The organism is Cellulomonas fimi ATCC 484 (genome assembly GCF_000212695.1).
Classification (GTDB): Bacteria; Actinomycetota; Actinomycetes; order Actinomycetales; family Cellulomonadaceae; genus Cellulomonas; species Cellulomonas fimi.
This window is the reverse complement of the sequence record NC_015514.1, coordinates 1771746-1829416: the sequence shown is the minus strand read 5'-3', so window position 1 is coordinate 1829416 and position 57671 is coordinate 1771746. Positions and strand designations below refer to the sequence as shown.

Annotated in this window: 55 protein-coding genes and 1 riboswitch (1 of these 56 only partly in view); of the genes, 10 read left to right on the top strand and 45 right to left on the bottom strand. The window is 75.0% G+C overall.

Features of this window, described 5'->3' with window-relative positions; translation table 11 throughout:
* Positions 1-143: 143 nt before the first annotated feature.
* Genes CELF_RS08395 through argC form a run of 9 tightly spaced genes read right to left on the bottom strand, consistent with a single transcriptional unit; the run spans position 144 to position 9548 of the window.
* On the bottom strand, positions 144-773 hold the full coding sequence (locus CELF_RS08395) for a uridine kinase family protein (protein ID WP_013770827.1): 630 nt from the start codon (positions 771-773) through the stop codon (positions 144-146).
* A 4-nt stretch (positions 774-777) separates the two neighbouring features.
* Positions 778-2199 carry an argininosuccinate lyase gene (argH, locus tag CELF_RS08390; RefSeq protein WP_013770826.1) on the bottom strand — a complete coding sequence of 474 codons (1422 nt, stop codon included), beginning with the start codon at positions 2197-2199 and terminating at the stop codon, positions 778-780.
* Entirely contained in the window at positions 2192-3433 is a 1242-nt protein-coding gene (locus CELF_RS08385) for an argininosuccinate synthase (RefSeq protein ID WP_013770825.1), read from the bottom strand. The genes argH and CELF_RS08385 overlap by 8 nt, the downstream gene beginning before the upstream one ends.
* Positions 3434-3475: 42 nt before the next feature.
* Entirely contained in the window at positions 3476-4054 is a 579-nt protein-coding gene (locus CELF_RS08380) for an arginine repressor (protein WP_013770824.1), read from the bottom strand.
* Positions 4051-4983 carry an ornithine carbamoyltransferase gene (argF, locus tag CELF_RS08375; RefSeq protein WP_013770823.1) on the bottom strand — a complete coding sequence of 311 codons (933 nt, stop codon included), beginning with the start codon at positions 4981-4983 and terminating at the stop codon, positions 4051-4053. Before argF ends, CELF_RS08380 begins: the two co-directional genes overlap by 4 nt.
* Positions 4980-6290 carry an acetylornithine transaminase gene (locus CELF_RS08370; protein WP_013770822.1) on the bottom strand — a complete coding sequence of 437 codons (1311 nt, stop codon included), beginning with the start codon at positions 6288-6290 and terminating at the stop codon, positions 4980-4982. The genes argF and CELF_RS08370 overlap by 4 nt, the downstream gene beginning before the upstream one ends.
* Positions 6287-7273, bottom strand: coding sequence for an acetylglutamate kinase (gene argB / locus CELF_RS08365; RefSeq protein ID WP_013770821.1), 987 nt, complete (start codon positions 7271-7273; stop codon positions 6287-6289). The genes CELF_RS08370 and argB overlap by 4 nt, the downstream gene beginning before the upstream one ends.
* Positions 7270-8484 (bottom strand): bifunctional glutamate N-acetyltransferase/amino-acid acetyltransferase ArgJ, encoded by a 1215-nt coding sequence (argJ, locus tag CELF_RS08360; RefSeq protein ID WP_013770820.1) that lies wholly within the window; start codon positions 8482-8484, stop codon positions 7270-7272. The genes argB and argJ overlap by 4 nt, the downstream gene beginning before the upstream one ends.
* Positions 8484-9548 (bottom strand): N-acetyl-gamma-glutamyl-phosphate reductase, encoded by a 1065-nt coding sequence (argC, locus tag CELF_RS08355; RefSeq protein ID WP_197722529.1) that lies wholly within the window; start codon positions 9546-9548, stop codon positions 8484-8486. The genes argJ and argC overlap by 1 nt, the downstream gene beginning before the upstream one ends.
* Before the next feature lie 49 nt (positions 9549-9597).
* Here argC and CELF_RS08350 point away from each other — a divergent pair, with 49 nt between their 5' ends.
* The 3 genes from CELF_RS08350 (at position 9598) to CELF_RS08340 (ending at position 12780) form a co-directional block, all read left to right on the top strand.
* Positions 9598-10614, top strand: a complete 1017-nt coding sequence (locus tag CELF_RS08350) for a quinone oxidoreductase family protein (protein WP_013770818.1) — start codon at positions 9598-9600, stop codon at positions 10612-10614.
* A complete protein-coding gene (locus CELF_RS08345; RefSeq protein WP_013770817.1) occupies positions 10611-11402 on the top strand; it encodes a DsbA family oxidoreductase in 792 nt (263 codons plus the stop codon). Before CELF_RS08350 ends, CELF_RS08345 begins: the two co-directional genes overlap by 4 nt.
* 67 nt (positions 11403-11469) lie before the next feature.
* Positions 11470-12780: a TrpB-like pyridoxal phosphate-dependent enzyme gene (locus CELF_RS08340; RefSeq protein ID WP_013770816.1), complete on the top strand. Its 1311-nt coding sequence runs from the start codon at positions 11470-11472 to the stop codon at positions 12778-12780.
* A 46-nt stretch (positions 12781-12826) separates the two neighbouring features.
* Here CELF_RS08340 and CELF_RS08335 read toward each other — a convergent pair whose 3' ends face one another.
* The 13 genes from CELF_RS08335 to infC all read right to left on the bottom strand — a co-directional run bounded on the left by CELF_RS08335 (position 12827) and on the right by infC (position 30196).
* Entirely contained in the window at positions 12827-14350 is a 1524-nt protein-coding gene (locus CELF_RS08335) for a bifunctional hydroxymethylpyrimidine kinase/phosphomethylpyrimidine kinase (protein WP_013770815.1), read from the bottom strand.
* Positions 14347-15039, bottom strand: coding sequence for a thiamine phosphate synthase (gene thiE / locus CELF_RS08330; protein ID WP_013770814.1), 693 nt, complete (start codon positions 15037-15039; stop codon positions 14347-14349). Before thiE ends, CELF_RS08335 begins: the two co-directional genes overlap by 4 nt.
* The gene (thiM, locus tag CELF_RS08325) at positions 15036-15932 is read right to left on the bottom strand and encodes a hydroxyethylthiazole kinase (protein WP_083835706.1); all 897 of its coding nucleotides are present in this window, start codon (positions 15930-15932) and stop codon (positions 15036-15038) included. The genes thiE and thiM overlap by 4 nt, the downstream gene beginning before the upstream one ends.
* A riboswitch (TPP riboswitch) is annotated at positions 15926-16032 on the bottom strand. (Overlaps the previous gene by 7 nt.)
* Before the next feature lie 96 nt (positions 16033-16128).
* Positions 16129-16344 carry a hypothetical protein gene (locus CELF_RS08320; protein ID WP_013770812.1) on the bottom strand — a complete coding sequence of 72 codons (216 nt, stop codon included), beginning with the start codon at positions 16342-16344 and terminating at the stop codon, positions 16129-16131.
* A gap of 182 nt (positions 16345-16526) precedes the next feature.
* Positions 16527-21482: an ExeM/NucH family extracellular endonuclease gene (locus tag CELF_RS08315; protein ID WP_013770811.1), complete on the bottom strand. Its 4956-nt coding sequence runs from the start codon at positions 21480-21482 to the stop codon at positions 16527-16529.
* Positions 21483-21696: 214 nt separating this feature from the next.
* Positions 21697-24261: a phenylalanine--tRNA ligase subunit beta gene (gene pheT / locus CELF_RS08310; RefSeq protein ID WP_013770810.1), complete on the bottom strand. Its 2565-nt coding sequence runs from the start codon at positions 24259-24261 to the stop codon at positions 21697-21699.
* The gene (gene pheS, locus CELF_RS08305) at positions 24261-25316 is read right to left on the bottom strand and encodes a phenylalanine--tRNA ligase subunit alpha (protein WP_013770809.1); all 1056 of its coding nucleotides are present in this window, start codon (positions 25314-25316) and stop codon (positions 24261-24263) included. Before pheS ends, pheT begins: the two co-directional genes overlap by 1 nt.
* 265 nt (positions 25317-25581) lie before the next feature.
* On the bottom strand, positions 25582-26592 hold the full coding sequence (locus CELF_RS19470) for an RDD family protein (RefSeq protein WP_049791442.1): 1011 nt from the start codon (positions 26590-26592) through the stop codon (positions 25582-25584).
* Between the two features lie 33 nt (positions 26593-26625).
* Positions 26626-27276 (bottom strand): RNA 2',3'-cyclic phosphodiesterase, encoded by a 651-nt coding sequence (gene thpR / locus CELF_RS08295; protein ID WP_013770807.1) that lies wholly within the window; start codon positions 27274-27276, stop codon positions 26626-26628.
* A 208-nt stretch (positions 27277-27484) separates the two neighbouring features.
* A complete protein-coding gene (locus CELF_RS08290) occupies positions 27485-28309 on the bottom strand; it encodes a TrmH family RNA methyltransferase (protein ID WP_013770806.1) in 825 nt (274 codons plus the stop codon).
* 36 nt (positions 28310-28345) lie between these two features.
* Positions 28346-28729: a 50S ribosomal protein L20 gene (gene rplT / locus CELF_RS08285; protein ID WP_013770805.1), complete on the bottom strand. Its 384-nt coding sequence runs from the start codon at positions 28727-28729 to the stop codon at positions 28346-28348.
* A gap of 65 nt (positions 28730-28794) precedes the next feature.
* Positions 28795-28989 carry a 50S ribosomal protein L35 gene (rpmI, locus tag CELF_RS08280; protein ID WP_013770804.1) on the bottom strand — a complete coding sequence of 65 codons (195 nt, stop codon included), beginning with the start codon at positions 28987-28989 and terminating at the stop codon, positions 28795-28797.
* A 94-nt stretch (positions 28990-29083) separates the two neighbouring features.
* Positions 29084-30196, bottom strand: a complete 1113-nt coding sequence (gene infC / locus CELF_RS08275) for a translation initiation factor IF-3 (protein ID WP_232014325.1) — start codon at positions 30194-30196, stop codon at positions 29084-29086.
* Between the two features lie 292 nt (positions 30197-30488).
* Here infC and CELF_RS08270 point away from each other — a divergent pair, with 292 nt between their 5' ends.
* The 3 genes from CELF_RS08270 (at position 30489) to CELF_RS08260 (ending at position 32983) form a co-directional block, all read left to right on the top strand.
* Positions 30489-30926, top strand: a complete 438-nt coding sequence (locus tag CELF_RS08270) for a Fur family transcriptional regulator (protein WP_041553382.1) — start codon at positions 30489-30491, stop codon at positions 30924-30926.
* A 45-nt stretch (positions 30927-30971) separates the two neighbouring features.
* A complete protein-coding gene (locus CELF_RS08265) occupies positions 30972-32471 on the top strand; it encodes a catalase (RefSeq protein WP_013770801.1) in 1500 nt (499 codons plus the stop codon).
* A 119-nt stretch (positions 32472-32590) separates the two neighbouring features.
* Positions 32591-32983: a DUF1844 domain-containing protein gene (locus tag CELF_RS08260; RefSeq protein WP_013770800.1), complete on the top strand. Its 393-nt coding sequence runs from the start codon at positions 32591-32593 to the stop codon at positions 32981-32983.
* A gap of 120 nt (positions 32984-33103) precedes the next feature.
* Here the strand turns inward: CELF_RS08260 and CELF_RS08255 are convergent, their stop codons facing one another.
* Entirely contained in the window at positions 33104-34444 is a 1341-nt protein-coding gene (locus CELF_RS08255) for an MFS transporter (protein WP_013770799.1), read from the bottom strand.
* 282 nt (positions 34445-34726) lie between these two features.
* Here CELF_RS08255 and CELF_RS08250 point away from each other — a divergent pair, with 282 nt between their 5' ends.
* From CELF_RS08250 to CELF_RS08240, 3 genes are read left to right on the top strand one after another with little or no spacing between them, the layout of a single operon-like run.
* On the top strand, positions 34727-35266 hold the full coding sequence (locus CELF_RS08250) for an efflux RND transporter periplasmic adaptor subunit (RefSeq protein ID WP_013770798.1): 540 nt from the start codon (positions 34727-34729) through the stop codon (positions 35264-35266).
* Positions 35263-36009, top strand: coding sequence for a S1 family peptidase (locus tag CELF_RS08245; protein ID WP_013770797.1), 747 nt, complete (start codon positions 35263-35265; stop codon positions 36007-36009). Before CELF_RS08250 ends, CELF_RS08245 begins: the two co-directional genes overlap by 4 nt.
* Positions 36010-36043: 34 nt before the next feature.
* On the top strand, positions 36044-36469 hold the full coding sequence (locus CELF_RS08240) for a spore germination protein GerW family protein (RefSeq protein ID WP_013770796.1): 426 nt from the start codon (positions 36044-36046) through the stop codon (positions 36467-36469).
* Positions 36470-36490: 21 nt separating this feature from the next.
* Here CELF_RS08240 and CELF_RS08235 read toward each other — a convergent pair whose 3' ends face one another.
* From CELF_RS08235 to hisD, 7 genes are all read right to left on the bottom strand, one after another.
* The gene (locus CELF_RS08235) at positions 36491-37237 is read right to left on the bottom strand and encodes an SseB family protein (protein WP_013770795.1); all 747 of its coding nucleotides are present in this window, start codon (positions 37235-37237) and stop codon (positions 36491-36493) included.
* A complete protein-coding gene (gene priA, locus CELF_RS08230; RefSeq protein WP_013770794.1) occupies positions 37234-37974 on the bottom strand; it encodes a bifunctional 1-(5-phosphoribosyl)-5-((5-phosphoribosylamino)methylideneamino)imidazole-4-carboxamide isomerase/phosphoribosylanthranilate isomerase PriA in 741 nt (246 codons plus the stop codon). The genes CELF_RS08235 and priA overlap by 4 nt, the downstream gene beginning before the upstream one ends.
* Before the next feature lie 40 nt (positions 37975-38014).
* The gene (gene hisH / locus CELF_RS08225; RefSeq protein WP_041554018.1) at positions 38015-38665 is read right to left on the bottom strand and encodes an imidazole glycerol phosphate synthase subunit HisH; all 651 of its coding nucleotides are present in this window, start codon (positions 38663-38665) and stop codon (positions 38015-38017) included.
* 60 nt (positions 38666-38725) lie between these two features.
* Positions 38726-39217: a hypothetical protein gene (locus CELF_RS08220; protein ID WP_013770792.1), complete on the bottom strand. Its 492-nt coding sequence runs from the start codon at positions 39215-39217 to the stop codon at positions 38726-38728.
* On the bottom strand, positions 39214-39822 hold the full coding sequence (gene hisB, locus CELF_RS08215) for an imidazoleglycerol-phosphate dehydratase HisB (protein WP_013770791.1): 609 nt from the start codon (positions 39820-39822) through the stop codon (positions 39214-39216). Before hisB ends, CELF_RS08220 begins: the two co-directional genes overlap by 4 nt.
* Positions 39819-40961 (bottom strand): histidinol-phosphate transaminase, encoded by a 1143-nt coding sequence (locus CELF_RS08210; RefSeq protein ID WP_013770790.1) that lies wholly within the window; start codon positions 40959-40961, stop codon positions 39819-39821. Before CELF_RS08210 ends, hisB begins: the two co-directional genes overlap by 4 nt.
* Positions 40962-41127: 166 nt before the next feature.
* Positions 41128-42450 carry a histidinol dehydrogenase gene (gene hisD, locus CELF_RS08205; RefSeq protein ID WP_013770789.1) on the bottom strand — a complete coding sequence of 441 codons (1323 nt, stop codon included), beginning with the start codon at positions 42448-42450 and terminating at the stop codon, positions 41128-41130.
* Positions 42451-42549: 99 nt separating this feature from the next.
* On the opposite strand from hisD, the gene CELF_RS08200 reads away from it, so the two are divergent.
* Positions 42550-42768: an RNA-binding S4 domain-containing protein gene (locus CELF_RS08200; RefSeq protein ID WP_013770788.1), complete on the top strand. Its 219-nt coding sequence runs from the start codon at positions 42550-42552 to the stop codon at positions 42766-42768.
* 3 nt (positions 42769-42771) lie between these two features.
* Here CELF_RS08200 and CELF_RS08195 read toward each other — a convergent pair whose 3' ends face one another.
* The 15 genes from CELF_RS08195 to ftsW all read right to left on the bottom strand — a co-directional run.
* Positions 42772-43284, bottom strand: a complete 513-nt coding sequence (locus CELF_RS08195) for an SRPBCC family protein (protein ID WP_013770787.1) — start codon at positions 43282-43284, stop codon at positions 42772-42774.
* Positions 43281-43652, bottom strand: a complete 372-nt coding sequence (locus tag CELF_RS08190; RefSeq protein WP_013770786.1) for an ArsR/SmtB family transcription factor — start codon at positions 43650-43652, stop codon at positions 43281-43283. The genes CELF_RS08195 and CELF_RS08190 overlap by 4 nt, the downstream gene beginning before the upstream one ends.
* 72 nt (positions 43653-43724) lie before the next feature.
* A complete protein-coding gene (gene dnaE, locus CELF_RS08185; RefSeq protein WP_013770785.1) occupies positions 43725-47264 on the bottom strand; it encodes a DNA polymerase III subunit alpha in 3540 nt (1179 codons plus the stop codon).
* Between the two features lie 96 nt (positions 47265-47360).
* On the bottom strand, positions 47361-48299 hold the full coding sequence (locus CELF_RS08180) for an RluA family pseudouridine synthase (protein WP_013770784.1): 939 nt from the start codon (positions 48297-48299) through the stop codon (positions 47361-47363).
* A complete protein-coding gene (locus CELF_RS08175; RefSeq protein ID WP_013770783.1) occupies positions 48292-48906 on the bottom strand; it encodes a signal peptidase II in 615 nt (204 codons plus the stop codon). The genes CELF_RS08180 and CELF_RS08175 overlap by 8 nt, the downstream gene beginning before the upstream one ends.
* A gap of 20 nt (positions 48907-48926) precedes the next feature.
* The gene (locus CELF_RS08170; RefSeq protein ID WP_013770782.1) at positions 48927-49382 is read right to left on the bottom strand and encodes a TraR/DksA family transcriptional regulator; all 456 of its coding nucleotides are present in this window, start codon (positions 49380-49382) and stop codon (positions 48927-48929) included.
* Positions 49383-49529: 147 nt separating this feature from the next.
* Complete coding sequence (locus CELF_RS08165; protein WP_013770781.1) at positions 49530-50189, bottom strand: DivIVA domain-containing protein; 660 nt, start codon at positions 50187-50189, stop codon at positions 49530-49532.
* 154 nt (positions 50190-50343) lie between these two features.
* A complete protein-coding gene (locus CELF_RS08160; protein WP_013770780.1) occupies positions 50344-50634 on the bottom strand; it encodes a YggT family protein in 291 nt (96 codons plus the stop codon).
* Position 50635: 1 nt separating this feature from the next.
* Positions 50636-51118 carry a cell division protein SepF gene (locus tag CELF_RS08155; protein WP_013770779.1) on the bottom strand — a complete coding sequence of 161 codons (483 nt, stop codon included), beginning with the start codon at positions 51116-51118 and terminating at the stop codon, positions 50636-50638.
* 179 nt (positions 51119-51297) lie between these two features.
* Complete coding sequence (gene pgeF, locus CELF_RS08150; protein WP_013770778.1) at positions 51298-52044, bottom strand: peptidoglycan editing factor PgeF; 747 nt, start codon at positions 52042-52044, stop codon at positions 51298-51300.
* On the bottom strand, positions 52044-53300 hold the full coding sequence (gene ftsZ, locus CELF_RS08145) for a cell division protein FtsZ (protein ID WP_013770777.1): 1257 nt from the start codon (positions 53298-53300) through the stop codon (positions 52044-52046). The genes pgeF and ftsZ overlap by 1 nt, the downstream gene beginning before the upstream one ends.
* A gap of 216 nt (positions 53301-53516) precedes the next feature.
* Positions 53517-54320, bottom strand: a complete 804-nt coding sequence (locus CELF_RS08140; RefSeq protein WP_013770776.1) for a cell division protein FtsQ/DivIB — start codon at positions 54318-54320, stop codon at positions 53517-53519.
* 185 nt (positions 54321-54505) lie between these two features.
* Positions 54506-55930: a UDP-N-acetylmuramate--L-alanine ligase gene (murC, locus tag CELF_RS20640; RefSeq protein ID WP_013770775.1), complete on the bottom strand. Its 1425-nt coding sequence runs from the start codon at positions 55928-55930 to the stop codon at positions 54506-54508.
* On the bottom strand, positions 55927-57066 hold the full coding sequence (gene murG, locus CELF_RS20635; RefSeq protein ID WP_013770774.1) for an undecaprenyldiphospho-muramoylpentapeptide beta-N-acetylglucosaminyltransferase: 1140 nt from the start codon (positions 57064-57066) through the stop codon (positions 55927-55929). Before murG ends, murC begins: the two co-directional genes overlap by 4 nt.
* Positions 57059-57671, bottom strand: the 3' portion of a protein-coding gene (ftsW, locus tag CELF_RS08125) for a putative lipid II flippase FtsW (RefSeq protein WP_013770773.1). 653 nt of this gene lie beyond the right edge of the window; the window shows 613 of its 1266 coding nt (coding positions 654-1266); its start codon lies beyond the right edge, outside the window; its stop codon occupies positions 57059-57061. Before ftsW ends, murG begins: the two co-directional genes overlap by 8 nt.

Sequence of the window (57671 nt, the reverse complement as noted above, 5' to 3'; positions counted from 1 at the left end):
GCCGCACGCGGTGCGGGGTCGGGGCGACGGCCCGGTGCACGGACGCCGAGACCGCCCGGGGAACCGCCGGCCGGCGCTCGTCGGGGAGGGCCGCACGCCCCGTGAGGGGCACACACGAGGGCGAGGGCGTGGGCGGGTGTGCGTCAGACCTGCGGGACGCCGAACGCGTCGAGGCGCACGTCGGCCCGCTCGCGGGTCCGCTCGCGCGCGAAGTGGGCCGCCTCGTCGCGCATCCACGCGACCCAGTGGTCGTGGGCGGCCTCGCCGTCGCGCGCCAGGCCGCGCTCGAGGCGCAGGTCGGCCGGAGCCTCGACCCAGACGCGCAGCACCGCGACGCGGTCGGCGTCCCGGCGTGCCGACCCGCACCCCTCGAGCACGAGCAGGGCGGGCACGGGGACGTCGACCCAGTCGGCGAACCGTGACGTCGGCCAGTCGTACCGCTGGAACCGGCCCGGCCGTCCGCGGCGCAGGGGCTCGAGGACCTGCGCGGCGAGGCGCGGCCACAGCGACCCCTCGAGCCCGGACCAGCCCTCGTACAGGTCGTCCAGGTGCAGGACCCGGGTCTCGACGCCCCGGTCCGCCGCCGCCGCGGCGAGGGCGCCCGCCGCCGTCGTCTTGCCCGACCCGGCGGGGCCGTCGACGCAGACGACCCGGACGGGACCGAGCCGCGGCGCCGCGGCCAGCGCACGTGTGACGACCGTGCGCGCGGCACCGGCCGCGGCGGCGAGGCGTTCCTCGTCCGCCGCGGCCGAGACGCCGTCGGGCGTCGTCATCCGGTCAGGACGCCCAGGAGCGCAGCTCGAGCGAGCGTGCCGCGGCCCGCTCGAGCTGCTCCGCGACCCGAGCGGGCGCCGTGCCGCCGTGCGCGTCCCGGGACGCGAGCGATCCCGGCACGGTGAGGACCGCGCGAACCGCGGGCGTCAGGTGCGGCGAGATCTCGGCCAGCTCGGCGTCGGACAGGTCCCACAGCTCGATCGGCGGCTGGTGCTCCTCGCACGCCCGGACGCACGCGCCGGCGACCTCGTGCGCGACCCGGAACGGCACCCCCTCGCGCACGAGCCACTCGGCGATGTCGGTCGCGAGCGAGAAGCCCTGCGGGGCGAGCGACGCCATGCGGTCGGTGTCGAACGTGAGCGTCGCGACCATCCCGGCGAACGCGGGCAGCAGGACCGTGAGCTGGTCGACCTGGTCGAAGACCGGCTCCTTGTCCTCCTGCAGGTCGCGGTTGTACGCGAGGGGCAGGCCCTTGAGCGTCGTGAGCAGGCCCGTGAGGTCGCCGACGAGCCGGCCCGCCTTGCCGCGCGCGAGCTCGGCGACGTCCGGGTTCTTCTTCTGCGGCATGATGCTCGACCCCGTGGAGTACGCGTCGTGCAGGCGCACGAAGCCGAACTCCTTGGTCGCCCAGAGGATGACCTCCTCGGCGAGCCGCGACACGTCGACCGCGGTCATCGCGGCCACGAAGGCGAACTCCGCGACGACGTCGCGCGACGCGGTGCCGTCGATCGAGTTCTCCACCGGGCCGTCGAAGCCGAGGTCCGCCGCGACGGCGCCCGGGTCGAGCCCGAGCGAGGAGCCGGCGAGCGCGCCCGAGCCGTACGGCGACAGCGCGGCCCGGCGGTCCCAGTCGGTGAAGCGCTCGACGTCCCGCAGCAGCGGCCACGCGTGCGCGAGCAGGTGGTGCGCGAGCAGCACCGGCTGCGCGTGCTGCAGGTGGGTCCGCCCCGGCATGGGCGACTCCCCCGCTGCGCGGGCCTGCGCGACGAGCGCGTCGACGACGTCGAGCACGAGCCCGGCGAGCACGCGGGCCTGCTCGCGCAGGTACATGCGCACGAGCGTCGCGATCTGGTCGTTGCGGGACCGGCCCGCGCGGAGCTTGCCGCCGAGGTCGGCGCCGGCCCGCTCGATCAGGCCGCGCTCGAGGGCGGTGTGCACGTCCTCGTCGTCCGGCGCCGGCCCGAATGCGCCCGACGCCACGTCGGCGCGCAGCCGCTCGAGCGCGTCGACCATGCCCGTGAGCTCGTCACCGGTCAGGAGGCCCGCACGGTGCAGGACGCGGGCGTGCGCGACGGACCCCGAGATGTCGTGGTGCGCGAGCCGCCAGTCGAAGTGCGTCGAGCGTGACAGGTCGGCCAGCGCGGCGGCCGGTCCGGACGCGAACCGGCCGCCCCACAGGGCGAGCGGGGTCTGCTCGTCAGACACCCGAGATCCCGCCCTGCGAGCCGAGGTCCTCGGCGTTGCCGAACCGCACGTCGCGCGCCGCCGCGAGCTTGGACGACAGGCCGTAGATCTCGATGAAGCCGCGCGCGGCGGACTGGTCGAACGTGTCGCCCGTGTCGTAGGTCGCGAGGTTGAAGTCGTACAGCGACGCGTCGGAGCGGCGGCCCGAGACCGTCGCGCGGCCACCGTGCAGCACGAGCCGGATGTCGCCGGAGACGTACTTCTGGGTGTCGTCGATGAAGACGTCGAGCGACTTCTTGAGCGGCGAGAACCACTGGCCGTCGTAGACGAGCTCCGTCCAGCGCTGCTCGACCCCTCGCTTGAAGCGGGCCTGCTCACGCTCGACGGTGACGTTCTCGAGCTCCTGGTGCGCGGCGATCAGGGCGATCGCGCCCGGTGCCTCGTAGACCTCGCGGGACTTGATGCCGACGAGGCGGTCCTCGACGATGTCGATCCGGCCGACGCCCTGGGCGCCCGCGCGGCGGTTCATCTCCTGGATCGCCTGCAGCGGGGTGACCGGGACGCCGTCGAGCGCGACGGGCACGCCCGCCTCGAACGTGATGACGACCTCGTCGGCGACCGGGGGGAACGTCGGGTCGTCGGTGTAGGTGTAGACGTCCTTGGTCGGGCCGTTCCAGATGTCCTCCAGGAAGCCCGTCTCGACGGCACGGCCCCACACGTTCTGGTCGATCGAGAACGGGTTGTGCTTGGTCGTCGCGATGGGCAGCTGGTGCTTCTCCGCGAACTCGATCGCCTTGTCGCGGGTCAGCGCGAGGTCGCGGACGGGCGCGAGGCACGTGAGGTCCGGCGCGAGGGACGTGATGCCGACCTCGAAGCGCACCTGGTCGTTGCCCTTGCCGGTGCAGCCGTGCGCGACGGTCGTGGCGCCGAACTGGCGGGCCGCGCGGACCAGGTGCTTGACGATGACGGGCCGCGACAGCGCCGACACCAGCGGGTAGCGGTCGAGGTACAGGCCGTTCGCCTTGAGGGCGGGCATGCAGTACTCGGCGGCGAACTCGTCGCGCGCGTCCGCGACGTACGCCTCGACGGCGCCGCAGTCGAGGGCCCGGCGGCGGATGACCTCGAGGTCCTCGCCGCCCTGGCCGACGTCGACGGCCACGGCGATGACCTCGGCACCGGTGGCCTCGGCGATCCAGCCGATGCCGACGGACGTGTCCAGGCCGCCGGAGTACGCGAGGACGACACGCTCAGTCATGGGACTTCTCTCTTCTCAGGGGTGTGGGGGTCGGGGTGCGGGTCAGTCGGCGGTGCGCGACCGGGCCGCAGGGTCGGGACGGGCGTCAGTGGCCAGGGCCAGGAAGCGGGCGGCCAGCGCCTGTCCCGCGGCGGCGGGCCCGCCGCCGTCCTCGCCGTCGCGCGCGATCACGAGCACGGTGTCGTCGCCCGCGATGGTGCCGAGGACCGCCGGCAGGACGGAGTGGTCGATCGCGGAGGCGAGGAACTGCGCGGCGCCCGGCGGGGTGCGCAGCACGACGAGGTTGCCCGACGCCTCGGCGGTGACGAGCAGCTCGGCGCACAGGCGGGCGAGACGGGCGGCGAGCATCTCCTCGTCGACGCCCGACGTGGCGGTGCGCAGGCCCCCCTCGGCGGGCACCGCGTAGGCGAGCGCGCCGGACGGCGTGCGGACCTTGACCGCGCCGAGCTCGACGAGGTCGCGCGAGAGCGTCGCCTGGGTGACGGACACGCCCTCGGCCGCGAGCAGCTCGGCGAGCTGCTGCTGGGAGTGCACCGTGCCGCGCGTGAGCAGCGACGCGACGAGCGCCTGCCGCGCCGCCTTCGTCGCCGGGACGGTCGAGGGTCCGGACGCGACGGTCACGACCGCTCCAGGAGCCACGTGAGCAGCGCCTTCTGGGCGTGCAGGCGGAACTCCGCCTCGTCCCACACGACCGACTGCGGGCCGTCGAGCACGTCGGAGGTGATCTCCTTGCCCCGGTACGCGGGCAGGCAGTGCAGGACGAGCGCGTCGGGCGCGGCGAGCGCGAGTGCGGCGGCGTCGACGCGGAACGGCACGAACGGCGTCTCGCGCTCGGTCGCCTCGCCCTCCTGCCCCATCGAGACCCACGTGTCGGTCGCGACGACGTCCGCGCCGGTCACGGCCTCGGCGAGCGAGCCGACGACCGTGACGGAGCCGCCCGTGCGCTCCGCGACGGCCGCCGCGTCGGCCAGGACCCGCGGGTCGGGGCGGTAGCCGTCGGGCGAGCCGACCCGCACGTGCAGGCCGGCCGTCGCCCCGCCCAGCAGGTACGAGTGCGCCATGTTGTTCGCGCCGTCGCCCACGTAGGCCAGCGTCTGCCCGGCGAGGCGGCCGACGCCACCCCGGTGCAGCGCGACGGTCGCGAGGTCGGCGAGGATCTGGCACGGGTGGAACAGGTCGGTGAGCGCGTTGACGACGGGGACACCGCCGAACTGCGCCATCTCCTCGAGCCGCTCCTGCGCGTACGTGCGCCACACCACCGCGGCGACCTGGCGACCCAGCACGCGCGCCGTGTCGGCCACGGACTCGCGCACGCCGATCTGCGCGAGCGAGCCCTCGACGAGGAGCGGGTACCCGCCGAGCTCGGCGATGCCCGCGGTGAACGACACCTGCGTGCGCAGCGTCGGCTTGTCGAAGATGACCGCGACCGCACGCGGCCCGGCGAGCGGGCGGCGCACGTAGCGGTCGTCGCGGAACGCGAGCGCGAGCTCGAGGACCTCGCGCTGCTCGGCGGGGGTCAGGTCGTCGTCGCGCAGGAAGTGCCGGGTCACGCGTCCTCCCCGAGGTCGGCGGGCAGCGCGCCCAGGAAGTCGACGAACGTGCCGGCCTGCTCGTCGGTGAGGACGAACGGCGGGGCGAGGCGCAGGGTCGTCGGCGTGCACGGGTTGACGACGAAGCCGGCGTCGAGCGCGCGCGCGGCGACCTGCGGCGCGACGGCCGCGGTCAGCTCGATCGCGACGAGCAGGCCCTCGCCGCGGACCCCCGCGACGAGCGGGTGGCCGAGCCGGGCGACCCGCTCGCGCAGCGCGGCGCCGGTGGTCGTGACGTGCGCCAGGAGCCCGTCGCGCTCGATCACCGCGATGGTCGCCAGCGCGGCCGCCGCGGCGACCGGGTTGCCGCCGAACGTGGTGCCGTGCTGGCCACGGCCGAGGAGCGACGCGGTGCGCTCGCCGTAGGCCACGAGCGCGCCGACGGGGAAGCCGCCGCCCAGCCCCTTGGCGAGCGTCACGGCGTCGGGCACGATCCCGCCGCCGACGTACGGCAGGTGGTGCGCGAGCCACGTGCCCGTGCGGCCCATCCCGGTCTGCACCTCGTCGAGGACCAGCAGCGCACCGTGCTCGGCCGTGAGCCGTCGGGCCAGCGCGAGGTAGCCGGGCGGCAGCGGCCGCACGCCCGCCTCGCCCTGGATCGGCTCGACGAACAGCGCCGCGACACGCTCCCCCGCGCCGTCGGCGAACGCGGCCTCGAGCGCCGCGGTGTCACCGAACGGCAGGAACTCGACGCCGCCGGGCAGCGGCTCGAACGGCTCGCGGTAGGCGGCCTTGTGCGTGAGCGCGAGCGCACCCATCGAGCGGCCGTGGAACGCGCCCTCGAGCGCGAGCACCCGCGGGCGCTCGGGGCCGCCGTTGCGACGGGCCAGCTTGAACGCCGCCTCGTTGGCCTCCGTGCCGGAGTTCGTGAGGAACACGCGCGAGCCGGCGGGCGCCTGGGTGACCTGCAGCAGGCGCTCCGCGAACGCGATCTGTGTCGGGCTCGCGAAGAAGTTCGAGATGTGGCCGAGCGTGCCGAGCTGCGCGCTGATCGCGGCGGTCAGCGTGGGGTGCGCGTGGCCGAGGGAGTTCACGGCGATGCCACCGAGCAGGTCGAGGTAGCGCCGGCCGTCGGCGTCCCACACGTACGGGCCCTCGCCGCGCACCAGCACGCGCTGCGGCGCGCCGAACGTGTCCATGAGCGCGTGCGTGTAGCGCTCGGTCCACTGCGCGACGGAACCGTCCGTCGCGGCGACCGGCAGGGTCGCGTCGGGCGCGGTCGCGGCCCGGTGCCGGGCGGCGGAGGGCGGCGTCACGTCGGTGCTCATGCGGGGACCTCCGGGGTGGGCCGGACGGCCGGCACGGGGGCGGTGAACGGGGCGTCGGCGGGCTCCTCGTCGGGCAGCACCATGGTGCCGACGCCGTCGGACGTGAAGACCTCGACGAGGATCGAGTGCGGGGCCCGGCCGTCGATGACGTGGGCGCGACCCACGCCGCCCTCGACGGCGCGCCAGCACGCCTCCATCTTCGGGCGCATGCCGGAGTCGAGGCCCGGGAGCAGCTCGGCGAGCTGCGACGCGCGCAGGCGGCGCACGAGCGACGTGCGGTCCGGCCAGCTCGTGTACAGCCCCTCGACGTCCGTCAGGACGATGAGCTTGCGCGCGCCCAGCGCGACCGCGAGCGCCGCCGCCGCCGTGTCCGCGTTGACGTTGAGCACCTGGGTCGGGTCCTCGATGTCCGGGGCCACGGTGGACACGACCGGGATGCGGCCCGCGTCGAGCAGGTCCTGCACGGCGCCGGGGTTCACCTGGACGACGTCACCCACGAGGCCGACGTCGACGTGCTCGCCGTCGACGACCGCGGTGCGCCGGCGCGCCTGGAACAGGGCACCGTCCTCGCCGGACAGACCGACCGCGTGCGGGCCGTGCGCGTTGAGCAGGCCCACGAGCTCGCGCGAGACCTGGCCCGTCAGGACCATCCGGACGACGTCCATGGCCTCGGGCGTCGTCACGCGCAGCCCGCCGCGGAACTCCGACTCGATGCCGAGCCGGTCGAGCATCGCGTTGATCTGCGGGCCGCCGCCGTGCACCACGACCGGCCGCAGGCCGACCTGGTGCAGGAACACCATGTCCTCGGCGAACGCACGCTTGAGGCGGTCGTCGATCATCGCGTTGCCGCCGTACTTGACGACGACGAGCGCGCCGTTGAACTTCTGCAGCCAGGGCAGGGCCTCGATGAGGACCTCCGCCTTCTGGTCGGGCCGCAGGTCCGTGCGGGTGTCGAAGACGAAGTCGTCGGGGACGTGGCTCATGTGGAGTACGCGCTGTTCTCGTGGACGTAGTCGTGCGTGAGGTCGTTGGTCCAGATCGTCGCCGTCTCGGTGCCCGCGTGCAGGTCGACCAGCACGTGCACCTCGCGCGCGCTCGCGAGGTCGACGTCGGTGCGGGGGGCGTGCGCGCCGCCCGCCCGGCACACCTGGACGCCGTTGATGCTCACGTCGAGCAGCTCGGGGTCGAACGCGGCGACCGACTCGGGCACCGTGCCGACCTGCGCGAGCACGCGGCCCCAGTTGGGGTCGTTGCCGAAGATCGCGGCCTTGAACAGGTTCGACCGGGCGACGGCGCGGCCGACCGCCACGGCGGCGTCCTCGGTCTCGGCGTTGGTCACGGTGATCGCGATGTCGTGCGTCGCGCCCTCGGCGTCGGCGACGAGCTGCCGCGCGAGCTGCGCGCAGACGGCGGTGAGCGCCGCGCCGAAGCCGGCGGGGTCCGGGGTCGCACCGCTGGCTCCGGAGACGAGCAGGGCGACCGTGTCGGACGTGGACATGCAGCCGTCGGAGTCGACGCGGTCGAACGTCTGCGCGGTGGCCGCCCGCAGCGCGTCGTGCGCGGTCGCGGCGTCGACCACCGCGTCGGTGGTGAGGACGCAGAGCATCGTCGCGAGGCCCGGCGCGAGCATGCCCGCCCCCTTGGCCATGCCGCCGACCGTGAACGTGCCGAAGTCGCCGGGGATCGTGACGTGCGCAGTCTTGGCGACCGTGTCCGTCGTCATGATCGACACCGCCGCGTCGGGCCCGCCGTCCGGGCTCAGCGCGTCCGCCGCGACGTCGACGCCCGCGAGCAGGACGTCGATCGGCAGGCGCTCGCCGATGAGGCCGGTCGACGCGACGACGACGTCGCCCGCCGAGATCCCGAGCACGTCGGCGACCTTCTCGGCGGTCCGGTGCACGTCGGCGAACCCGTCCGGGCCGGTGCACACGTTCGCGCCGCCCGAGTTGAGGACGACGGCGGACACCGTGCTGTCGGCGACGACCTGCCGCGACCACACGACGGGCGCGCCGACGACGCGGTTGGTCGTGAACACGGCGGTGCCGACCTGCAGCGGGCCGTCGTTGACGACGAGCGCGAGGTCGGGGCGGCCCGAGGCCTTGAGCCCGGCGGTGACCCCGGCGGCGCGGAAGCCCGCGGCGGCGGTCACACCCGGCGAGGGCGTCCCGAGGGTGTCCGTGGCGGTCTGGCTCATCAGGGTGCGACTCCGTCCGTGGGCAGGCCGAGCGTCTCGGGGAGGCCGAGCGCGACGTTGAGCGACTGCAGGGCGCCGCCGGCGGTGCCCTTGACGAGGTTGTCGAGCGCGGTGACGGTGACGACCCGGCCGGCCCGCGCGTCGACGGCGACCTGGACGAGCGCCGTGTTCGCCCCGACCGTGGCCGCCGTGGAGGGCCACTCGCCCTCGGGGAGCAGGTGGACGAACGGCTCGTCGGCGTAGGCGGCCTCCCACGCGGCGCGCACGGCGGCGGGGTCGGTGCCCTCGACGAGCCGCGCGGTGGTCGTCGCGAGGATGCCCCGGGCCATCGGCACGAGGGCCGGGGTGAACGACAGGGTCACGTCGGCAGCGCCCGCGGCCCGTAGGTTCTGCACGATCTCGGGGATGTGCCGGTGCGTGCCGCCGACGGCGTACGGCTGCGCGGAGCCGAGGCCCTCGCTCGCGAGGAGATGGGTCTTGAGGGTCCGGCCCGCGCCGGAGTACCCGACCGCGAGGACGGCGACGACGTCGCGCGGCTCGACGACGCCGGCCGCGATCCCCGGCTGGAGCCCGAGCGTGACGGCCGTGACGTTGCAGCCCGGCACGGCGATGCGGCGGGCGGACGCGAGCGCCTCGCGCTGCGCGGCGGCGGTCATCTCGCCCGCGTGCAGCAGCTCGGGCAGGCCGTACGGCCAGGTGCCCGCGTGGGCGCTGCCGTAGTACGCCTCCCACGCGGCGGGGTCGACGAGCCGGTGGTCCGCGCCGAGGTCGACCACGACCGCGCCGTCGCCCCGCTCGGCGAGCTGCGCGGCGACCGCACCGCTGGCCCCGTGCGGCAGTGCGAGGACGACGACGTCGTGGCCCGCGAGCGCCTCGACGTCCGTCGGCGCGAGCACGCGGTCGGCCAGGGAACGCAGGTGCGGGTGCAGCCCGCCGAGCCGGGAGCCCGCGTTGGAGTGGGCCGTGAGGGCGCCGATCTCGGCCTCGGGGTGCCCGAGCAGCACCCGGAGCATCTCGCCCCCGGCGTACCCGCTGGCTCCCGCGACCGCCACGCTGAACGTCATGTGCATGAACATACACGGTGCTGCACGAAGATACGTGCGGGTTTCCGGGATGACGCGCGTCGCACCGCGCGTTGCGCCCAGCGTGCACGCCATCGTCGCCACCGCCGCGGGCGGTCCCGAGGTCCTCGAGCTCCGCGAGCTGCCCGACCCGACGCCCGGCCCCGCCGAGGTCGTCGTCCGGGTCGCCGCCGCGGGCGTCAACTTCATCGACACCTACCGGCGCAGCGGCCTGTACCGCGTGCCCTACCCGCACGTCGTGGGGTCGGAGGGCAGCGGCGAGGTCGTCACCGTGGGCGCGGACGTCACGCTCGTCGCCCCCGGCGACCGCGTCGCGTGGGCGTCGTCGGACGGTGCCTACGCCGAGCTCGCCGTCGTCGCCGAGCGCGACCTCCTGGTCGTCCCCGAGGGCGTCGACGACCGCGTCGCCGCGGCGCTCCCCCTGCAGGGCCTGACCGCGCACTACCTCGTCACGTCGACCTTCCCCGTCGCGCCGGGCCACGACGTCCTCGTGCACGCGGCCGCCGGCGGAGTCGGCCTGCTGCTCACGCAGCTCGCGGCCCAGCGCGGCGCCCGCGTGGTCGCGACCGTCGGCACGGCCGAGAAGGAGCGGCTCGCCCGGGAGGCGGGCGCCGCGGACGTCGTCCGCTACCGCGAGCTCGACGACCTCACCAGGGAGCTCCCCGCCCTCGTGCGCGACCTCACCGGAGGGCGCGGCGTGCACGCCGTCTTCGACTCCGTCGGCAAGGACACGTTCGACGCCTCGCTCGCGTCGCTCGCGCGCCGCGGGACGCTCGTGCTGTTCGGCGCCTCGTCAGGTCCCGTGCCACCGGTCGACCCGCAGCGGCTCAACTCCGGCGGGTCCCTGTTCCTCACGCGCCCCACGCTCGGCGACCACACCGCCACGCGCGACGAGCTGACCTGGCGTGCGGGCGAGCTCTTCGACGCCGTGCGCGGCGGCACGCTCGACGTGCGCGTCGGCGCCACCTACCCGCTGGCCGACGCGGCCGACGCCCACCGCGCGCTCGAGTCGCGCGCCACCACCGGAAAGGTCCTGATCCTCCCGTGAGCAGCACCACCCCCACCGACCTCACCCGCGACACCGAGGCCGGCGCCGGTCCGCGCACGCTGCACGTCGAGGTCTGGTCCGACATCGCCTGCCCCTGGTGCTACATCGGCAAGCGGCGGTTCGCCCGCGCGCTCGACGCGTTCGCGCACCGGGAGCACGTCCGCGTCACCTGGCGGTCCTACGAGCTGTCGCCGAGCGCCCCCACGGGTCCCGGCCGCCCCGAGATCGACGCGCTCGTCGAGCACAAGGGTCTGCGTGCCGACCAGGTGCGCGAGATGTTCGCGCACGTCACCGCCGTGGCGGCGGGCGAGGACCTGGCGTACGACTTCGAGCGCGCCCTGTCCTTCAACACGTTCGACGCGCACCGGCTCGTGCACGTCGCGGCCAAGGTCGGCGGCGCGGCGCTCGCCGACGCCCTGGTCGAGACGCTCTTCTCCGCCCACTTCGAGCACGGCCGCGACCTCGGCACCGCCGACACGCTCGTCGAGCTCGCCCGCACGGCCGGGTTCGGTGCCGCAGGGCTCGACGACGAGGCGGTGCGGGCGGTGCTCGACGGCGACCGCGCCGCCGACGCCGTGCGGGCCGACGAGGCGCAGGCGCGCATGCTCGGCGTCCAGGGCGTGCCCTTCGTCGTCGTCGACCGCCGCGTCGCCGTGTCCGGCGCCCAGCCCGCCGAGGTGTTCACGCAGCTGCTCGAGACGGCGTGGCGGGAGGCGAACCCGCTCACGGTGCTCACGGGCACGGACGGCGACGCGAGCACCTGCACCGACGACTCCTGCGCTATCTGACGCACCTGGGCGGTCGCGTGGTGGGCGGCGTTCCGCGGGCGCCGTCGTCGGGCCTAGGGTCACGCCCATGACCACCACGCCCGACGACGTGCGCCCCGCCCCCCGGACCGAGCCCCTGGGCGTCACCGTCCCCTCGACGGTCCCGACGCACTGGTACAACCTCGCGGCCGACCTGCCCGAGCCGTGCCCGCCCGCGCTGCACCCCGGCACGCGCGAGCCGCTCACCCCCGACGACCTCGCCCCGCTCTTCCCGATGGCGCTCATCGCGCAGGAGGTGAGCACCGAGCGCTGGGTCGAGATCCCGCAGACGGTGCGCGAGCTGTACGCGCTGTGGCGGCCGTCGCCGCTCGTGCGCGCGGTGCGGCTCGAGCGCGCGCTGGGCACGCCGGCGCGCATCTACTACAAGTACGAGGGCGTGAGCCCGGTCGGCTCGCACAAGCCGAACACGGCTGTCGCGCAGGCGTACTACAACGCGGTCGAAGGCATCACGAAGCTCACCACCGAGACCGGCGCCGGGCAGTGGGGCGCGTCGCTGTCGATGGCGTGCGCGCTGCTCGGGCTGCGGTGCGAGGTGTGGCAGGTGCGCGCGTCCTACGACTCCAAGCCGTACCGGCGCATGCAGATGGAGACGTACGGCGGCGTGTGCCACTCCTCGCCGTCGGAGCTCACCGCCGCGGGCCGGGCCATCCTCGCGTCCGACCCGGAGACGACCGGGTCGCTCGGCATGGCGATCAGCGAGGCCGTCGAGGCCGCCGCGACCGACCCCGCCGCGCACTACGCGCTCGGCTCCGTGCTCAACCACGTGCTCCTGCACCAGTCCGTCATCGGGCAGGAGGCGCTCGCGCAGCTCGACGAGATCGGCGAGGGCGCCGACGTCGTGTTCGGCTGCGCGGGCGGCGGGTCCAACCTCGGCGGGCTCGCGTTCCCGTTCCTCGGCCGCAACCTGCGCGAGGGGACGACGACGCGCGTCGTCGCGTGCGAGCCGGCCGCGTGCCCGTCGATGACGCAGGGCGAGTACCGGTACGACTTCGGCGACGTGGCGGGCCTGACCCCGCTGCTCAAGATGCACACGCTCGGAAAGGACTTCGTGCCGCCGCCCATCCACGCGGGCGGCCTGCGCTACCACGGCATGGCGCCGATGGTGTCGCACGCCTACGAGCTCGGGCTCATGAGCGCGATCGCCGTCGAGCAGGGGGACGCCTTCGCCGCGGGCATCGAGTTCGCCCGCGCCGAGGGGATCATCCCCGCGCCCGAGTCGACGCACGCCGTCGCCGGGGCCATCGCGCACGCACGCGCCGCGACCGAGCCGGAGACGATCGTCATCGGCCTGTCGGGCAACGGCATCCTCGACCTGCCCGCGTACCACCAGTACCTCTGACCGCCCGGTGCCGGGGCGCCCCTCACGAGCGCCCCGGCCCCGGCCGTCATCCCACGGCGAGCGCGTCGGCCTCCCGCACGTCGGCCCCCGCCGGTGCACCGCCCGGCCCTCCGGCGGCGACCGCGACCTGCCCGAAGAACGCGACCTCGTGCCGGCACGACGTCACGAACGCGGCCGTCATGCGGGCACGCGTCGCGGGGTCGACGTGCGACGCCGCGTCGTCCGCCAGCCGGCAGGCGTGCGCCGCGTGGTCGGTGAACGGCGCGGAGCCGTACGTGGCCACCCAGTCGCGGTACGGGTGGCCCGGGACGGCGTCCGCGAGCGCGAGCAGCCGCGTGCCGACCTCGGCGTACAGCCAGTAGCAGGGCAGGACCGCCGCCACGACCTCGGCGTAGGAGCCGTGCGCGGATACCGCCGCGAGGTGGTCGACGTAGGCGGTCGTGACCGCCGACGCGGGCGTCGACGGACGCACGGCTGCCCGGGCCAGGTAGGACTCGTGCAGGCCGCGCTCGACCGCGAGGCACGAGTGCGCGCCGCGCGCGAAGAACTCCTGCGCCTCACCGGTCGGCGCGAGCTGCGCCGCACGGGCCAGCACGCGCGAGTACGCCGTGAGGTAGAGCGCGTCCTGGTGGAGCTGCTCGGCGAACGGCGCGAACGGCAGCGTGCCGTCGGCGAGCGCGGCGACCAGCGGCGAGGCGAGCGAGTCCCGGCACGCGTCCGCGAGGGCGGGCGCGACGTCGTCCGTGAACGACGGCAGGCCGAGCGTCGGCAGGTGGTGCAGGTGGTCGACCGGGCCGTGCCCGGACCCGACCTGCAGCGCCGCACCCGCGGCGATCGCGCCGCCGAGCCAGCGCTTCGCGTCCCGGGCCGCGCGCGCCCAGTCGGGACGCCGCGGGCGCAGGGCCGCGAGCGCCGCCGACAGCGAGCAGCCCGTGCCGTGCGTGCTCGTGGTCGCGACCCGCGCACCGGGGAGCTCGACGACGGACGTCGCGTCCACGAGCGCGTCGGGGCTCGCGTCGCCGCCCAGGTGCCCGCCCTTGACCAGGACCGCCACGCCCGTCGTCCGGGCGAGCCGGCCCGCCTGCGCCAACGCCTCCTGCCACGTGGCCGCCCGGGGCTCGTCCGCGAGGACCGCCAGCTCGGGCAGGTTCGGCGTCACCACGTCGGCGAGCGGGAGCAGGTCGCGCACGGCCGCGACGGCGTCGGCGTCGAGCAGGCGGTCGCCGCTGGTCGCGACCATCACGGGGTCGAGCACGACGTGCGGCGGCCGGTGCTCGGCGAGCCACGCCCGCACGGTCCGGGCGACGTCGGCCGTCGCGAGCATGCCGATCTTCATCGCGTCGACCGTCACGTCGTCGGAGACCGCGTCGAGCTGCGCGCGCAGGAAGGCGACGTCGGGCACGACGCTGGACCGCACCCCGTGGGTGTTCTGCGCGACGAGCGCCGTGACGACCGCCATGCCGTACGCGCCGTGCGCCGCGAACGACTTGAGGTCCGCCTGCACGCCGGCGCCCCCGGTCGGGTCGGTGCCGGCGACCGTCAGGACGCGCGGGCGCGACGGCGCGCTCATCGGGACGCCCCCGTCGCGACGGCGCCCACGACCGGCGCGGGCGTCGGTCCCCAGGCGTCGACGAGGTCCTGGGCTGCCCTCGTCGGGTCGGCGGCAGCGCACACCGCGGACACGACCGCGAGCCCGTGCGCGCCCGTCTGCCGCACCGCCCCCGCGTCCGCGACGCCCAGCCCGCCGATCGCGACGACGGGCAGCGTCGTGGCCGCGACCGCGGCGCGCAGCCCGTCGAGGCCCAGCGGTGGCCCGGCGTCGGGCTTGGTGGGTGTCCCGCGCACCGGGCCGCTGCCGACGTAGTCGACGAGCCCCGCGTCCACCCGGGCGAGCTCGGCGGGAGTGGCCGCCGACACACCGACGACCGCGTCGGGGCCGAGGAGGCGCCGCACGTCGGCCACGTCGAGGTCGGACTGGCCCACGTGCACGCCGTCCACCTCGACGCCGCGCGCCCGGACCACGAGCGCGACGTCGACCCGGTCGTCCACGAGCAACGTCGCGCCGCTCCCCCGCACCGCCTGCGCGACCTCGACCGTCAGCGCGACCAGGTCGCGCACGGGCGCGCGCTTGGCGCGCACCTGCAGCACGCGCACGCCCGCGTCGACCGCGGCGCGCGCGACGTCGGCCGGGCGGCGCGCGGCTGCCGCGCACGTGTCCGCGTCGAGCACGAGGTAGGCCCCGCCGGGCAGCGCGCTCACGCCGCGACCTGCACCGTCTGCACGCGCGCGGCCGCCAGCACGCGCCGGGCCAGGTCGTCGGGGGACGTCGTGTGCAGGTGGTCCACGAGCGCGACCGCGAAGGACGCCGGGCCCGCCGCGCCGACCGCGGCACGCTCACCGGCGACGCCGACGAGCGTCGACGCGGCGACCGCCGCCACCAGCGGCTCGGTCACGGCGGCGAACGCCGCCACCAGGCCGCCCAGCGCGCAGCCCGCGCCCGTCACGAGCGTCAGCCAGGGGTGCCCGACCGCGAGCCGGACCTCGTGCCGGCCGTCCGTCACGAGGTCGACGGCGCCCGAGACCGCCACGACGGTGCCGTGCCGCCGCGCGACCTCGACCGCCGCGTCCCGCGCCGCGTCCACCGCGTCGGTCGCGTCGACGCCGCGCCCGGCGGACGCGCGGCCCGCCAGGGCACGGACCTCGCTCGCGTTGCCGCGCACGACCGCCGGCGACGCGGCGACCAGCCGCGCGGCCAGGCGCGTGCGGACCGACAGCACCCCGACGGCGACGGGGTCCAGGACCCAGGGCGTGCGGGCCCCTGCCGCCGCGGCGACGGTCGGCTCGACGCACGCCCGCTGGTCGGGCCCGGGCGTCCCGAGGTTGACGAGCAGCGCGCCGGCGACGCCGACGAGCTCCTCCGCCTCGCCCGGCACCGCAGCCATGGCCGGCGACGCCCCGACCGCGAGCAGGCTGCTCGCGACGAGGTTCGTCGTCACCTCGTTCGTCAGGCACTGGACGAGCGGCGTCGCGGCGCGCAGCTGCGTGAGCGCCTCGGCGGCGGCCTCCGCGAGCGCGAGCACGCCGTCCGTGTCGGGGTCGGGGGGCGGCAGTGCTCGCCCGTGGTCGTGCGGAAGTGCGGGAGCAGACGTCATCGCAGTGACATCCCTTCGCTAGTACGAACTAGATCAGGTTCAGCGGGTGTGATCTCAGCCCCTCGCCCGAAGGCGGTGCGGGGCACCCCGTGTCAGTGCGCACAGGCTACCGAGGACGGCGACGGCCGGTCGGCCCACCGTTCATCAGGTGGACCGACCGGCCGTCGCCGAGGTGCTGCGGCGCTCGCGCGCGGCGTCAGGCGGACGCGCGCCAGGAGGCCGTCGGCTGCGGGCTCGGACGGTGCTCGAAGCAGGCGACGCGCTCGTCCGGGTCGACCCAGCCGGGCACGGCGGGCTGCGGCTCGGGCGGCGTGGCGGCGCCGGGGGTGTGCCGCGGCGCACGCCACGGGACCGGCCCGTAGAGGACGGCTCGCGGGAGGGGACGGCGGTCGGTGCGCGACACATCGGTCATATCACCAAGAGTCGCCGGTCCTCCGAACCGGGCACATGGGACCAAGGGACCATGCCGGCGGGAGTGCGGGCCTCCGCTTCCGCGAGCGGGGTGCGGCGACGCCGGCACGACGACGGCCCGTCCGGGCGCCCTGGGGAGGGCGTCCGGACGGGCCGTGCGGCCTGCGTCGGACCGTCAGAGCGTCAGCGCGTCACGCGGACCGTCACCGGTGTGCTCGTGCTCGACGCGACGTTCGGGTCGGACGGCACGAACGTCGCCGTGTAGGTGTGCGTACCCACGGTGGCGTCGCGCGGCACGGTGCCGATCGCGACCCCCAGGACGACCGTGTGCGTGCTCACCACGGTCGCACCCTCCCGGATCTCGACCGTCCCGGCCGGGATCCGCAGGTTGTCCTGCACGACCCCCGCGACGAGGAACGTCGGGAGGATCGAGCCCTGCCGCTGCGTGCTGCGCGAGGCGAGCAGCCCCGTCCGGGTGCCGACCTGCTCGACCGTCACGGTCACCGGGTCGGACTGCGACCCCGCCACCTCGTCGGTGCCGGCCCAGCGGGCCACGACCTCGTAGGTGCCCGCCGGCGTGCTCGCCGGCAGCGTGAACGTCGCGGTGCCCTTCTTCTTCAGGGTCGCCGTGCCGAGCACGGTGTCGCCGCTGACGAACTCGACCGTGCCGGAGACGTCGGCCTCCGACGTGACCGTCGCCGTGAGCGTGACCTTCGCCTTGCCGTACACCTGCGTGGTCGGCTTGGCGGTCAGGGTCGTGGTCGACGGGACGAGCCCCTGCTCGACCGTGAGCGGCAGCGTCACCGTGGTGCCGCTGGGGCTCGCGACGAGCGTCAGGACGTGCTCACCCGGCGCGGTGCCCGCCGGCACGGTCACGGCCACGTCGGCGGCCCCGCCCGTCACCGTCGCGGTGCCGATCGACACGTCGTCGAGCCGCACGTCGAGGCTGGTGTTGAGGGGCGAGCCGAGGCTCGTCAGGTCCAGCCCCGTGACTGCGAACGCCAGGCCCGCGCCCGCCTCGACCGTCGTGGGGACGTCGGCCAGGCCGACGGCCTGCCGGGCGAAGTCCGGCGACAGGTTCGGGTGCGCCTGCAGGTAGGCGATCCACGCGTCCCGGTCGATGAGTCCCGAGTCGGCCGTGTCCGCGCCGTCCTCGAAGACCCGGAAGTTGTCGCCGCCCTGCGCGAGGAACGAGAACGTCCCGACGCGGTACTCGGCGTCGAGGTCGAGCGGCGCACCGTTCACCGTGACCGACGTGATGTGCGACCCGAGGGCCGCCGCGGGGTCGTAGGTGTACGTGACGTTCGACGACAGCCCGAGCTGCAGGTAGGGCCGGCTCGGGATGGTCCCGTCCCGGTTGGTCTGCCACTGCTGCTCCAGCATCGTCTTCACCTGGGCGCCCGTGAGGGTCGTGGTCCAGAGGTTGTTGACGAACGGCAGGACCGCGTTGGCCTCGGCGTAGGTGATGACGCCGTCGGGCGCGAAGAACAGCTCGTTGCGCAGGCCGCCGGGGTTGACGACGCCGATGTCGGCACCGCCGCGCTCGGGCGACGAGAGCGTGTCGAGCAGCGAGTTGGCCACCAGGCCGCCGAGCGTCGACTCCTTGGACCGGTCGTCGCGACCTGCGGTGGGCAGCGGGCCCGAGCCGACGTAGACGCCGTTCACGTAGGAGCCGCCGGAGAACGCGGTCGTGATGTCCGCGGTCACCGAGCCGACCGGCTGGTTGCCGACGACGGCCGCGTACGCGAGGGCGTCGGCGACGATCTGGTTCACCGCCGCGACGCGCGGGTAGGTGCTGATGAGCGTCGCGTCGGCCTCCGTGGTCCGCGGCACGTTGGACTGCGTGTGCGCCGTGACCTGGTCGCTCTCGGGGTCGTACGTGAGCACGACCTTGCCGAGGAACTCGCCGTACGACCCGGTCTGGACGATCGGCCGCGTGCGCTGGGCGTCGCCCGGGACGGGCCCCTCCCACGCGTACTGCTTGTGGGTGTGGCCGGTGAAGATCGCGTCGACCTCGGCCGACGTGTCCTCGACGATCGCCGCGAACGCGCCGCCCTCGGCGATCTCCTCCTCGAGCGTCGCGCCGTCGGGCGTGCCCGCGCCGGCGCCCTCGTGGTACTCGGCGACGAGCACGTCCGCCTCGCCGTTCGACGCGTCACCGTCGGTGAGCTGCGTCGCGACGCGGTTCACGGCCGCGACCGGGTCGCCGAAGTCGAGCTTCTCGATGCCCGCGGGCGTGACGAGCGTCGGGGTCTCCTCGGTGACGGCGCCGATGACGCCGACCGTGACCCCGCCCATCTCGAGCAGCGTGTACTCCGGCAGCGCCGGCGTCGTCGTCCCCTTGAGGTAGACGTTCGCCCCGAGGTAGTCGAAGTCGGCCTCGGGCACCACCCGGTCCGTGAGGTCCGCGAAGCCGCGGTCGAACTCGTGGTTGCCGACCGCGGAGGCGGCGAGCTCGAGCGCGTCCAGCACGTCGATCGTCGGCTGGTCGTCGGCGACGGCCGACGCGAACAGCGACGCGCCGATGTTGTCGCCGGCCGACAGGAACGCGACCGGACCCGGGGCCGCGGCACGCTCCTTCTCGACCGTCCCGGCGAACTTCACCGTGTTGGCGTCGATCCGGCCGTGGAAGTCGTTGATGTTGAGGAACGTGAGGTCGACGGGTCCCGGGGTCGCACCCGCGGTCAGGCCGACCACCACCGGGTCGTGGTCCGAGGACCGGTACACGTCGTCGGCGTAGAAGAGGGTGCCGTGGTAGTTGTACCGGCTGTACTCCAGCGCGATGGACTCCTCGGCGTTGATCTCCCACACGTCCGCGCCGGTGGCGCGGGCGAGCGCCGCCTCGTTGAGCAGCACGTGGTCGAGCGACCCCGACAGGCCGGAGAACGTGTACGACCACTGCCCGGGGGCGAGCTGCTGGACGGCGTCGACGTAGCCGGCGTCGTAGAGCACCTGCAGCGGGTCCTCGCGCGTGTAGGCGTTGAAGTCACCGACGAGCGCGACGGCCTCGGTGTCGCCCTGGATCGTCGGGACCCAGTCGCGCAGCGCCGTGGCCTGCCGGACGCGCGACTCGTTGGACGCGCCCTGGCCGTCACCGGCGTCCGCGTCGCCCGGCCACGGACCCGCCGAGCCCTTGGACTTGAGGTGGTTGACGACGACGAGGACGGGCTCGCCGCCCCCGACGGGCGTGAACGCCTGGGCGATCGGCTCACGCGCGTTGGCGAACGCCTGGCCGTCCGCGCTCTGGGAGCCGAGCGCCCGCGCGTCACCGGTGCGCTCGACCGCCGCCGTGCGGTAGATCAGCGCGTTCGTGATGGAGTCCTGCAGCGCCACGTCGGGCAGGTCGACGGACGACGGCACGAACGCCCACGTCCCGGCACCGGCCTGCGCGTTGAGCGCCGCGACGAGCGTGCCGAGCGCCTCGTCGGCGACGCCGTCGACGACCGCGGAGTTCTCGATCTCGAGCAGTCCGACGACGTCGGCGTCGAGCGCGTTGATCGCCGCGACGATCTTCGCCTGCTGCCGCGCGAGGTCCTCGGGGTCCCAGGCACCACGCGGGTCGCAGCCCTCGTCGACCGTGACGGGGTCGCCCGTGCGGTCGCGGTACGGCACGCACCCGGCGGTGTCGGCGCCGAGGGTCGTGAAGTAGTTGAGCACGTTGAAGGACGCGACCTGCACGTCCCCGCCGACGTCGGTCGGCGACGCCGTGCGGTCGTTCTCGAACGTCGCCGGCGCGGTCCCGCCCGCCACGTACTGGCTGGTCGGGTTGAGCTTCCACGCGTTGTTCCGGTAGTCGACGACCACGGGCGCCGTGAACGTCACGGCGGCGCCGACCCGGACCGGGTTCGTCAGCGAGACGTACGGCGGGGTCTGGGACTGGTTGGCGGCCGACAGGAAGTTCGTCGTCGCGCCGTCGTCGAGCACGACGCCGCGCGCCGCGTTGTCGGTCGCCGCCGCGGCGGCCTCCGGCGAGCCGGGGCGACCGACCTCGGTCGGCTGGATCAGCGGCGTGGTGCCGGCCGCGAGGCCCACCTCGCCGTACTGGTTGGTCGAGAAGGTGTTGGCGACGGTGAAGGCGCCGGTCGGCTGCAGCAGCATCGACTCGATCGCCTCGCGGGCGTCGGCCGTCGTCGGCCAGGCACCGGTGAGCGGGGTGACCGAGGCGGGCTCGGCGAGCTTCTCCAGGCCGCCCGCGGCCACCGTGATCTCGGTCAGCCCGTTGAACTCGGTGACGGCGCCCGTGACCTTGACGTGGTCGCCGATCGCGACGGAGCCGACCGTCGCCGAGGAGAAGACGAAGATCGCGTCCGACGCGGTCCGCGCGGGGTCGATCGCACCGCCGGTGCCGGCGGTCTGGATGACGTAGCCGTTGAAGCCGCCGGTCGGGTACGTCGCGGTGACGACGCCCGTCGTCGTGACGTTCGTGCCCTGCAGCGGCGACGCGGCGCCCGTGCCCTGGATCTCGGCGATCGTGCGCTCGCCGGCGCCCGGGTCGGTGCCACCGGCCGCGGACTTCTGCGGCGTCGGCGCGCCGGCGGTGAAGTCCGCGGCGTTGCTCGCCGTGTTCGCGTGGGTCGCGCTGCGCGACACCGACGCCGTGTTGGACGCAGCAGGTGCCGGGCCGGTTCCTGCGAAGTCGTTCGCGGTCGTGCCGTAGCCGACGAAGTCGACGACCGCGGCCTGGTCGGAGCAGTCGGCCCCGCACCCGGCGAGCGCCGTCGACGTGGAGGTCAGCGCGACCTTCCCGGCGGACGCCCCCATGAGGATCGCGCCGTCCACGTCGACCTCGACCGCAGCACCGTTGGCACCCGCACCCTGCCCGACGAGCAGGTACCCGCCGGCCTTCACGGTCGTGCCCGGCGCGAGGACGGTGGCCTGCCAGCTCGTCCCGGCCGCGGACGCGTACTGCACCGCCCAGCCGCCCACGGCGACGTCGGCGGCGCCCGGGTTGTACAGCTCGACGAAGTCCCGGTTGAACGGGGCGCCGGAGTTGCCCCCGCCGCCGTACACCTCGTTGATGACCACGGCCGCGGTGGGCGACGGGGCGGCCTGCGCCGCACCCGCTGCCGCCACCGTGCCGACCAGGGTCAGCGCGAGGGCTGCGAGGCCCCCGGTTGTCGATCTCACTCCACCGTGCACGGCGGGCTCTCCTTCGTCGGGGGGCGCACAGAGTTCTGGCCCGCCCGTGGGCGGACCGCCCTCACTCTCACCGTTCGTCCGTTTCACGGCAACTACCCACCGGTAACCGTTTGGTGAACTCGTCCCACGTCCTACGACTCGCGGCGCCCCCGGGCACGGACGAGGCCCGCGACCACCGGGGTCGCGGGCCTCGTCATGCGGACGCTCGGCGGCGTCAGCCGCGCAGCGTCGCCCCGAACCGGCGCTGCGCCTCGGCGACGACGGACTCACGGACGCCCGCCGTCTCCTGCGCGGTGAGCGTGCGGTCCGCGGCACGCAGCCGCAGCGAGAACGCGAGCGACCGCGTGCCGTCCGGCACCTGGTCGCCGACGTACACGTCGAACAGCCGCACGTCCTCGGCGACGTCGCCCGCCGGGCTCGCGGACGCACCCGTCCGGACCGCGTCGAGCACCTCCGAGGCCGGCACGTGCGCCGGGACGACGAGCGCGACGTCCTCCTTGGCGACGGGGAACCCGGAGACCGGCTGCGCCTGCAGCGGCTCGCGCGACGCGGCCGCGAGCAGCACGTCGAGATCGACCTCGAACGCGCCCGCGCGCGCGGGCAGCCCGTGCGCGGCGACGACGTTCGGGTGCAGCTCGCCCGCGTGCCCGACGAGCGTGCCGTCGGTCGTCGTCAGGCGCGCGCACCGGCCCGGGTGCCACGGCTGGTGGTCGGCGTCGGCCGTCACGACGAGCTCGACCCCCACCACGTCGGCGACGCGACGCGCAGCGGCGATCGCGTCGGTGTGGTCGCCGCGTCGGCCGCTCCCCCACCACCCGGCGGGCTCGACCGCCCCGGCGAGCACGCCGGCCACGCGGCGCGGCTGCGCCGGCACGGCGGCGTCGAGCGCCGCGAGCTGGTCGTCCGTGGGTCGCACGCCGCCCGGGAGCCGCGGCGCGGCCGCAGCATCCGCCGCGGGACGGGTCACGAGACCGATCTCGAACACCGCGACGTCGGTCAGGCCACGACCGACGTTGCGCCGGGCCGCGTCGAGCAGCGTCACCAGCAGGTTCGTCCGCAGGAACGCGTGCGACTCCGCGAGCGGGTTGACCAGGCGGGCGGCGCGCCGACGCTCGTCGTCCGCGGGCAGCCCGAGCGCGTCGAGCTGCTCCGTGGACACGAACGGGTAGGTGAGCACCTCGACGAAGCCGGCCTCCGCGAGCGAACGTGCGACCGCGCGACGCAGGCGCTGGCCCGTCGTGAGCCCGCGACCCGTCGGGGCGGGCGGCACCGTCGACGGGATCTGGTCGTAGCCGCGCAGGCGCGCGACCTCCTCGACCAGGTCGACCGGCACCGCGAGGTCGGGCCGCCAGGACGGCACCCGGACGGTCACCGTCTCGTCGTCCGCGTCCGTGATCTCGGCGCCGATCTGCTCGAGCGTGTCGCGCACCTCCTGCGGCGGGTACGGCACGCCGACGAGCCGCCCCGGCAGGTCCAGCGGGAGCGTCACGGACGGCGGCGGCGACGTGCGGTCCACGTCGGTGAGCGCGTCGTCGGGCGTGCCGCCGCCGTGCTCGACGAGCAGCTCGACGACGCGTGCCACCGCCACGCGCGGCAGCTGCGGGTCGACGCCCCGCTCGAAGCGCTTCGCGGCCTCGCTCGACAGCCGGTGCCGGCGCGACGTCCGCGCGACGCTCACGGGGTCGAAGTGCGCGGCCTCGACGAGCAGGTCCGTCGTCTCCGGCCCGACCTCCGACTCCCCGCCACCCATCACGCCCGCCAGGCCGAGCACGCGCGACGCACGCACCCCGCCGGGGCTGTCGGTGATCAGCAGGTCCTCGCCGTCCAGCGCGCGGTCGACGCCGTCGAGCGTCACGAGCCGCTCGCCCGGCTGCGCGCGACGCACGACCACCGGCGCGGCGACCTTCGCGAGGTCGTACGCGTGCAGCGGCTGCCCCAGGTCGAGCATGACGTAGTTCGTCACGTCGACCGCGAGGCCGATCGGGCGCATGCCGGCCTGCGTGAGCCGGCGCTGCATCCACTGCGGCGACGGGTCGTTCGCGCGCACGCCGCGCACGACCTGGGCGACGAACCGGTCCGCACCGGGCACGCCGTCGACGGGGGCGTCGTCGTCGAGCTCGACGGCCACGCCCCCCGACGCCGGCGCCTGCTGCTCGGGGGTCGCCAGTCCGCGGTCGGTGAACCGCGCGCCGGTCGAGTGCGCGTACTCGCGGGCCACGCCACGCATCGAGAAGCAGTAGCCCCGGTCCGGGGTCACGTTGATCTCGAGCACCTCGTCCCCGAGCCCGAGCAGCTCGCGCGCGTCCGTGCCCACCGGCACGTCGAGGCCGAGGGTCGACAGCACGATGATCCCGGCGTGGTCCTCGCCGAGGCCGAGCTCGCGCGCGGAGCAGATCATGCCGTCCGACACGTGCCCGTACGTCTTGCGCGACGCGATGGCGAACGGGCCGGGAAGCACGGCACCGGGCAGCGCGACGACGACCTTGTCACCGACGTCGAAGTTGTGCGCGCCGCACACGATGCCGCGGGGCGAGCCACCCGGCTCGTTGTGCTCGGCGCCCACGTCGACCCGGCACCAGTTGATCGTCTTGCCGTTCTTCTGCGGCTCGGGCGTGCGCTCGACGACCTCGCCGACCACGAGCGGGCCCGTCACGGCGGCGGCGTGGATCGCCTCCTCCTCGAGCCCGACGCGCACGAGGTCGGCGGCGAGCTGCTCGGCCGTGAGACCGGCGGGGAGCTCGACGTGGTCGGCGAGCCACGTCAGGGGAACGCGGGGCATCAGATCTCCGTCCCGAACTGCGTGGAGAAGCGCACGTCGCCCTCCACCATGTCGTGCATGTCGGCGATGCCGTGGCGCAGCATCAGGGTCCGCTCGACGCCCATGCCGAACGCGAAGCCGGAGTACACGTCGGGGTCGACGCCGCACGCGCGCAGCACGTTCGGGTTGACCATCCCGCAGCCGCCCCACTCGATCCAGCCGGGCCCGCCCTTCTTCTGCGGGAACCACAGGTCCATCTCGGCGGACGGCTCGGTGAACGGGAAGAACGACGGGCGCAGCCGCGTGCGGGCGTCGGGGCCGAAGATCGTCCGCGCGAAGTGGTCCAGCGTCCCCTTGAGGTGCGCCATCGTCAGGCCCTTGTCGACCGCGAGCCCCTCGACCTGGTGGAACACGGGCGTGTGGGTCGCGTCGAGCGCGTCGGTCCGGAACACCTTGCCCGGGCACGCGATGTAGACCGGCAGCTCCCGCTCGAGCAGCGTGCGCGCCTGCACCGGCGACGTGTGCGTGCGCAGCACCAGCCCGGACGGGTCACCGCCCGGACCCTCGACGAAGAACGTGTCCTGCATCTGCCGCGCCGGGTGGTCGACGCCGAAGTTCAGCGCGTCGAAGTTGAACCACTCGGTCTCGAGCTCTGGGCCCTCGGCGATCTCCCAGCCCATCGCGACGAACATGTCGGCGATGCGCTCCTGGAGCGTCTCGAGCGGGTGGCGGGCGCCGCGCGGGCGCCGGTCGACGGGCAGCGTCACGTCGACCGTCTCCTCGACGAGGACCCGCGCGTCGCGCTCCGCCTCGAGCTGCGTCTGACGCTCGGCCAGCGCCTGCTGGAGCCGCGCGCGGGCGCCGCCGAGCAGCCGACCCGCGACGCCCTTGTCGGCGGGCGCGAGCCCGCCGATCGCACGGTTGGCCAGCGCGACGGGGCTCGTCTCGCCGAGGTGCGCGAGGCGCGCGGCCTTGAGCTGGTCGAGGTCGGCGGCGGCCGCGAACGCCGCGAGCGCGGCCTTCACCGCGAGGTCGACGCCGGCCTCGTCGAGCGGGGACAGGGGTGTGTCGGTCATGCGGACCTTCCAGGGGAGTTCCGGAGCCCGCCCCCGCGCACGGACGGACGGGCCCTGACCGGGCGCGCCACGGCGCACCGGCCAGCAGGGAAGTCTAGTGGCGCCCGTCCCGGGGCCCTCGCGCCCGTCCGCTCGTCGGCGGCGGGGTCACGTGCGCGTCAGCGCAGCCCGTGGACGGGCCGCGGAAATCGGCGACCACCGGCCGCCCTCGCACGCGCTGACATGGGGCCCATCGTGCCACGGCAGCCGTCGGTCCCACGAGCGTTCACGAGGCACCGCCCGCCTCGACCGTGCACACCGTCACCGCCTCCCCGTCGACGACCGCCTCGGCCGTCCACCCCCACGGGGCCCCGAGCTTGCCGAACGCCCCCGCCGGCACCGTCCGGGTGCGGGCGGCCGGCGTCCCGTCCTCGCCGGACGGCGCCGCACCGTGGACGACGACGGAGTCCTCGGCCGTGACGCGTCCGGTGCCGTCGACGACGCGCCACGTCAGCTCGGTGCCGTCGGCCGGACCCGGCTCGCCGAGCAGCCACGTGACGGTGGCCGGCGCGGTGGCGGAGTCCCGGGACAGCCACAGCCGCGTCTCCTGCGTGCGGGCGGGCACGTCGAGCACGACGCCCGCGACCCCCGGCACCGTGCGGTCGGGCGATGCGGGGTCGCACGGGAACGTCTCCGCGGCCGCCCCGCGCGAGCCCGGCACCGACAGCGGGAGCGCCGCCCCGCACAGCACCCACGTCACGACCGTGAGCCACGTGCGGGGGCGCGGCCGCGACGTGCGCGCCCGGTGCTCCGCGAGCAGCAGCACGTCGCTGCCGACGAGGCTGTCGGCCAAGGTGCGGCGCCGGGCGTGCCACAGCGGCCGCAGGTAGCCGAGCATGAGCACCGCGTCGGCGAGGTGAGCGACCGCGCGCACCCCCGTCCCGAGGATCCCGACGGGACGGCCGTCCCGCTCCCGCACGACGACGATCCCGAGGGCCCTCTTGCCGGGCGTCATCCCCGTCCAGGCCTGCAGCGCGAGCAGCAGCAGGAACACCGCGCCCGCCGTCACCGACGTCGGCGCCGACGGACCGCTCGTGGGGGTGTAGACGACGACCCACGCAGGGGCGCGCGCGCCCGGCGGGTCGGCCGCGAGGAACGCGACGACCGACAGGAGCGCCCCGTCGAGCAGCGCTGCGCCGACCCGGCGCAGCCACGACGCGAACGGGGGGTCGACGTCGGCCCGCGCGGGCTCGGGCGGTGCGGCGGCCGCGGTCGGCGCACCGGTCGTCGTCGTCATGCGGCGCATCGTCCCACCGGCCACCGGGGCGCGTCAGCCGAACGGCAGCTCGTCGACCACCTCGTACAGCGGACCACCGCCGCGCCCCGCCCCGGGCCGCGACTCGACGAGCTGCAGGGCGTCCACCTGCCACGACGGTCCCTGGTAGACGGCGAGCGCGCGCGCGACGCCCCGCGCGACCTCCTCGTCCGTGCGGGGTCCGCGCGCGCCGCCGCCCTCCGCGGGTCCGGTGGCACGCCCGGGGCGGGACGCACCGCGCCGGGGAGGCCGCGCTCCCGGCCGGATCCGGGCCACCGTGAGGTGCGGGCGGTCCCGCGGACGGCGGTCGGGCACCGCACCGGCCTCGACTCCCGCGGCGACGCATGCCGCGCTCAGCGCCCGCTGCGCGTCGACGTCACCGCCTACCCCGACCCACATGGTGCGGTGCGAGAACACACCCGCCCCGCGCAGCGTGAGCGAGTACGGACGGGTCGTGCGCGCGGCCGCTGCGAGGTCGGCGGTCAGGCCGGGGACCGCACCGTCCGGGAGCTCGCCGTAGAACGCGGCCGTCAGGTGCCACGTCTCGCGCGCGGACCACCGCACGGCGGTCGACGCACCGGCGGGCCCGCCCCGCACCGTCGCGAGCGCGAGGTCGAGGTGGTCGAGGACCTCGTCGGGCGGCCACACGGCCGCGAACAGCCTCATCGGGACCACCGACGGCGGTCGTCCACGCCGGCGGCGCGGCCTCGCGCCCGGGCGAGGGTGTGGTCGGTCGGGTGAGGGGCTCGAGTGCGCATCCGTGCGGCGTTTCGTCGGTACGCCGGGACCATCGCCGGAGGTCGGGCTGCCCGACCGCGGACGTGCAGACTAGCGCGCCGCGGACCGCGAACGCCCGCGGTCGGCCCGCGTCCGGTCAGCGCTGGGCGCGCGCGCTCGCGTAGAGGCAGACGGTCGCCGCCGTCGCGAGGTTCAGCGACTCGGCGCGGCCCCGGATCGGGACGCGCACGACCGCGTCCGCGAGGGCGCGGTCCTCGTCGCGCAGCCCCCAGGCCTCGTTGCCGAACACCCACGCGGTCGGCGCGGCGAGGTCGGGGACCCCTGCCGGTGCGGCCCCGGCCACGTCGAGCAGGTCGTCGATGTCGTGCTCGCCCGTGCCGTCGGCCGCGAGCACCGTCACCCCCCGCGCGCGCAGCGCGGCCACGGCCGCGGGCAGCTCCGCGCCGGTCGCGACCGGCAGGTGGAACAGGGAGCCGGCCGTGGAGCGCACCACCTTCGGGTTGTGCACGTCGACGCTCTCCCGTGTGAGGACGACGCCGTCGGCACCCGCCGCGTCCGCCGCGCGCACGACCGCCCCGGCGTTGCCGGGGTCGCGCACGTGCGCCAGGACGGCGACCAGCCGGGGTCCGGGAGCGACGACGTCCTCGAGGGCGACGGCGACGAGGTCCGCGACCACGACGAGGCCCTGCGCGTCGGCGCTCATGGCGTCCAGCACCTCGGCGGACCCGGTCCGCACCACGACGCCGCGCGCGACGGCGTCCGCGACGATCTCGCGGTAGCGCGCGGCGGCGTCGTCGGTGACGTAGAGGTCGTGCACCCGGACGGCCTGCTCCCGCACGGCCTCGCGCACGGCCTGCGGGCCCTCGACGAGGAACCGGCCGGACCGCGAACGTGCCGGACGCCCGGCCAGCGCCCGCACTGCCTTCACCCGCTCGGCGCGGGGGTTGGTCAGCTCGGGCATCGGCCGGGCGTCCGGGTGGTGCTCAGCGATGCTGCGTCACGCAGCCGACGGCGCGTTGACGTCGGCGGGCAGCGCGTCCTTCGCGACCTGCACGAGCGCGGCGAAGGCCGGCGCGTCGTTCACGGCGAGGTCGGCGAGGACACGACGGTCGACCTCGACACCCGCGAGCTTGAGGCCCTGGATGAGGCGGTTGTACGTCAGGCCCTGCTCGCGCGAGGCCGCGTTGATGCGCTGGATCCACAGCTTGCGGAAGTCCTGCTTGCGGACCTTGCGGTCGCGGTAGGCGTAGACGAGGGAGTGGGTGACCTGCTCCTTCGCCTTGCGGTAGAGGCGCGAGCGCTGCCCGCGGTAGCCGCTGGCGCGCTCGAGAGTTGCCCGGCGCTTCTTCTGGGCGTTGACCGCCCGCTTCACGCGTGCCACGTGATGCTCCTTGCTTGGTCTAGGGCTCGAGTGCCCCGAGGACGCTCAGCGCGTCCCCGGACGGGTCACTTGCCGAGCAGCTTCTTGATCTTGGGGGTGTCAGCGGCGGAGACGACGACGTCGCCGGCGATGCGGCGGGTGCGACGGCTCGACTTGTGCTCGAGGAGGTGACGGCCGTTGGCCTGCTCACGCATGACCTTGCCGCTGCCGGTGATCCGGAAGCGCTTCTTCGCACCGGAGTGCGTCTTGTTCTTCGGCATGGCTGCCGTGTCTCCTTGTCGTTCTCATCGCGTGCAGGTCGCGCGCGACTCGTCGTCGTGCGGCTCAGCGGGGACCGAGCCGACCGTGGTCAGGTCAGCCGGCCTGCCCGGGGGCCTGCGGCCGGGGCCGCGGGGCAGGGCGAGGAGCCGGCTTGGGCGTGGCCGCCGCGGGGGCCGGGCGGGGTGCCGCGGGTCGCGGCGTCGCCGGGGCCGGAGCGGCCGAACGGGCGGGCGCCGGACGCGGCGCCGGGGGGCGCGGCGAGGTCGGGCGCTGCGCGGCCGGGGCGTCGGCAGGCGCCGAGGCCGCCGGAGCCGTCGTGGCCGGTGCGGCAGGTGCCGTGGTCGCCGCCGCAGCGGGAGCCGACGTCGCGGGCCGGGCCGCAGCCGCGGGAGCGGCGGGCGCAGCCGACGGGGCGGCGGGCGCAGCCGACGGTGCCGGAGCCGCCGGAGCGGCGGCACGAGCGGCCGGGGCGCTCGCCGGTCGCGACGGCGCAGCCTGCGCCGGTGCGACCTGCTCGGGAGCGTCGGACTCGGGCGCGTCGGACTCGGCGGCGCGAGCGGCGGCCTGGGCCGCGCGGCGCTGCTCCTGCTTCTGGTCCGCCTTCTTCTTGGTCGGGCCGAGCACCATGATCATGTTGCGCCCGTCCTGCTTCGGCGAGCTCTCGACGAAGCCCAGCTCGGCGACGTCGTCGGCCAGCCGCTGCAGCAGGCGGATGCCCATCTCCGGGCGCGACTGCTCGCGGCCACGGAACATGATCATGACCTTGACCTTGTCCCCCGCCTTGAGGAACCGCTCGACGTGGCCCTTCTTGGTGCCGTAGTCGTGCGGGTCGATCTTCAGGCGGAAGCGGATCTCCTTGAGGACCGTGTTGGTCTGGTTGCGCCGGGCCTCGCGGGCCTTCATGTCTGCTTCGTACTTGAACTTGCCGTAGTCCATGATCTTGCAGACGGGCGGGCGGGCGTCCGGGGCGACCTCGACCAGGTCGAGGTCGGCGTCCTGGGCCAGGCGCAGAGCGTCCTCCACGCGGACGATGCCGACCTGCTCGCCGTTGGGGCCGACCAGGCGGACCTCGGCGACGCGGATCCGATCGTTGATGCGGGGCTCGCTGATGTGGTGCTCCTCAGGTCTCGGTGGTGGACCGTCAGGAACGAGGAAGGCCCCCGTCCTGAGTACAGGAGGAGGCCTCGCACACCCGCACCCGCGCACGACCGGACGGTCGACACGGGCCGCGCCCACGGGGCGAACCCGTCGACGTGCGGACTGTGACCCGGTCCCTGTCGCCGGCGAGCCGGTCGGTCGAGACCCAGGTGGGAGGTTCTCCACTTGTACCCCTGGACCGCCGGTTGCCGTTCCCAGGTGCAGGGCGGGCGAGCGGTCGCAGGTCAGTCGTGGACAAGGCTACCAGACGGTGGTGCACGGATGCCCCACGGGACCGCCACGGCGGCCGGCAGCACTCTTCGGAACGACTCCGAGACTTGAACTATTCCAGTTTCGATGCTTGGCTGACGCCGTGGACGACGACACGACGCTGCTGCGCAGCCACGGCCTGCGGGTGACCAGCCCGCGCGTCGCCGTGCTCGACGTGCTGCGCCGCCACCCGCACGCCGACGCCGACACCGTGCTGCGGCTCGTGCGCGGCCAGGTGCCGTCGGTCTCGGTGCAGGGCGTCTACGACGTGCTGGGCGCGCTCACGGGCGCGGGCCTGCTCCGGCGGATCGAGCCCGCGGGGCACCCCGCGCGGTACGAGCGGCGCGTCGGCGACAACCACCACCACATCGTCTGCCGCGGCTGCGGCGCGCTCGACGACGTCGACTGCGCCGTCGGCCACTCCCCCTGCCTCGTCCCGAGCTCCACCTCCGGCTTCACCGTCGACACCGCCGAGGTCACGTTCTGGGGCCTGTGCCCCGCGTGCGCCGCCGCGGCTGCCGACGACTGACCGCGTCACGACCTCCGTACCGCCACCCCTTTGGAGAGGACACCCATGTCTCACGTGCCCCCGACGACCACGAACTCCGGCGCGCCCGTCGCGTCGGACGCGCACTCGCTCGCGGTCGGGTCCGACGGCCCGATCGTCCTGCACGACCACTACCTGGTCGAGAAGCTCGCGCAGTTCAACCGGGAGCGCGTGCCCGAGCGCGTGGTGCACGCCAAGGGCGGCGGTGCGTTCGGCACGTTCACGACCACGGGCGACGTCTCCGCCTACACACGCGCCGCGCTGTTCCAGCCCGGCGTGACGACGGACATGCTCGCGCGGTTCTCCTCCGTCGCGGGCGAGAACGGCTCGCCCGACACGTGGCGCGACCCGCGCGGCTTCGCGCTGAAGTTCTACACGTCCGAGGGCAACTACGACCTCGTCGGCAACAACACCCCGGTGTTCTTCCTGCGTGACGGCATCAAGTTCCCCGACTTCATCCGCTCGCAGAAGCGCCTGCCCGGCTCGCACCTGCGCGACAACGACATGCAGTGGGACTTCTGGACGCTGTCGCCCGAGTCGGCGCACCAGGTCACGTGGCTCATGGGTGACCGCGGGCTCCCGTCCTCGTGGCGGCACATGGACGGCTTCGGCTCGCACACCTACCAGTGGGTCAACGCCGCGGGCGAGCGGTTCTGGGTGAAGTACCACTTCACGACCCAGCAGGGCATCGACAACCTCACGCCCGACGAGGCCGCGCAGCTCGCCGGCTCGGACGCCGACCACCACATCCGCGACCTGTGGGACCACATCGCCGCGGGCGACTTCCCGCGCTGGACGCTGTCGGTCCAGGTGATGCCGTACGAGGACGCGAAGACCTACCGCTTCAACCCGTTCGACCTGACGAAGGTGTGGCCGCACGGCGACTACCCGCTCGTCGAGGTGGGCGTCATGGAGCTCAACCGCAACCCCGACAACTACTTCGCACAGATCGAGCAGGCGACGTTCGCGCCGTCGAACTTCGTGCCCGGCATCGGTGCGAGCCCCGACAAGATGCTGCTCGCGCGGATCTTCTCCTACGCCGACGCGCACCGGTACCGCGTCGGCACCAACCACGCGCAGCTGCCCGTCAACGCGCCGCACTCCGAGGTGCACTCGTACTCGAAGGACGGCGCCGCACGCATCAGCTTCCACGGCCCGGACGTCCCGGTGTACGCGCCGAACTCGGCGGGCGGCCCGGCGGCCGACCCGGCGCGCGCGGCCGAGAGCGGCTGGGAGTCGGACGGCGCCATGGTCCGTGCCGCGGCGACGCTGCACCCCGAGGACGACGACTTCGGGCAGGCCGGCACCCTCTACCGCGAGGTGTTCGACGACGCCGCACGCGCCCGGTTCCTCGACGTCATCACCGGCCACGTCGGCGCGGTCCGCCGCGAGGACATCCGCGAGCGCGCGATCCAGTACTGGACCCAGGTCGACAGCGGTCTGGGCGCACGCCTGCGCGCCGCGCTGACCGGCACCGCGCCCGTCGAGAACGGCGAGCCGGCCACCGCGAGCGTCCCCGTCGCCTGACCCACCACGAGGACCCGTCACCGGACTCCCGGCGGCGGGGCCTCGTCGTGCCCGCCGGTCCCGGGCGACGGCGGGCACGACGGCCCGGGCACGCCGCGGCCGGTGAGAGGATCGACGCCATGACCGGCTCCCCCACCGACGACCCGACCGCCACCGCCGCCCCCGACGAGGCCGCGGCCGCCGAGACCCGCGACATCGCCGACGTCGCCGCGGTCGAGGTCATCACGACCGCGGCGGTGCACCTCATGAGCGCGGCCGCCGTGAAGTGCGGGCTCGCCGAGGACGGCCCGCAGGGCCGCGGTGCCGACTACCTAGACCTCGACGAGGCGCGCAAGCTCATCACCGCGCTCGCCGCGCTCGTCACCGCGTCCGCCCCCGACATCGGCAACCAGCACGCCCGGTCGCTGCGGGACGGGCTGCGCACGCTCCAGCTCGCGTTCCGTGAGGCGTCGACGTTCCCGGACGCGCCCGGCGAGGGGCCGGGCGAGAAGTGGACCGGGTCGGTCGTCTGACCGGACGTCGGGGACGCGCCGACGTCCCACGACGGGGCCGTCGGGCCCGTCGCCCCGCCGGTGGCGCCGTCCCGGTCGCTGCCACCTGCGGGCACGGCCGCGTCGGACGCGCTCGACGTGTCAGCGCGCGGCCGGGTCGGGCACGACCGCACCCTCGGTCGCGAGCGGCTCCCGCGGTGCCACGAGCGCGGGCTCACCCTCGGTGGGGGCGCCGCTGACGAGCGCCGCGCCCCGCGGGTCGTGCACCGGCGCGACCGGGACCGCGTCGCCCACGGGTGCCCCGCGCCGCGCTCCGGCGACCCGCAGGACGACGAGCCCGCCGACCGCGACGGCACCGCCGACCGCGGCCGCCGTCAGGAACCCGTGCCCGGGCGTCCCGCGGTCGATGACCCAGCCGCACAGCGGTGCCCCCAGGGCGTTGCCGACCGTCGACATCGTGCCGCTCCACCCCATGACCTCGCCGCGCCGGTGCTCCGGCACGAGCCGCACGAGCGTCGCGTTGATCGACGACAGCGCCGGCGCGCACGGCAGGCCCGCGAGCACGACCGCGAGCGCGAGCCACACCGGGACGGGCGCGAACGCCGCGGGCACGGTCGCGAGCGCGAGGAGGGCGACGAGCGCGAGGGGCGAGGGCGAGCGGTGACGGGCACCGTGCACGAGGCCCCCGACCACCGAGCCGCCCGCCCAGAGCGCGATCATCCAGCCGACGTCGGCCGCGCGACCCTCGTCGTTGAGCGCCGCGACGAGCGCCACGTCGGTCCCGACGAGCACGAACGACGCGGCCAGCGCGGCGAGCAGCACGACGACGAGGTCGGGGCCCAGCACGCTCGCGCGCGGGTCGGCCGCGACCGGCACGGCGTCCGGGGCCGTCACCGAGCGGGTCGGCGGGTTCGCCCAGAACAGCAGCAGGCCCGCGAGGACGGTCGTGGTCCCCACGACGGTCAGCGCGGCGGAGGTCGAGACCTGCGTCGCCAGGACGACGCCGAGCACCGGGGCCAGCATGAACGTGACCTCGACGGCGACCGAGTCGAGCGCGAACGCCGAGCGCTGCTGCGCGAGCGGCACCATGACGGACAGCGACTGGCGCGACACGGAGAACACCGGCACGAGGAACAGGCCCGCGACGACGGCGGCGACGACGAGCGCCTCGTAGGACAGGTGCGGCGCGACGACCCACACGGCCGACTCGACGACGATCGACGGCGCGATCGCCCGGCGCAGGCCCAGCCGGTCGACGAGACGGCCACGCCAGGGGGCGCCGATCGCCATGCCGACCGTCATCGCGCCCGCGACGAGCCCCGCCTGCGCGTAGCCGCGGTCCATCGTGGTGACGACGTGCAGCGTGAGGACCACGCCCGTCATGGCGTGCGGGATGCGGGCGACGAACGACACGGCGAACAGCCGCCCCACCCCCGGGAGACGCAGCAGGGCGCCGTAGGGGAAGCGGGACACGCGTGCCATTGTCGCCCCGGGCGAGCGGCGTCCCGAGCGGATATCGGACATCGGCGGACGTGACACGGCCCACCACCCCCGGGGCGCGCACCGCGCTCCTATCCTGGGGCGGTGCCGACCGAGAACCCGCCCGCCGGCTGGCCCGAGCCGCCGCGCCCCGCGATGCCGACCGGCCGCCCACCAGGAGCCGCCTGGACACCGCCGCCGAGCGTGCCGGTGCCGGGAACCGTCCCGCCCGGTGCCCTCCCGCCCCCCGGTGCGCATCCGCCGCACGGCGCGGTCCCACCTGCCGTGGCGACCCCGCCCGCTGCCGCGCCGCGACGCCGCACCGCGGTGGTCGTCCTCGCGGTCGCGCTCGTGCTGGTCCTCGCGCTCGGCACCCTGCTCGCCGTGCGGCTCGTCACGACGACCCGCGCCTGGGAGCGCACCGCGGCGGACTGGGAGGAGCTCGCGCGCACGCACGGCACGCAGCTGGCGCAGGCGCAGGTCGATCTCGAGGCCGCCCAGGCCGAGCTGTCCGACACGCAGGCCCAGCTCGCGACCGCGCAGCAGCGGATCACCGAGCTCGCCGACGAGAAGGCGCGGCTCGGCGACACGACCGCCTCCCAGCAGCAGCTCGCCGACTACCAGGCGCGCGTCTCCGAGGCTGCGGGGCAGGTCGCGACCGCGCTGGCCAACTGCATCGACGGGCAGGAGCGGCTCATCGGCTACCTGCGTGAGTCGGACCGGTACGACCCCGCGGACCTGGAGCGGTTCGCCACCGACGTCGACCGTGTCTGCGGCGCCGCGACCGACGCGAACGCCGAGCTCCAGCGCGAGCTCGACCGATGACGGTCCGTCCGCCCGCCCGCCGGTCGGTGTCGCTCCTCGCCGCGGCGGTCGTCGTCGGCGCCCTGGGCGGGTGCGCGGCCCTGCCCGCCATGCCGGCCCCCGTCCCGACGAGCGTCGTGCCGAGCCGCTCCCCCGCCGCCGCGCCGACGTCCCAGGGCAACCTGTCGCCCGACGGCTTCGACGCGGCGCAGCGGATGGCGGTGCGGATCCGGAACATCGGCTGCGGCTCGGTGTCCACCGGCTCGGGCTTCGCGATCGACCCGACGACGCTCGTCACGAACCGGCACGTCGTCGAGGACTCCGCGGCGCTGCAGCTCAGCACCTACGACGGGCGTGACGTCGAGGCGACCGCGGCCAGCACCGCGGCGCTGGCCGACCTCGCGATCGTGCGCACGGCCGCCGAGCTGCCCGCCGCGCCGACGCTCGCCGACGCGGACCCGGCGGAGGGCGACGCCGTCACGGTCGTCGGCTACCCGCTCGGGCAGCGTCTGACGATCACGACGGGGACCGTGCTAGGCACGACGACCGACCCGCTGAACGAGAACCTCGGCGCCGTCCTCGTCACGGACGCGCCCGTCGAGCCGGGCAGCTCGGGATCGGCGGTGCTCGACACGGAGGGGCGCGTCGTCGGCGTCGTCTACGCGAAGGACGACCAGGGGCGCAGCTACGTGGTGCCCGTGAGCACCCTGCGGTCCATGCTGGACGACGGGTCGGCGTTCACCGACGCCCCGACCTGTTCCTGACCCACGACCCGCCCACGAACCGCCAGGAGGACCCGTGTCCGAGACCCCGCGCTTCGACCCGGCCGCGCTGACCGGCGCCGCCAACGACAACCTCAGCGTGCGCCGGGTGTTCGGCGAGGCGTACGAGCGGGACGGCGTGCTCGTCATCCCCGTCGCGCGCGTCGCGGGCGCGACGGGCCTGGGATCCGGCGGCGGCGAGTCCGACCTGCCGTCGGCGCCGTCGCTGCGGCGCCGTGCACCCGGCGACGCCGAGCCGCACACGGGGCACGGCCTCGGGCACGGGGGCGGGGGCGGGTACGCCGCGCACGTCAAGGCCGTCGGCGTGTTCGTCGTCGACGGCTCCGGCGTCCAGTGGCGCCCGACCCTCGACCTCAACCGCGTGATCCTCGGCGGTCAGGTCGTGCTCGCGTCCGCCCTCACCGCGTGGGCGTTCGCGTGGGCGGTCCGCGGGCGCCGGTGAGCGGCAGCCGGCGACCGGCGCTCAGCCCGCGGCGCGCAGCCGCAGCTCGAGCGAGTCGACGCGCTCCGCGACCACCGGGTCGGCGGCCAGCGCGGCGTTGACCTGCGCGAGGACGCCGTCGAGCCGTGTGCGGTCGAGGCCCGGGACGAGCGTGAGGACGACGGCCACCTCCGCGCGCCTGCCGGGCTCGGTGCCCGCCGAGACCACGCCGGGCACACCGGCGAGCGCGCCGCGGACCGCCGCGGTGACGTCGGCGTCCACACCACCGTCGAGCACCGCGGGGCGCCAGCCCTGCTGCTGCGCGAGCGCCCACACGGCCGTGCGCGGCAGCAGGACGGTGACGGGCCCGCCGGCGTCGACGACCATGACCTCCCACCCCTCGGAGACCGCCGAGAGTGCCGCGCGCGTGACGTCCGTGGGCACGGGGCGCGCGTCCGACCGCCAGGCCGCCATGGCGGCCACGCTCGTGAACACGGGCAGCGCGGTGCGCCCGTCCTCGGTGCGCAGCGCGACGATGCCCGCGGACGCCTCCTTGTCGACCGTGTGCGCGTGCCCGTCGTGCTCGACGACGTCCGCGACCTCGAGCTCCGCGAGGACCGGGACCAGGACGCGCGTCCCGGCGAGCGCGGAGACGACGTCCGCGACGCTCCCCCGCCCGGCGTCGAGCGCGTCCAGGGCCTCCGCGACGTTCGGGTCCGCCGACCCGTCGTCCGCCGCGAACGGCGACGACGGCGGCAGCTCGCGCCCGCCCGCGTGCCCCGTCGTCACGGGCGGCCGGCCACGTCCAGCGCCTCGGGCAGCGTGAACGCGCCCGCGTAGAGCGCCTTGCCGACGATCGCGCCCTCGACGCCGAGCGGCACGAGGTCGCGCAGAACGCGCAGGTCCTCGAGGCTCGACACCCCGCCCGACGCGACGACGGGCGCGTCGGTGCGGGCGCACACCTCGCGCAGCAGGTCCACGTTCGGGCCGCGCAGCGTGCCGTCCTTCGTCACGTCGGTCACGACGTAGCGGGCGCACCCGGCGGCGTCGAGGCGCGTAAGCACCTCCCAGAGGTCGCCGCCCTCCTGCGTCCAGCCGCGTGCCGCGAGCGTCGTGCCGCGCACGTCGAGCCCGACCGCGATCTGGTCGCCATGCTCCGCGATCACGCGCGCGGTCCACTCGGGGTCCTCGAGCGCGGCGGTACCGAGGTTGACGCGCGTCGCGCCCGTGCCGAGGGCCCGAGCGAGCGTGGCGTCGTCGCGGATGCCGCCCGACAGCTCGATCCTCACGCCCTTGGCCGCGAGGTCGCGCGTGACGTCGGCCAGCAGCTCGGCGTTGGAGCCGCGCCCGAACGCCGCGTCGAGGTCGACGAGGTGGATCCACTCGGCGCCGCCCGCGTGCCAGTCGAGCGCGGCGGCCAGCGGGTCGCCGTAGCCGGTCTCGGAGCCGGCCTCCCCCTGCACGAGGCGGACGGCCTGGCCGTCGGCGACGTCGACGGCGGGCAGCAGCTCGAGGCGGTCGGTCATGGGTGTCCTCCGGGAGGGGTGCGGGCGGTCGGGGTGCCGGTCAGCGCAGCGAGTCGACCCAGTGGGTCAGCAGCTGCGCGCCGGCGTCGCCCGACTTCTCGGGGTGGAACTGCGTGGCGGCGAGGGGGCCGTTCTCGACGGCGGCGACGAAGCGGTCGCCGTGGGTGGCCCACGTCACGAGCGGTGCGGTGAACGGCGTGGCCCCGTCCGGGTCGTCCGTGAGCGGGAACGAGCGGGCGGCGTACGAGTGCACGAAGTAGAAGCGCTCGTCCTCCAGGCCGCGGAACAGCGTCGTGCCCGCGGGCGCGGCGACGGTCGCCCAGCCCATGTGCGGGACGACGTCGGCCTCGAGCCGGTCGACCACGCCGGGCCACTCCCCGAGCCCGTCGGTGTGCTCGCCGTGCTCGACGCCCTCGGCGAACATGACCTGCATCCCGACGCAGATGCCGAGCACGGGCCGGCCACCCGCGAGCCGCCGGTCGACCACCTGGTCACCGCCCACGGCGCGCAGCCCGCCCATCACGGCCGCGAAGGCGCCGACACCCGGCACGACCAGGCCGTCGGCCTCCGTCGCGGCGTGCTTGTCCGCCGTCAGCTCGACCTGCGCACCGACGCGCTGCAGCGCGCGCACGGCGGATCGGACGTTGCCGAAGCCGTAGTCGAGGACGACGACACGGGGCTGGGAGGACACCGCGTCAGGGTACCCGGCGCCCTCGCGCACCGTCGTCCGGCGCCGGGGTCCGAGACGCCGTCAGCGGCCCTTGCGGGCTCCCGCGAGGGCACGCATCGCCTGCCAGCGGGACATGCCCACGCTCGACACGACCCCGGCGACGTCCGCGACCGAGATCGACCCGAGCAGGAGGTCCTCCAGCACCGCGGGTGCGTCCGACAGCACGAGGCCGGCAGGCAGCTCGTCGCCGCGCTCGCCGTTGGCCCAGCGCGTGGCCGTGATCTGCCCCTCGCGCCGCTCGAGCAGGATGACGGGCAGCGCGCGCAGCAGGCGCGAGATGGCCTCGGCACCGTCGCCCGCGGCGGCCGGGTCGCGCAGCACCGCGATCGCACCGACCGTCGACGGCACCGCGTCGACGTCGACCTTCGCGAGCGCGCACGCGGCGGCCAGCGGCGCGGGTGCCGCCACCTGGGTCACCACCAGCGCCACGGACGGGACCTCCGCGGCGCCGTCGAGCAGGCCGGACAGGTCGTCGGGGACGACGACCTCGTCGGGGTCGGGCGCGTCCGTCACAGCGCACCCTTCGTCGACGGGATGCCCTCGACCCGCGGGTCGAGCGCGACAGCGGCCCGCAGCGCCCGCGCCAGCGCCTTGAACTGCGCCTCGACGATGTGGTGCGGGTCGCGACCGGCGAGCACCCGGACGTGGATGCTGAACGCGGCGTGGTGCGCGATCGACTCGAGCACGTGCCGGGTCAGCGAGCCCGTGAAGTGGCCGCCGATGAGGTGGTACTCCTGCCCGGCCGGCTCGCCGCTGTGCACGAGGTACGGGCGTCCGGAGACGTCGACCACCGCCTGCGCGAGCGCCTCGTCGAGCGGGACCGTCGCGTCGCCGTACCGCGAGATGCCGCGCTTGTCGCCCAGCGCCTGGCGCAGCGCCTCGCCGAGCGTGATCGCGACGTCCTCGACCGTGTGGTGCGCGTCGATCTCGGTGTCCCCCGTCGCCCGGACGGTGAGGTCGATGAGCGAGTGCTTGCCGAGCGCCGTCAGCATGTGGTCGTAGAACGGCACGGTCGTCGAGATGTCGGTGCGCCCGGTGCCGTCGAGGTCCACCTCGACGACGACGCTCGACTCGCTCGTCGCGCGCTCCACCCGTGCCGTGCGCGGGGCTATGCTCACCGCTCCTCCTCGTTGCCGGGCGCGGTGAGTCCCGCGACCTGCGTCAGGGCGTCCTGGAAGGCCGCCGTCTCCTGCGGGGTGCCGACCGACACCCGCAACCAGCCCTGCGGGCCGACCTCCCGGATGAGGACCCCGCGGTCCAGCAGACCCTGCCAGACGGCCCGACGGTCGTCGAACGTGCCGAACAGGACGAAGTTGGCGTCCGAGTCCGCGACCTGCAGCCCGCGCTCGCGCAGCCACACGACGAGAGCGTCGCGCTGGTCGCGCAGCGACCCGACCTGCGCCATGAGGCTCGGCGCGTGCCGCAGGGCCGCCCGCGCGACGGCCTGCGTCACGGCCGACAGGTGGTACGGCAGCCGCACCACGCGCAGCGCGTCGACGAACGCCGGGGACGCCGCGAGGTAGCCGACGCGCGCGCCCGCGAGCCCGAACGCCTTGGACATCGTGCGGCTCACCGCGAGGTGCGGGTGCCCGTCGAGCAGCTCGAGCGCCGACGGGGTGCCCCGGCGGCGGAACTCGCCGTACGCCTCGTCGACCACGACGACGCAGCCGCCGGGGACGCGCGCCGCCGCGTCGAGGACCGCGAGGACCGTGGCCGTCGGCAGTGCCGTCCCGGTCGGGTTGTTGGGGCTGGCGAGCAGCACCACGGACGGCGCGTGCCGGTCGATCGCCGCGCGCGCGGCGTCCGGGTCGAGGCTGAAGTCCTCCTCGCGCCGACCCTCGACCCACGCGGTCGAGGTGTCGCGCGCGTACTCGGGGTACATCGAGTACGTCGGCGCGAACGACAGCGCGGTGCGCCCGGGCCCGCCGAAGGCCTGCAGCACGTGCAGCATGATCTCGTTCGACCCGTTCGCCGCCCACAGCTGCTCGGGCGCGAGGCGCACGCCCGACTCGACCGCGAGGTACTCCGCGAGGTCCTCGCGCAGCCCCACGAAGTCGCGGTCCGGGTACCGGTTGAGGGTGCGGGTCGCGTCGGCCACCGCGCGCGCGACGTCCTCGACGACGGCCTCCGACGGGGCGTACGGGTTCTCGTTGACGTTGAGCAGCACCGGGACGTCGAGCTGCGGGGCACCGTACGGCTCGAGCCCGGCGAGCTCGGGGCGCAGCGGCAGCGCGGGGCGGGCGAGGTCGGCGGTCACGAGCCGATTCTAGGGAGCGCGGCGCGTGCGGCGGTCGCGCGGTCCGGGGACGGGGACGCATGGGCCGGTCCGGCGCCGGACGTACGGCACCCGGGTGCGGCGCGCCCCGCGCCGGGGCACGCCGCGGCGGCCGGGCGGCACGCATCGCGCCGCCCGGCGCACGTCCTCAGAACCGCGCCTGGACCGCCTCGCCGTGCGCCGGCAGCCCCTCGGCGTCCGCCAGGGCGACGATCCGGTCCGCGACCGCGCGCAGCGCGTCGGCGTCGTACTCGACGACCTGAACCGCGCGCACGAACGAGTGCACGCCCAGGCCGCTCGCGAAGTGCGCGCACCCACCCGTCGGCAGCACGTGGTTGGAGCCCGCCATGTAGTCGCCCAGCGACACCGGGGACCACGGCCCGACGAAGATCGCGCCCGCGCTCGTCACGCGGTCCGCGAGCGCCGAGGCGCCCTCGGTCTGGATCTCCAGGTGCTCGGCCCCGTACGCGTTGACGACCTCGAGGCCGGCCTCCAGGTCGTCGACCAGCACGATCGCGGACTGCGAGCCGGCCAGGGCGGTCGTCACGCGCTCACGGTGCCGGGTGGCCTCGACGCGTGCGGCCAGCTTGGCCTCGACGGCCCCGGCCAGCTCGACCGACGTCGTCACGAGGACCGATGCGGCCAGCGGGTCGTGCTCGGCCTGCGAGACGAGGTCGGCGGCGACGTGCGTCGCGTCGGCCGTGCCGTCCGCGAGGATCGCGATCTCGGTCGGCCCGGCCTCGGCGTCGATCCCGACGACGCCCCGCACGAGCCGCTTGGCGGCCGCGACGTAGACGTTGCCCGGGCCGGTGACGACGTCGACGGGCTCGCACAGCGTCGCGCCGTCCTCCTCCTGCGACCCCGCCGCGCCGTAGGCGAGCATCGCGACCGCCTGAGCGCCGCCGACCGCGTACACCTCGTCGACGCCGAGCAGCGCGCACGTCGCGACCACGACCGGGTCCGGCAGGCCGCCCTCGTCCTTCTGCGGCGGGGACGTGACGACGAGCGAGCCGACACCCGCCTCCTGCGCCGCGACGACGTTCATCACGACCGACGACGGGTACACGGCGAGACCGCCGGGCACGTACAGGCCGACACGCCGCACGGGCAGCCAGCGCTGGCGCACGGTCGCCCCCGGTGCGACCTCGACCGCGAAGTCCTGCGGCCGCTGCGCGGCGTGCACGCGGCGCACGCGCACGATCGTCTCCTCGAGCGCCGCGCGCACGAGCGGGTCGAGCCGGTCCAGCGCGGCCGCGACCGCCTCCGCGGGGACGCGCAGGTGCCGCGGACGGACCCCGTCGAACCGCTCGGCGAGGTCGCGCAGCTCCGCGGCCCCGCGCGCACGGACGCCCGCGATGATCGGGGCGACGGCCTCGGCGGCGTGCTCGACGTCGACCTCCGCGCGGGGCAGCTCCTCGAGCAGCTCACGACGGGACAGCACGCGACCGCGCAGGTCGATTCGGGTGATCACGGGCCGATTCTACGAGCGCCGTGCGCCGCTGCCCTGCGGTGTCCGCCGCCGGACCGCTGCGCGGCACCGGGACGCCCGTGCGCGCGGCAGACTGTCGCCATGACGCACGTGCCGATCACCGACGACTCCATCCGCCTCGGCCAGTTCCTCAAGCTCGCCGACCTCGCGGAGACCGGTGCGCACGCGCGCGAGCTGCTCGACGACGGCGCGGTGACGGTCAACGGCGAGCCGGAGGGCCGGCGCGGGCGCCAGCTCGTGCGGGGCGACCGCGTCGAGGTCGACCTGCCGACGGGCGTGGTCCGGGCGACCGTCGGCTGACCGTCAGCCGGACGCACCGTCGCGGTAGAGCGCCTGGCGCTGCGCGAACAGCTCGTCCCAGGACCGGACGTCCCCGGCCGCCAGGTGGTCGCCGAGACGGTCCAGGCACGTGTGCCATCCGCCGCCGTAGCCGCGCGCGGCGCGCTCGTCGAGCCCGTGGTGCTCGAGGACGAGGACGGTCGCGTCGTCGTCGCCGGCGAGCGTCACCGTGAGCCGTGTGACCGGCTCGCCCGGGAACGACCACGTCACGTCGAGCTGGTGCGGTCGTTCGCAGACCAGCACCTCCCCCGTGGCGTTCTGCGGCGAGTCCGGCACGTCGTCGCCCATCCGCACCTCGAAGTGCCCGCCGACCCGTAGGTCGCCGTGCACGGGCCCGAGCCAGCGGGCGACGCGGTCGCGCTGGGTGAGGCACGTCCACAGGTCGTCGACGTCGGTGGTGTACCGCCGTTCGAAGCGGACGCTCGTCCCGGCCGGTGTCGCCGTGAGGACCCCGCGCATGTCGGTGCCGTCGGTCATGGCTTCCTCCCCTGCTCGTCGTCCGGCCGGTCGGCCGGGCGGACGGATGCGAGCCGGCGGGCCCTCGTGCCCCGTGCCACCTCCGTGGTGAGCGCGTCGAGCCGCGGCTCCCAGAACCGGCGCACGTCCCGCGCCCATCGCTCGACGTCGGCGAGCGGCTCCGGGCGCACCGAGTACAGCCGGACCGTCCCGAGCGCGCGGGACTCGACGACGCCCGCCTCGCGGAGCACCCGCAGGTGCCGCGACGTGGCGGGCTGGCTGATGCCGAACTCGGCCCCGACCGCGTCGGCCAGGTCGCCCGCGCTGCGCCCGCCGCCCGCGAGCAGCTCCACGAGCCGCCGCCGCACCGGGTCGCCGAGCGCGTCCATCACGTCCACCGTCCCAATGCTTCCACTGCGCGTTATATAACGCAAGGCGCATGGAACCGGGTGGTCGATCCGTCAGCTCGCCAGGCAGCTCGGCCCGAGCAGGGCCTTGAGGTCGCCGAACAGCGACGGCGACCGCTCGACGCGCAGGCCGTCGCCCAGACGCATGACGGTCGCCCGCCCGGGCTGCGTGAGCCGCAGGTGCACCTCGGTGATGCCCGGGTGGGTCGCGAGGACCTCGCGCAGGCGTTCGACGAGAGGCTGCGTGCACCGCGACACCGCGAGCGACACGACGACCGGCGCGTCCGCGACCTGCGACACGTCGGGCAGCGACACCTCCATGGCCTGCAACTGCATCGACTCGTCGCGCCGGCGCACGCGGCCCTTGACCACGACCACGGCGTCCTCGGCCAGCACCGTCGAGTACGCGAGGTACGTCTCGCCGAAGAACATGACCTCGACGGAGCCCTCCATGTCCTCGATCGTCACGGCGGCCCACGGGTTGCCCTGCTTGGACATCTTGCGCTGCAGCGAGGTGACCAGGCCGGCGATCACGACGGTCGACCCGTCGGGGCGCGCCTCGTCCGCCAGGAGCGTCGCGATCGACACGTCGGCGGACGCCGCGAGGACGTGCTCGATGCCGGACAGCGGGTGGTCGGACACGTACAGGCCGAGCATCTCGCGCTCGAACGCGAGCCGCTGCTTCTTGTCCCAGTCGGGCAGGTCGGGGATGGCGACCGCAAAGCCAGGGCCGGCGTCGTCGCCGCCCATGAGGTCGGCGAACAGGTCGAACTGCCCCTCGGCCTCCTTGCGCTTGACGCCGATGACGGAGTCGACGGCCTGCTCGTGCACGAGCAGCAGCGCACGGCGCGGGTGGCCGAGCGAGTCGAACGCGCCCGCCTTGATGAGCGACTCGATGGTCCGCTTGTTGCAGACGACGGCGGGGACCTTCTCGAGGAAGTCGGTGAAGGACGTGAACGCGCCCTTCTCCTCGCGCGTGCGCACGATCGCGTCGACGACGTTCGCGCCGACGTTGCGCACCGCGGTCAGGCCGAAGCGGATGTCGGCACCCACGGCCGTGAAGTTCGCGGCCGACGAGTTCACGTCGGGCGGCAGGACCGTGATGCCCATGTGCCGGCACTCGCCCAGGTACAGGGCCGACTTGTCCTTGTCGTCCTTGACCGACGTGAGCAGGGCGGCCATGTACTCGACCGGGTAGTTCGCCTTGAGGTACGCGGTCCAGTACGAGACGACGCCGTACGCCGCGGAGTGCGCCTTGTTGAAGGCGTAGTCGGAGAACGGCAGGAGGATGTCCCACAGCGTCTGGACGGCGGCCATCGAGAAGCCGCGCTCCTGCATGCCCGCCGAGAAGCCCGCGAACTGCTTGTCCAGCTCGGACTTCTTCTTCTTGCCCATCGCGCGGCGCAGGATGTCGGCCTGACCGAGCGAGTACCCGGCGACGCGCTGCGCGATCGCCATGACCTGCTCCTGGTAGACGATCAGGCCGTACGTCGTGCCGAGGATGTCCTCGAGCGCCTCGGCGAGCTCGGGGTGGATCGGCGTGACCTCCTGCGCGCCGTTCTTGCGCAGCGCGTAGTTGGTGTGCGAGTTCGCACCCATCGGGCCCGGGCGGTAGAGCGCGCCGACCGCGGAGATGTCCTCGAAGTTGTCGGGGCGCATGAGCCGCAGCAGCGTCCGCATGCCGCCGCCGTCGAGCTGGAACACGCCCAGGGTGTCGCCCCGGCCGAGCATCTCGTACGTCTTGCGGTCCGTGAGCTCGAGCTCCTCGAGCACCAAGGGGTCCTTGCCGTTCGCGACGATGTTGTCGAGCGCGTCGTCGAGGATCGTGAGGTTCCGCAGCCCGAGGAAGTCCATCTTGATCAGGCCGAGGCCCTCACACGTGGGGTAGTCGAACTGCGTGATGACCGCGCCGTCCTGCGGGCGGCGCATGATCGGGATGATGTCGATGAGCGGGTCGCTCGACATGATGACGCCCGCCGCGTGCACGCCCCACTGCCGCTTCAGGCCCTCGATGCCCTTGGCGAGCTCGACGACGCGCTGCGCCTCCGGGTCGGTCGCGTGGACCTGACGGAACTCCTCCGCCTCGTGGTACCGCTTGTCGGCCGGGTCGAAGATGCCCGTGAGGCTGATGTCCTTGCCCATGATCGCGGGCGGCATCGCCTTGGTGAGCTTCTCCCCCATCGCGAACGGCATGCCGAGCAGCCGCGCGGAGTCCTTGAGGGCCTGCTTCGCCTTGATGGTGCCGTACGTGACGATCTGCGCGACGCGGTCCTCGCCGTACTTGTCGGTCACGTACCGGATGACCTCGCCGCGCCGGCGCTCGTCGAAGTCGACGTCGAAGTCGGGCATCGAGACGCGGTCCGGGTTGAGGAACCGCTCGAAGATCAGGCCGTGCTGCAGCGGGTCGAGGTCCGTGATCCGCATCGCGTACGCGGCCATCGAGCCCGCACCGGACCCACGGCCCGGACCCACGCGGATGCCGTGGTCCTTGGCCCAGTTGATGAAGTCGGCGACCACGAGGAAGTACCCCGGGAAGCCCATCTGCGTGATGACCTCGGTCTCGTACGCGGCCTGCTTGCGGACGTCGTCCGGGATGCCGCCCGGGTACCGGACGTGCAGACCCTTCTCGACCTCCTTGACGAACCAGCTCGTCTCGTCCTCGCCGGGCGGCACGGGGTAGTTCGGCATGTAGTTCGCGGAGGTGTTGAACGACACCTCGCACTGCTCGGCGATGCGCAGCGTGTTGTCGCACGCCTCGGGCAGCTCCGCCCAGATGCGTCGCATCTCGGCGGCCGACTTCACGTAGTAGCCGTCGCCGTCGAACTTGAACCGGTCCGGGTCCGAGAGCGTCGAGCCCGAGTTGATCGCGAGCAGCGCCTCCTGCGACGCCGAGTCCTCCTGGCGCGTGTAGTGCAGGTCGTTGGTCGCGACGAGCGGCGCACCGATGGTCTCCGACAGGCGCAGCAGGTCCTTCAGGACGCGCGTCTCGATGTCGATGCCGTGGTCCATCAGCTCGACGTAGAAGTACTCCTTGCCGAAGATGTCCTGCAGCTCGCCCGCCACCCGGACGGCCTCGTCCCACTGGCCGAGCCGCAGGCGCGTCTGGATCTCCCCCGACGGGCAGCCCGTCGTCGCGATGAGGCCCTTGCCGTACGTCTCGAGCAGGTCCCGGTCCATCCGGGGCCACTTGCCCATCTGGCCCTCGAGCGACGCGAGCGACGACGCCCGGAACAGGTTGTGCAGGCCCTCGTTGTTCCGGGCCAGCATCGTCATGTGCGTGTACGCGCCGCGCGCCGAGACGTCGTCGGCCTCCTGCCCCTGCTGGCCGAACCGCACGCGCGTCTGGTCGAACCGGCTGGTCCCCGGCGTGAGGTACGCCTCGACGCCGATGATCGGCTTGACCCCGGCCGCGGTGCCCTTCGACCAGAAGTCGAACGCGCCGAACAGGTAGCCGTGGTCCGTCGTCGCGATGGCGGTCTGCCCCTGTCGCTGCACCTCCTCGAACAGCTCCCCGAGGCGGGCCGCACCGTCGAGCATCGAGTACTCGGTGTGCACGTGGAGGTGGACGAAGTCGGAGCCTCCAGCAGATGACATGCGGGCAATCCTAGGTCGCCCCGCCGACACCTCCGACCGGCCCCGCACCGTGTCGGGCGTGGGCTGCGCGACACGCCGGACGCACCGGGGGGACGGTCAGCGGTAGCCCGCGCCGAGCGTCTCGAGAGCCCGCGCGAGGTCCTGCGGGTACTCGCTCGTCACCTCGAGCCACTCGCCCGTCCCGGGGTGCTCGAAGCCCAGCCGGACCGCGTGCAGCCACTGCCGCGACAGGTGCGTGCGCGCCGCCAGGGACGGGTCGGCGCCGTACGTGAGGTCACCCACGCACGGGTGCCGCAGCGCGGCGAAGTGGACACGGATCTGGTGGGTGCGGCCCGTCTCCAGGTGCACCTCGACCAGCGACGCGGACGGGAGCATCTCCAGCACCTCGTAGTGCGTGACCGACGGCTTGCCGTCCGCGACCACCGCGAACTTCCAGTCCGCCGACGGGTGCCGCCCGATGGGCGCGTCGATCGTGCCCGTGGTCGGCTCCGGGTGGCCCTGCACGAGCGCGTGGTACACCTTCTCGACCGTGCGCTCCTTGAACGCGCGCTTGAGCACCGTGTACGCGTGCTCGCTCTTCGCGACGACCATGAGCCCCGACGTCCCGACGTCGAGCCGGTGCACGACGCCCTGCCGCTCGGCCGCACCGGACGTCGAGATCCGGTACCCCGCGGCGGCGAGCGCGCCGACGACCGTCGGCCCGGTCCAGCCCGGCGACGGGTGCGCGGCGACCCCGACCGGCTTGTCGACGACGACCACGTCGTCGTCGTCGTGCACGATGCGCATCCCCGGCACGGGCTCCGGCACGACCACGGGCGCCGCGGGCCCCTGCGGGTCCGGGATCTCGACCTCGAGCCAGCCGCCCGCGAGGAGCCGGTCGGACTTGCCGACCTCGCGGCCGTCGACGCGCACGCCTCCGTCGGCGGCGATCTCCGCCGCCCGCGTGCGGGACAGGCCGAGCAGCCGGGCGAGGGCCGCGTCGACCCGTTCGCCCGCGAGGCCGTCGGGCACGGGCAGGGCGCGGACCTCAGGCACCGGGACGCTCCACCCGCTCGTCGGCGTCCACCTCGTCGGCGGGACCGGCGTCCGCCTCCTCCTGCCGCGCGTGGTCCGCGTCGCGCGAACCGTCGAGCCGCACCCCGCGCGCAGCGAGCAGCACGATGAGCACCGCCGCCCCCACGATCGCGATGTCGGCGACGTTGCCGACGAACCAGTCGAGGTACGCGATGAAGTCGACGACGTGACCGCGTGCGAAGCCTGGCTCCCGCGCGAACCGGTCGACGAGGTTGCCGACGGCGCCACCGAGCAGCAGCCCCAGCGCGACCGCCCACAGCGTGGAGCCGATGCGGCTCGCCGCCCGGATCACGACGACCACCACGACCGTGGCGACCAGCGTGAGGACCCACGTCATGCCGGTCGCGATCGACAGCGCCGCACCCGGGTTGAACACGAGCTGCAGACCCAGCAGGTCGCCGACGAGGTCTCGCCGGACACCCTCCTCGAGCGACGCGAGCGCCCACCACTTCGACGCCTGGTCGACCAGCAGCACGCCGACGGCGATCACGACGAGCGTCGTCAGGAGGCGACGCCGCCGCGCCGGTGAGGTCGCGGGCGCGACGTGTTCGGGACTCGTGGAAGGCACCGCTGGAGTCTACGGGTGCGTCAGCGACGCTCCTCGCGCTGCTTGCACTCGACGCACAGCGTCGCGCGCGGGAACGCCTGCACGCGCGCCTTGCCGATCGCCCGGCCGCACGACTCGCAGGTCCCGAAGGTGCCGGCCGAGATGCGTCCGAGCGCACGCTGCGTCTGCGCGAGCAGGTCCCGCGTGTTGTTGACGAGGGTCAGCTCCTGCTCACGCTCGAGAGCCGACGAGCCGGAGTCGGCCTGGTCGTCCCCCGCGCCGTCGCCCGAGTTGCGCAGCAGGTCCGACAGCTCGGCGTCGGCCGCGGCGAGCTCGCCGGTGAGACGGTCGATGTCGGCCGTCAGCTCCTCGGCGATCTCCTTGACCTCGCTCGCCGTCCACGGCGTCTCGCCGTCCCGGACGGGGAACTGCTTGACGAGCTTGCCCAGGTCCTTCGTGTCGTCCGCGACGTCGCTGAGTGCGTCGTTGATTGCCACGTCCAGGTCCCCCCTGTCCTCGAAAGTCACGCGACTTTATGCGTGGGAACGTCATGACACAACACACCACGCCGGGTGAAACCCGGCGTGGTGCGGTCGTGCGTGGTGCTGGTGACCTGTGGCGACGCGGCCCGGCGCCGCCCTGGGTCAGATGTTCTGGCCGTCGCCCACCGGCTGCGCCTGACCGGAGCGCGGCGGCAGGGCGTTGCCCCGGTTGTCGAGGTCACCGAGGAGGTTCTCGAGGTAGCTCTTGAGCCGGGTGCGGTAGTCGCGCTCGAACACGCGCAGCTCGTCGATCTTGCGCTCGAGGAGCGACCGCTCCTGCTCGAGCTGGCCGAGCGTCCGCTGGGACGTCTCCTCGGCCTCGCGGACGATGCGGTTGGCCTGCGTCTTCGCCTCGTTGACCAGGCGGTCCGACTCCTCCTGGCCGCTGCGGACGTAGTCGTCGTGCAGCTTCTGCGCCAGCGCGAGCATGCCCGTCGCGGACTCGGGCTCGCTCGGACGCTGCGGCGCGGCGACCGGGACGGGCGCGACGACCGGCGCCGGCTGCGGCTTGACGAGCTCGGGGACCGGCTCGGGCTTGGGGGCCGGGGCGGCCTGCTGGGCGCCCGCGCGGCTCAGCTCGGCGATGCGGCGCTCCGCCGCGGCGAGCTTCGTCTTGAGGTCCTCGTTCTCGTTCTGCAGCTCGCGCAGGGTGTTGACGACCTCGTCCAGGAAGTCGTCGACCTCGTCCTGGTCGTACCCCTCGCGGAACTTCGTCGCCTGGAACTTCTTGTTCAGGACGTCGTCTGCGGTCAGCAGTGCCATCGTCGTCACCTCTGTCGGTCGAGCTCGGTCGGGCCGTGGCGGTCGACCGACCGCCTCGGGCCACCGTAGCGGAGATTGCCACGGGGGCACGTCCCCCGACACACGGCCGGACCGGGTGCGAGAACCCGGCCCGGACGGGCCTCGGGGAGGGTCATCATGCGGAAAGGCGGCTCAGCAGCGCCATGAGGAGGGAGCAGCCCAGGACCAGGACCAGGAAGGCCAGGTCGAGCCGGATCGAGCCGATCCCGATGGGCGGCAGGACCCGGCGCAGCGCCTTCAGCGGCGGGTCGGTGACGGTGTACGTCGCCTCCGCGATCACGAGCGCGGGCCCCCGAGGGCGCCAGTCGCGCGCGAAGAACTGGACCCAGTCCAGCACGAGCCGGACGAGCAGCAGCAGGAAGAACGCCAGGACGACCAGGTACAGGACGCTGAAGATCAGGCGCACGTCAGCTCTGGTTGTAGAAGCCGGACCGACCGACCTGCTCGGGCACCGGCGTGTCGCCGGCCACCTCGACGTGCGCGGGCGACAGCAGGAACACCTTGCTCGTCACGCGCTCGATCGCTCCGTGCAGGCCGAAGATCAGGCCGGCGGAGAAGTCGACGAGACGCTTGGCGTCGGCGTCGTCCATGTCCGTCAGGTTCATGATCACCGGCGTGCCCTCACGGAACGCCTCGCCGATCTTGCGCGCGTCGTTGTACGAGCGCGGGTGGATCGTCGTGATCCGCCGCAGGTCCCCGGCCAGCGGGGCCGGCTGGGGCACGGGCGCGGGCGTGCGCGGTGCCGGACGGTGCAGCGGGGTGACCTGGGCCTCGTACTCGTGCTCCACGGCGACATCTCCTGCGTCGAGGTCCTCGAGGTACTCCTCGTGCTCGGACCGGTCGTCGGCCAGGCCGAGGTACAGCATCGTCTTGCGCAGCGCTCCGGCCATCGCCTGGCTCCCTCCCCGGACTTCTCCGGTCCTCCCGGCGCCCGCCTCCCGAGGCCGGTGGACCGGCGTCGAGGTGCAGCGGGCTCCCCTCCGACGGTCACGCTAGCAACCGTGGCCAGGACCGCCACCGCGACACGCCCGCGACACGCGACTCGCATCTGCACGTGTGCCCGTGCTGGTCACGCCAGGATCCGGACGACCCCGGCGAACCGCCCCGTCCGGCCGTCGCGGCGGTAGGAGAAGAGGTCGGGATCGGCGTACGTGTCGCGCGCCACACGCGTCACGCGCCCCACCCCCGCGCGGCCCAGGACGGCCTCGACGCCCGCCGGGAGGTCGAGCGCGGGCGTGCCCCACGCCGTCCGCGCCGCACACTCGGGCACGAGCCGGGCGACCTCGTCGCGCAGCTCCACCGGCACCTCGTACGACGCGCCGGCGATCGCGGGGCCGATCGCGGCCCGCAGCCGCGAGGTGCGCGCACCGAGCGCGACGAGCCGCTCGACGGTCGACTGCACGACGCCGGCCGCCAGCCCGCGGCGACCCGCGTGCACCGCGGCGACGAGCCCGGCCTCCGCGTCCGCGAGCAGGACCGGCACGCAGTCGGCGACCAGCACGCCGACCCCGACGCCCGGCTGTGCGCCGACGAGCGCGTCGACCTCGCCGACCGTCGCGAGCGGGTCGTCGTCGACCTCGTGCAGCACGGCGACGTCCCGGCCGTGCACCTGCGTGCCAAACGCGACGGGCCCACCGAGCCATGCCCCCACGCGGCGGCGGTTGCCGGCCACGGCCTGCGGGTCGTCGCCGACGCCCGCCCCGAGGTTGAGCGTCCCGTACGGCGCGCGGCTCGTGCCGCCCGTCCGCGTCGTGAACCCGGCCCGGACCCCCGGGCCGAGGTCCACGACGACGACGCCGGGACCGGAGTCCTGCACTACTTGAGGAAGTCGGGGACGTCGAGCTCCTCGCGCTCCCGCCGCGACGCGTCCTCGGTGAAGATGCGCGGCACCTCGAGCGCCCCGGTCACCGGCGTCGGCTCCGCCTCGGTCGACAGGAACGCGGGCACCTCGTGCTGCTGCGGGACGGCGGCGGGCCGCGGCGTCCCGTACGACCCCACGGGCAGGACGTCGTCCTCGGGGTCCACGACCGGGCGCGGCGTCGGCAGCGTCGGCACGCTCGGGACCTGCCGCACCGACGCGCCGCTCACCTGGCCGAGCGCGCGTGCGTCACGCCGCACGACCGGGCCGCCGCCGTCGAAGCCCGCGGCGATGACCGTGACACGCACCTCGTCGCCGAGGGCGTCGTCGATGACCGCGCCGAAGATGATGTTCGCCTCGGGGTGCGCGGCCTCCTGCACGAGGCGTGCGGCCTCGTTGATCTCGAACAGGCCGAGGTCGGAGCCGCCCTGGATCGACAGCAGGACGCCGTGGGCACCGTCGATCGACGCCTCGAGCAGCGGCGAGGAGATCGCCATCTCGGCGGCCTGCACGGCGCGGTCCTCGCCGCGCGCGAACCCGATGCCCATGAGCGCCGAGCCGGCGCCCTGCATGACGGACTTCACGTCGGCGAAGTCGAGGTTGATGAGGCCGGGCGTGGTGATGAGGTCGGTGATGCCCTGGACGCCGGACAGCAGCACCTGGTCGGCGGAGTGGAAGGCGTCGAGGACCGAGACCGAGCGGTCGGAGATCGACAGCAGGCGGTCGTTCGGGATGACGATGAGCGTGTCGACCTCGGCGCGGAGCGCCTCGATGCCCGTGTCGGCCTGCACCGAGCGACGACGGCCCTCGAACGTGAACGGCCGCGTGACGACGCCGATGGTGAGGGCGCCGAGCGAGCGGGCGATGCGCGCGACCACGGGCGCGCCGCCCGTGCCCGTGCCGCCGCCCTCGCCCGCGGTGACGAAGACCATGTCGGCGCCGCGCAGGACGTCCTCGATCTCCTCCGCGTGGTCCTCGGCGGCCTTCTTGCCGACCTCGGGGTCCGCGCCGGCGCCGAGGCCGCGCGTGAGCTCGCGGCCGACGTCGAGCTTCACGTCCGCGTCGGACATGAGCAGGGCCTGGGCGTCGGTGTTGACGGCGATGAACTCGACACCCTTGAGGCCGACCTCGATCATGCGGTTCACGGCGTTGACGCCGCCGCCGCCGATGCCGACGACCTTGATGACCGCCAGGTAGTTCTGCGGAGCTGCCACGGTGGGTGCCTCTCGTTCCGAGCCGGTCGCGGGGTGCTGCCCGCGAGGTCGGCCGCGACACGCCGCGGCCGGGGTTCAACCTTCAGGTTCAGGTTGAGGGTTAGAGTTATGTCAGGTGCGCTGTCAGTGCGTGACGCTAGGTGCCGCACGCCCCCGGTTCAACGAGCCACGCCGCGTGTCGCGGGACGCGCTGCCTCACGTCGCCCTCCCGTGCCGTCAGCGGGTGATCGGGAGGCGGGGCGCCGACACGTCGATGACGGTCGCACCGGCCGCCGCGCCCGACGAGCGCAGCGTCGAGAGCACCGCGATCTTCAGCGGCGTCTCGGCTGCGGACCCCCAGTCGACCCGCACACCGTCGCGCAGCTGCATCGTCACCGTGTCCTGCGTCCGCGCCGAGACGCCCTGCACCTGCGCGAGCAGCTCGGGCGGCAGCTGCTCCAGGACGTCGAGCACAGCCCGCAGCGTGCGCGCCTCGCCGACCGGCACGTCCGCGACCGGCAGGCCCTCGGGCGCCGCCTCGACCCGGCCCACCTGCACGCCCTCCATGTCGAGCAGCGCGAAGCCCGCGCCGCCCTCCTCGGGCACCGCGACGACAGGCTCGCGCGCGACGAGCACGACGAGCAGCCCGTGCGGCCACGCGCGCGTCACGCGCGCCTCGCGCACGCCGGGCACCTCGAGCACCTCGTCCCGCAGCCCCACGGTGTCGAGCCGCGGCAGCGGCGTCCCCGTGTGGGCGCCCACGGTCGCGAGCACCTGGTCGACCGCCACGACGGTCCCGGCCCCCTCGACCCGCACCTCGCCCGGCTCGAGCGCGAGCACGGGCGACAGCAGCAGCAACCACCCGAGCGCCCCGCTCACCACGACGCCGCCGGCGATCCCCGCCGCCTTGCGCCGCGCCACGGTCCGGCGTGCCCGCGCCCGCTCCTCGAACCGCGCGACCGACGTCGGCGAGACCACAGGCGGCGCGACCGGCCCGCCACGACTGGCCAGCGTGCGCGAGCCGGCGGTGTAGGTCGTCACCGCACGGCCGAACGGCGTGGGCGACTCGCCCGCAGGCGTCTCGGGGGCGTGCGGCTGCGCCGTCGGGACCGGCCCGGTCGTCGGCGGGGCTGCCGACGGCGCCGCCTGCTGCGGTGCCGGTCGACGCGGCGCGTCCGGCCGCGGTCGTGCCGCGGCCGGACGGGGGCGCGGCGGCCGCGACGGGCTCACGGCGCGCCCTGGTCCGCCGCTCGCGCCGCGAGCGCCTCGAGCACCACCGGGGCCAGCGCCGTCACGTCCCCCGCGCCGACGGTCAGGAGCAGGTCGCCCGGCCGGGCCGCCGCGGCGACGGCCCGCGCCGCGTCCACGCGGTCCGCGACGAACGTCGCCCTGCCAGGCGTCGGCACGTGCTCGACGAGCAGCGCCCCCGTCACCGACGGGTCCGGGTCCTCGCGGGCCGCGTACACGTCGGTCACGACCGCGACGTCCGCGAGGTCGAGGGCGGCACCGAACTCGCGCGCGAACGTGCGGGTGCGGGAGTAGAGGTGCGGCTGGAAGAGCACGAGCACCCGGCCGTCGCCCGCGACCGTGCGGGCCGCGCGCAGGAGGGCGGCGACCTCGGTCGGGTGGTGCGCGTAGTCGTCGACCACGCGCACGCCGCCCGCGGTGCCGCGGTCCTCGAACCGGCGGCCCGTGCCGCGGAACGCCCCCAGGGCGCGCGCGGCCTCCTCGGCCGGGATCCCGAGAGCCCGCACCGCGGCCCACGCGGCGGCGGCGTCGAGCGCGTTGTGGGTGCCCGGGACCGCGAGGTGCACGGTCACGGTCGTGGCGTCCGTCGTGAGGTCGACGTCCCAGCCGCCGTCCGCGGGACGCTGCTCGCCCACGCGGACCTCCGCGCCCGCGGACCGCCCGTACGTGACGACGCGCACGCCGGCCGCGGCGAGGTCCGCGGCTGCGGTCTCGACCAGGCGCGCCGCGCCCTCGTCGTCCGCGCACGCGACCAGGACGCCGCCCGGCCGCACGCGGCGCACGAACGCCACGAACGCGTCCTCGAACGCCTCGCGCGAGCCGTAGTGGTCGAGGTGGTCCGGCTCGACGTTCGTCACCACGGCCACGAGGGGCTCGTAGGCGAGGAAGGACCCGTCGGACTCGTCGGCCTCCGCCACGAACGCCGGTCCCCGGCCGTCCCGGCTCCCGCCGAGCGCACCGTCCACGGTGAGGACGGTTCCCCCGATGGCGAACGACGGGTCCGCGCCCGCGTGCAGCAGCGCCGTGGCCGCCATCGCCGACGTCGTCGTCTTGCCGTGCGCACCGGCGACCGCGACCGCGTCCCGGTCCGCCATGAGAGCAGCGAGCGCCTCGGACCGGTGCAGCACGCGCAGCCCCCGGGCGCGGGCGGCGGCGAGCTCGGGGTTGGACTCCCGCACCGCCGACGACACGACGAGCGTGTCGGCATCGGCGACGTGCTCCGCGTCGTGCCCCACGTGCACACGCACTCCCGCGGCGCGCAGGCCCGGCAGCGCGGGCCCGTCGGCCGCGTCGGAACCGCGCACGTCGAGGCCGCGGGCGGCGAGCAGCGCGGCGACCGCGGACATCCCGGCACCACCCACGCCGACGAGGTGGACACGGCCCAGCTCGTGCACGCCGGTCATGCCGTGCCCCCGGGCAGGTGCCGCTCGACGAGCGCCGCGACGCGGTCCGCGGCGTCGCGGACCCCGACCGTCGCGGCCGCAGCACCCATGCGCGCGCGCTCCTGCTCGGCCCCCGGCCCGACCAGCAGGCGCGGCACGTGCTCGCCCACCCATGCGGGCGTGAGGTCCGCGTCGTCGACGAGCACGCCGCCGCCCGCCTCGACGACGGGCGCGGCGTTGAGGCGCTGCTCGCCGTTGCCGACGGGCAGCGGGACGTAGACGGCCGGGATCCCGAGCGCGGCGAGCTCGCACACCGTGCCGGCACCGGCGCGACCCAGCGCGACGTCGGCGACCGCGAGCGCCAGGTGCATGTCGGCGAGGTACTCGCGCACCTGGTACCGCTCGGCCCCCTCGACGGAGGTGAGTGCCTCGCGCACCGCGTCGGCCTTGCCGCGGCCCGTCAGGTGCAGCACCTGCGCGCCGCCGTCGAGCAGCGCGGCCGCCGCGCCCACCACGGCCGTGTTGACGCTCACGGCGCCCAGCGAGCCGCCCGAGACGAGCAGCGTGGGCCGGTCCGCGGCGAGACCGAGGAGGTCGGCGGCCTCACGGCGCACCCCGGCCGCGTCCGCGTCGCGGCGCGTCAGCAGGTCGGCGACCGCCGCGCGCAGCGGCAGGCCGGTGACCTGCGCGCCGGGCAGCACCGTGCCGGGGAAGGTCACCGCGACCTCGGCGGCCCACCGCGACCCGAGCCGGTTCGCGAGTCCCGGCCGGGCGTTCTGCTCGTGCACCACGACGGGGATCCCGCGGCGGCGCGCCGCGAGGTAGGCGGGCGTGCTCACGTAGCCGCCGAACCCGACGACCACCTGGGCACCGCCCGCGTCGATCGCGTCCTCCGCGGCCTGGACCGCGGCGCGCAGGCGCGTGGGAAGCCGCAGCATGTCGCCCGAGGGACGCCGGGGAAGCGGCACGCGCGGGACGACGTCGAGCGTCAGGCCGTGCTGCGGCACGAGCGTGGACTCGAGGCCCTCGGCGGTGCCGAGGACCCGCAGGCCGACGCCGGGCCGGCGGGCACGCAGCGCGTCGGCGACCGCGAGCAGCGGGTTGACGTGACCGGCGGTGCCGCCGCCGGCGAGCAGGACGGCCCCGGCGTCAGCCACGGGTCCGCCCCACGACCGCGAGCGAGCGGCGCACGACCCCGGCGCGGGCCGCGAGCGCCTCGGCGGCACCCGGCTCGGACCGCGCGAACGAGATGACGACGCCGAGCGCGGCCATCGTCATGATGAGCGCGGACCCGCCCGCGGACACCAGCGGCAGCGGCAGCCCGATGACGGGCGCGAGGCCGATGACGACCGCGACGTTGACGAGCGCCTGGCCGATGATCCAGCACAGGATCGCGCCCGTCGTCACGCGGACGAACGGGTCGGGGTGGCGTCGGATCACGCGCACCATAGCCAGGGCCATGAGTCCGAACAGTCCGAGGACGAGCAGCGTGCCGATCAGTCCCAGCTCCTCACCGATGATCGCGAAGATGAAGTCGTTGTGGGCCGCGGGCAGGTAGGACCACTTCTCGCGGCTCTCCCCCAGCCCGAGGCCGCCCCAGCCGCCGCTGGCCAGTCCCCAGCCCCCGTGCAGCGTCTGGTAGCACGCGCTGCTCGCGTCGCAGTCGGCCGACAGCCACGACATGATGCGCGCCGTCCGGTTGTCGCTCGTCACGGTGAGGACCGCCGCGACCCCGGCGCCGAGGACGGCGGCCACCCCGAAG

Coding starts and splice junctions, on each gene's coding strand:
- CELF_RS08395 (WP_013770827.1), bottom strand. CDS start 773: ATGACGACGCCCGACGGCGTCTCGGCCGCGGCGGACGAGGAACGCCTC.
- CELF_RS08385 (WP_013770825.1), bottom strand. CDS start 3,433: ATGACTGAGCGTGTCGTCCTCGCGTACTCCGGCGGCCTGGACACGTCC.
- CELF_RS08370 (WP_013770822.1), bottom strand. CDS start 6,290: ATGAGCACCGACGTGACGCCGCCCTCCGCCGCCCGGCACCGGGCCGCG.
- argB (WP_013770821.1), bottom strand. CDS start 7,273: ATGAGCCACGTCCCCGACGACTTCGTCTTCGACACCCGCACGGACCTG.
- argJ (WP_013770820.1), bottom strand. CDS start 8,484: ATGAGCCAGACCGCCACGGACACCCTCGGGACGCCCTCGCCGGGTGTG.
- argC (WP_197722529.1), bottom strand. CDS start 9,548: ATGACGTTCAGCGTGGCGGTCGCGGGAGCCAGCGGGTACGCCGGGGGC.
- CELF_RS08350 (WP_013770818.1), top strand. CDS start 9,598: ATGACGCGCGTCGCACCGCGCGTTGCGCCCAGCGTGCACGCCATCGTC.
- CELF_RS08340 (WP_013770816.1), top strand. CDS start 11,470: ATGACCACCACGCCCGACGACGTGCGCCCCGCCCCCCGGACCGAGCCC.
- CELF_RS08335 (WP_013770815.1), bottom strand. CDS start 14,350: ATGAGCGCGCCGTCGCGCCCGCGCGTCCTGACGGTCGCCGGCACCGAC.
- thiM (WP_083835706.1), bottom strand. CDS start 15,932: ATGACGTCTGCTCCCGCACTTCCGCACGACCACGGGCGAGCACTGCCG.
- CELF_RS08320 (WP_013770812.1), bottom strand. CDS start 16,344: ATGACCGATGTGTCGCGCACCGACCGCCGTCCCCTCCCGCGAGCCGTC.
- pheT (WP_013770810.1), bottom strand. CDS start 24,261: ATGCCCCGCGTTCCCCTGACGTGGCTCGCCGACCACGTCGAGCTCCCC.
- pheS (WP_013770809.1), bottom strand. CDS start 25,316: ATGACCGACACACCCCTGTCCCCGCTCGACGAGGCCGGCGTCGACCTC.
- CELF_RS19470 (WP_049791442.1), bottom strand. CDS start 26,592: ATGACGACGACGACCGGTGCGCCGACCGCGGCCGCCGCACCGCCCGAG.
- thpR (WP_013770807.1), bottom strand. CDS start 27,276: ATGAGGCTGTTCGCGGCCGTGTGGCCGCCCGACGAGGTCCTCGACCAC.
- CELF_RS08290 (WP_013770806.1), bottom strand. CDS start 28,309: ATGCCCGAGCTGACCAACCCCCGCGCCGAGCGGGTGAAGGCAGTGCGG.
- rpmI (WP_013770804.1), bottom strand. CDS start 28,989: ATGCCGAAGAACAAGACGCACTCCGGTGCGAAGAAGCGCTTCCGGATC.
- CELF_RS08265 (WP_013770801.1), top strand. CDS start 30,972: ATGTCTCACGTGCCCCCGACGACCACGAACTCCGGCGCGCCCGTCGCG.
- CELF_RS08260 (WP_013770800.1), top strand. CDS start 32,591: ATGACCGGCTCCCCCACCGACGACCCGACCGCCACCGCCGCCCCCGAC.
- CELF_RS08255 (WP_013770799.1), bottom strand. CDS start 34,444: ATGGCACGCGTGTCCCGCTTCCCCTACGGCGCCCTGCTGCGTCTCCCG.
- CELF_RS08245 (WP_013770797.1), top strand. CDS start 35,263: ATGACGGTCCGTCCGCCCGCCCGCCGGTCGGTGTCGCTCCTCGCCGCG.
- priA (WP_013770794.1), bottom strand. CDS start 37,974: ATGACCGACCGCCTCGAGCTGCTGCCCGCCGTCGACGTCGCCGACGGC.
- CELF_RS08200 (WP_013770788.1), top strand. CDS start 42,550: ATGACGCACGTGCCGATCACCGACGACTCCATCCGCCTCGGCCAGTTC.
- CELF_RS08195 (WP_013770787.1), bottom strand. CDS start 43,284: ATGACCGACGGCACCGACATGCGCGGGGTCCTCACGGCGACACCGGCC.
- CELF_RS08190 (WP_013770786.1), bottom strand. CDS start 43,652: ATGGACGCGCTCGGCGACCCGGTGCGGCGGCGGCTCGTGGAGCTGCTC.
- dnaE (WP_013770785.1), bottom strand. CDS start 47,264: ATGTCATCTGCTGGAGGCTCCGACTTCGTCCACCTCCACGTGCACACC.
- CELF_RS08165 (WP_013770781.1), bottom strand. CDS start 50,189: ATGGCACTGCTGACCGCAGACGACGTCCTGAACAAGAAGTTCCAGGCG.
- CELF_RS08155 (WP_013770779.1), bottom strand. CDS start 51,118: ATGGCCGGAGCGCTGCGCAAGACGATGCTGTACCTCGGCCTGGCCGAC.
- murC (WP_013770775.1), bottom strand. CDS start 55,930: ATGACCGGCGTGCACGAGCTGGGCCGTGTCCACCTCGTCGGCGTGGGT.